Source organism: Pseudomonas sp. R28(2017), assembly GCF_002112505.1.
GTDB lineage: Bacteria > Pseudomonadota > Gammaproteobacteria > Pseudomonadales > Pseudomonadaceae > Aquipseudomonas.
The window spans coordinates 227,333-283,915 of the sequence record NZ_NEHW01000004.1 but is presented as its reverse complement, the minus strand read 5'-3'; the positions used below and the strand labels follow the sequence as shown (position 1 = coordinate 283,915).

The window sequence follows — 56,583 nt, the reverse complement described above, 5'->3', positions numbered from 1 at the left end:
ACGATACGGACGCCCAGGCGAGCGAGGCGCTCGTCGTCGCGCAGATTGGGGTTGGCGTAGGTCACCAGCATCAACGGCACGGTCAGGTGCTCGGCAATCTGCTCCAGCTGCTCGAAATCCTTCACCCCGACCATGCAGATACCGTCGGCACCGGCCTTCTGGTAGCTCTGGGTGCGGACGATGATTTCCTCGGTGGTGAGCACGCCGGCGTTGGTCCGGGCGATGATCGACAGCGACGAGTCGACGCGCGCCTCCAGGGCCGCACGAATCTTGCCCACACCCTCCTCGACCGAGATCAGGTCGGTGGACTTGCGCCCGAACTGGGCGGGCAACAGGGTGTCTTCGATGGTCAGCGCCGCCACGCCGGCGCGTTCCAGTTCGATGACCGTGCGCATGACGTTGAGCGCATTGCCATAACCGTGGTCGGCATCGGCCAGCACCGGCAGTTGCGCCACGCGGCCAATACGGGTGGCCTGCTCGACGAACTCGCTCAAGGTGATCAGGGCGAAGTCCGGTGCAGCCAGCACCTGCAACGAAGCCACCGAACCACCAAGGATGCCGACTTCAAAACCCAGGTCGGCAGCGATGCGTGCCGACATCGGGTCGAACACGGAGGCGGTGTGATAGCAGGAACCTGAAGCGAGCAGCTCGCGGAAGGCAAAACGCAGATCTTGATGGGAAGCCTTGGGCATGATCACTCCGCTTATATATGTAGAAATAGAACGGTTGCTACCGACCCCTGAATCGGGTCTACCTGACCTGTTCCAACCGTCGCCATCTGGGCGGTCATGCTCGACATGCAGGCAGAGGAATAAAAGGTGTGGGAGACAGCGGCGTGCAGCGCTGCGGCAAAATGTTGCACCAAGCTGGTGCAGGCCGCGGCTTACAGCCCCTGTGGCATACCAACGATATCACGCGGCCATGCAGCGCTGGATGAATGCGCCAATGCCGATCTTGCATAGGCGATGCAGATAGTACATAGGGAGCTACCTAACTCGGGTTACAATCCCGCTATTCGCGTCACCCTCCCAGACAAGGTACCCCCGTGACCGCCGCCCTGCCCCCGACCGTCTTGCGCAACGTGTTGACCGCCCTGATGCTGGCGATCTTCCTCGGCGCCCTCGACCAGACCATCGTCGCCGTCTCCATGCCGGCCATCTCGGCGCAGTTCAATGACGTCGGCCTGCTGGCCTGGGTGATTTCTGGCTACATGGTGGCGATGACCGTGGCCGTGCCGATCTACGGCAAGCTCGGCGACCTGTACGGCCGCCGGCGCATGATCCTCACCGGCATCAGCCTGTTCACCCTGGCCTCGATCGCCTGCGCCCTGGCCCAGGACATGCAGCAGCTGGTGATGGCGCGCGTGCTGCAAGGCATCGGTGCCGGCGGCATGGTGTCGGTGAGCCAGGCGATCATTGGCGATTTCGTGCCACCGCGTGAGCGCGGCCGGTACCAGGGCTACTTCAGCAGCATGTACGCGGTGGCCAGCGTGGCCGGGCCGGTGCTCGGCGGCTGGCTGACCGAATACCTGTCCTGGCGCTGGGTGTTCTGGATCAACCTGCCGCTCGGCCTGGTCGCGCTTTGGGCAATCCGCCGCGCCCTGGCCGGCATGCCGGTTCAACACCGCCAAGCCCGGGTCGACTACCTCGGCGCCGTGCTGCTGATCGTCGGCCTGGGCAGTCTGCTGCTGGGCATCACCCTGGTCGGCCAGGGCCAGCCCTGGACCGCGCCTCCCGTGCTGGCCTTGTTCGCCTGTGCCGCACTGAGCCTGGCCTTGTTCATTGCCCATGAGCGGCGCTGCCAGGAGCCGCTGCTGCCCATGGGCTTGTTCGGCAACCGGGTTGCCGTGCTGTGCTGGGCGGTGATCTTCTTCGCCAGCTTCCAGTCGATCTCGCTGACCATGCTGATGCCGCTGCGCTACCAGGGCATCACTGGCGCCGGTGCCGACAGCGCCGCGCTGCACCTGCTGCCGCTGGCCATCGGGCTGCCCATCGGTGCCTTCACCGGTGGCCGCATGACCAGCCGTACCGGGCGCTTCAAACCACAGATTCTGGCTGGCGCCGTGCTGATGCCCGTGGCGATCTTCGCCATGGCCCTCACCCCACCGCAGTCTGGCTTGCTCAGTGCCGTGTTCATGCTGCTGACCGGCATTGCCTGCGGCCTGCAGTTCCCGACCTCACTGGTGGGCACGCAGAGCGCTGTGGAAAGCAAGGATATCGGCGTGGCCACCAGCACCACCAATCTGTTCCGCTCACTGGGGGGAGCCATGGGCGTGGCGTGCATGTCCAGCCTGCTGCTGGCGCTGCTGCAACAGGGTGGTTTCGAGTTGCTGGGCAACCCGCTACTGGGGAGCCTCAAGGCTGGCGAGGCGGATCCGCTGACGCAGCTGAAGCTGCTGGAGACGTTCCGCCACCTGCTGCTGGGCAGTGCGGGCATTGCGCTACTGGGGCTGCTGGCAGCCCTGGCGCTGCCGGACCGGCAATTGCGCGGCCGTTGAAGGCTGCGTTTGCCGAAAGGTATTAATGCTCAGTTAATACACGAGGGAAACACTCCCTCACAATCCTTAACAAAGTGTCATTTGCGTAGCGCGGGGCTCAAGCGCAGCATATCCAGCCCTGTGTCGACCCATTTTTCCGCGTCGCGCAGCAGATCGAAACTGTCCGGCAGCAGCAGCCAGCGCCCGATCAGGCCATCGACATAGGCGAACAAAGCCACGGCCGCTCGTTCTATATCCATATCCGCAGGCAGCTGGCCGCGGCGCACGGCATTGGCGAAGGCCAGCTTGATGCCCACATGGCAATCCAGCACCGCACCTTGGCGCTGCTGGCGAATTTCACACATGTCATCGGTGAACTCGCACTTGTGATGCAGGATTTCATTGATACGCCGGGTACGGGCGTCCAGCACCAGCTCGTTGAGCACCTGCAGCAACAGCTTGCGCATGCAGCCGAGCGGGTCCAGTTCGTCCTCGCTTTCGCTGGCCCGCGCCAGGTGGTCATGGGTTTCGTGCAGGCTGTCGAGCAGCGCCTGCACCAGCTCCGCCTTGTTATTGAAGTGCCAGTAGATCGCACCCCGGGTCACGCCCGCCAGCTCGGCGATGTCGGCCAGTGTGGTTCGCGCAACCCCGCGCTTGTAGAAGGCCTTTTCCGCGGCCTCGATGATCTGGGCGCGGGTCTCCTGGGCTTCTTCTTTGGTTCGACGGACCATGGCAGTGCAACCTCATCTGGGCCCGCTGCGCTGCGCAGGCGGGGGAAAACGCCGGGGTCACCTCTGCAGGGTGCCTCCCGAATGGGCTAATCGAGGGCTGCGGTAGTAGCCAAGTACTACCCAGCGGTATTTACAAACAACCGTGAATGTAAGTATATTCGTTAGTAAGCTATTTATCCACCGGATAGTTTTTTTCTGACAAGACTCTTCCATTACTCTTGAGCGTCTCCCTGCTCTTTGCGACCCGAGGATCCTCATGCAATTCAAGCCAGCCGTTACCGCTCTGGTTTCCGCCGTCGCCCTGGCAACCCTGCTAAGTGGCTGTAAGAAAGAAGAAGCCGCGCCCGCAGCGCAGGCTCCTCTGGTCGGCGTCGTCACCTTGCAGCCGCAGTCCTTCACCCTGACCTCGGAACTGCCGGGGCGCACCAGCGCCTACCGCGTCGCCGAAGTGCGCCCGCAGGTCAACGGCATCATCCTCAAGCGCCTGTTCAAGGAAGGCAGCGAGGTCAAGGAAGGCCAGCAGCTGTACCAGATCGACCCTGCCGTGTACGAAGCCACCCTGGCCAACGCCCAGGCCAACCTGCAGTCGACCAAGTCGCTGGCCGAGCGCTACAAGCAGCTGGTCAACGAACAGGCGGTATCGAAACAGGAATACGACGACGCCAGTGCCAAACGATTGCAGGCCGAAGCTTCGCTGAAAAGCGCACAGATCGACCTGCGCTACACCAAGGTCCTGGCCCCGATCAGCGGCCGCATCGGGCGCTCTTCGGTCACCGAGGGCGCACTGGTGAACAATGGCCAGACCAACGCCATGGCCACCATCCAGCAGCTCGACCCGATCTACGTCGACGTCACCCAGTCCACCGCCGAGCTGCTCAAGCTGCGCCGTGACCTGGAAAGCGGCCAGCTGCAAAAGGCCGGCGACAACGCCGCCTCGGTGCAGCTGGTGCTGGAAGACGGCAGCCTGTTCAAGCAGGACGGCCGCCTGGAGTTCTCCGAAGTCTCGGTCGACGAGACCACCGGCTCGGTGACCCTGCGCGCGCTGTTCCCCAACCCCGACCACACCCTGCTGCCTGGCATGTTCGTGCATGCGCGGCTCAAGGCCGGGGTCAACGCCAACGCCATCCTGGCCCCGCAGCAGGGCGTGACCCGCGACCTCAAGGGCGCGCCGACCGCGCTGGTGGTCAACCAGGAGAACAAGGTCGAACTGCGCCAGCTCAAGGCCAGCCGTACCCTGGGCAGCGACTGGCTGATCGAGGAAGGCTTGAACCCGGGCGACCGCCTGATCACCGAAGGCCTGCAGTACGTACGCCCAGGCGTCGAGGTCAAGGTCAGCGACGCCACCAACGTCAAGAAGCCGGGCAGCCCTGATCAGGCCAACGCGGCCAAAGCAGACGCCAAAGCGGAGTAAACCATGTCGAAGTTCTTTATCGATCGCCCGATCTTCGCCTGGGTGATCGCCTTGGTGATCATGCTGGTCGGCGCCTTGTCGATCCTGAAGCTGCCGATCAACCAGTACCCCAGCATCGCGCCGCCGGCCATCGCCATCGCCGTGACCTACCCGGGCGCCTCGGCGCAGACCGTGCAGGACACCGTGGTGCAGGTCATCGAGCAGCAGCTCAACGGTATCGACAACCTGCGTTATGTGTCGTCGGAAAGCAACTCCGATGGCAGCATGACCATTACCGCCACCTTCGAGCAGGGCACCAACCCTGACACCGCCCAGGTCCAGGTGCAGAACAAGCTGAACCTGGCCACCCCGCTGCTGCCGCAGGAAGTGCAGCAGCAAGGTATCCGTGTCACCAAGGCAGTGAAGAACTTCCTGCTGGTGATCGGCCTGGTGTCCGAAGACGGCAGCATGACCAAGGACGACCTGGCCAACTACATCGTCTCCAACATGCAGGACCCGATTTCGCGGACTGCCGGTGTGGGTGACTTCCAGGTGTTCGGTGCCCAGTACGCCATGCGTATCTGGCTCGATCCGGCCAAGCTGAACAAGTTCCAGCTGACCCCGGTCGACGTCAAGACCGCGGTTGCCGCGCAGAACGTGCAGGTATCCTCCGGCCAGCTCGGCGGCCTGCCCGCCATGCCGGGTACCCAGCTGAACGCCACCATCATCGGCAAGACCCGCCTGCAGACCGCCGAGCAGTTCGAGAAGATCCTGCTCAAGGTCAACAACGACGGTTCGCAGGTACGGCTGGGCGATGTGGCCCAGGTTGGCCTGGGCGGTGAAAACTACGCGGTCAGCGCTCAGTTCAACGGCAAGCCGGCTTCCGGCCTTGCGGTAAAACTGGCCACTGGCGCCAACGCACTGGACACTGCCAAGGCCCTGCGCAAGACCATTTCCGACCTGGAACCATTCTTCCCGCCTGGGGTGAAAGCGGTATTCCCGTATGACACCACCCCGGTGGTCACCGAATCGATCAGCGGCGTGATCCACACCCTGATCGAAGCCGTGGTCCTGGTGTTCCTGGTGATGTACCTGTTCCTGCAGAACTTCCGCGCCACCATCATCACCACCATGACCGTACCGGTGGTGTTGCTGGGTACCTTCGGTATCCTTGCCGCCGCGGGCTTCAGCATCAACACCCTGACCATGTTCGCCATGGTCCTGGCCATCGGCTTGCTGGTGGACGACGCCATCGTCGTGGTGGAGAACGTCGAGCGGGTAATGTCCGAGGAAGGCCTGCCGCCCAAGGAGGCGACCAAACGCTCCATGGGGCAGATCCAGGGCGCCCTGGTGGGTATCGCCCTGGTGCTGTCGGCGGTACTGCTGCCCATGGCGTTCTTCGGCGGCTCCACCGGCGTGATCTACCGGCAGTTCTCCATCACCATCGTTTCGGCCATGGGCCTGTCGGTACTGGTAGCGCTGATCTTCACCCCGGCCTTGTGCGCAACCATGCTCAAGCCGCTGAAGAAAGGCGAGCATCACACTGCCAAAGGTGGCTTCTTCGGCTGGTTCAACCGCAACTTCGACCGCAGCGTCAACGGCTACGAGCGTAGTGTCGGCGCGATCCTGCGCAACAAGGTGCCGTTCCTGCTGGCCTACGCGCTGATCGTGGTCGGCATGATCTGGCTGTTCGCCCGCATCCCTACCGCGTTCCTGCCTGAAGAAGACCAGGGCGTACTGTTCGCCCAGGTACAGACCCCGGCGGGCTCCAGTGCCGAGCGCACCCAGGTGGTGGTCGACCAGATGCGCGAGTACCTGCTCAAGGATGAATCTGACACCGTGGCGTCGGTATTCACCGTCAACGGCTTCAACTTCGCCGGCCGCGGGCAGAGTTCGGGCATGGCGTTCATCATGCTCAAGCCTTGGGATGAACGTTCCAAGGAGAACAGCGTGTTCGCCCTGGCTCAACGCGCCCAGCAGCACTTCTTCACCTTCCGTGACGCGATGGTGTTCGCCTTCGCCCCACCGGCGGTGCTCGAACTGGGTAACGCCACCGGCTTCGACGTGTTCCTTCAGGACCGCGGCGGTGTCGGCCACGCCAAGCTGATGGAAGCGCGCAACCAGTTCCTGGCCAAGGCCGCGCAGAGCAAGATCCTCAGCGCTGTGCGCCCGAACGGCCTGAACGATGAGCCGCAGTACCAGCTGACCATCGATGACGAACGTGCCAGCGCCCTGGGCGTGACCATCGCCGACATCAACAACACCCTGTCGATTGCCCTGGGTGCCAGCTACGTCAACGACTTCATCGACCGTGGCCGGGTCAAGAAGGTGTACATCCAGGGTGAACCCAACTCGCGGATGAGCCCGGAAGACCTGCAGAAGTGGTACGTGCGCAACGGCGCCGGCGAAATGGTGCCGTTCTCTTCCTTCGCCAAGGGCGAGTGGAGCTACGGTTCGCCGAAGCTGTCGCGTTACAACGGCGTCGAAGCGATGGAAATCCTCGGTGCCCCGGCGCCGGGCTACAGCACCGGTGAAGCCATGGCCGAAGTCGAGCGCATCGCCGGCGAACTGCCAGCGGGCATCGGCTACTCCTGGACCGGCATGTCCTACGAGGAAAAACTCTCCGGCTCGCAGATGCCGGCGCTGTTCGCCCTCTCGGTACTGTTCGTGTTCCTCTGCCTGGCAGCGCTGTACGAGAGCTGGTCGATCCCGATCGCCGTCGTGCTGGTCGTCCCGCTGGGTATCATCGGTGCACTGATCGCCACCAGCCTGCGCGGGTTGTCCAACGACGTGTACTTCCTGGTCGGCCTGTTGACCACCATCGGCCTGGCGGCGAAGAACGCGATCCTGATCGTCGAATTCGCCAAGGAACTGCACGAGCAGGGCCGCAGCCTGTACGACTCGGCCATCGAGGCGTGCCGCATGCGTCTGCGCCCGATCATCATGACCTCGCTGGCGTTCATCCTCGGCGTGGTACCGTTGACCATCGCCAGCGGCGCCGGCGCCGGCAGCCAGCACGCCATCGGCACCGGTGTGATCGGCGGCATGATCAGTGCGACCGTGCTGGCAATCTTCTGGGTACCGCTATTCTTCGTCGCAGTGTCGTCGCTGTTCGGCAGCAAAGAGCCGGAAAAACACGACTCCCCTGAAACTCCACGTTATGAGGCTGGGCAATGACCAAGTCTTTGTTGTCCCTGGCGGTAACCGCTTTCATTCTCGGCGGCTGCTCGCTGATCCCTGACTACCAGACCCCGGAATCGCCGGTGGCTGCGCAGTGGCCGCAAGGCCCTGCGTACTCGCCGACGCAGTCGGCCGAGGTGGCCGCCGCCGAACAGGGCTGGCGCCAGTTCTTCCATGACCCGGCACTGCAGCAGCTGATCCAGACCTCGCTGGTGAACAACCGCGACCTGCGTGTGGCGGCGTTGAACATCGACGCCTACCGCGCCCAGTACCGCATCCAGCGTGCCGACCTGTTCCCGGCAGTTTCGGCTACCGGCAGCGGCAGCCGCCAGCGCGTGCCGGCGAACATGTCGCAAACCGGCGAGTCAGGCATCACCAGCCAGTACTCGGCCACCCTGGGCGTCAGTGCCTATGAGCTGGACCTGTTCGGCCGCGTGCGCAGCCTGACCGAGCAGGCCCTGGAAACCTACCTGTCCAGCGAGCAGGCGCGCCGCTCCACGCAGATCGCCCTGGTGGCCAGCGTGGCCAACGCCTACTACACCTGGCAAGCCGACCAGGCCCTGTTCAAGCTGACCGAAGACACGCTCAAGACCTACGAGGAAAGCTACAACCTGACCCGTCGCAGCAACGAAGTCGGTGTGGCTTCGGCGCTTGACGTCAGCCAGTCGCGCACCGCCGTGGAAGGTGCTCGGGTCAAGTACTCGCAGTACCAGCGCCTGGTGGCCCAGGACGTCAACAGCCTGACCGTGCTGCTGGGCACCGGCATTCCGGCGGACCTTGCCAAGCCACTGGAGCTCAATGCCGACCAGCTGGCCGAAGTGCCGGCCGGCCTGCCGTCCGAGATCCTCCAGCGTCGTCCGGACATCCAGGAAGCCGAGCACCTGCTCAAGGCCGCCAATGCCAACATCGGTGCGGCCCGCGCAGCGTTCTTCCCGAGCATCAGCCTGACCGCCAACGCCGGCAGCCTGAGCCCCGACATGGGCCACCTGTTCGCAGGCGGCCAGGGCACCTGGCTGTTCCAGCCGCAGATCAACCTGCCGATCTTCAACGCCGGCAGCCTGAAGGCCAGCCTGGACTACTCGAAGATCCAGAAGGACATCAACGTCGCCAAGTACGAAAAGACCATCCAGACCGCCTTCCAGGAAGTCTCCGATGGCCTGGCGGCGCGCAAGACCTTCGAAGAGCAGCTGCAGGCGCAACGCGACCTGGTGCAAGCGAACCAGGACTACTACCGCCTGGCCGAGCGCCGCTACCGCATCGGTATCGACAGCAACCTGACCTTCCTCGATGCCCAGCGCAACCTGTATTCGTCCCAGCAGTCGCTGATCACCGACCGCCTCTCGCAGCTGACCAGCGAGGTCAACCTGTACAAGGCGCTCGGTGGTGGCTGGTACGAGCAGACTGGCCAGGCCAATCAGCAAGCCTCGGTAGACACACCGAAGAGCTGATCGACCGACAACAGCATCAAGCCCAGCCTCGCGCTGGGCTTTTTTGTTCGTGGAGGCCAGCACAGGCAGAAAATTAACCAGGCGTTACATAGCGTTCGATTATCGCCCAAAACCGTTTGCGGCGAATTGCCTCACCCCCGCCCAGCCCCGCACCATCCCCCACGCAACGCTGCACAAGTTCATCAAAGACCACGCCTGCAGGCCGCATCCTGCTGCGTAGGTTCGACCATAAAAACAAGAGATCCACGACAGATGAGCACTTCACAACCCGCACGCCAGCTGCTGCCCGGCCTGTTGGCCATTTCCTGCGCCCTGCCTGTATGCGCCGCCGACAATGGTGGGTTCATGGAGGACGCCAAGGCCAGCCTCAACCTGCGCAACTTCTACATCAACCGCAACTTCGTCGACCCGGCCTACCCGCAGGGCAAGGGCGAAGAATGGACCCAGAGTTTCATCCTCGACGCCCGCTCCGGCTTCACCCAAGGTACCGTCGGCTTCGGCGTGGACGTACTGGGCCTGTATTCGGTCAAGCTCGATGGCGGCAAAGGCACCACCAATACCCAGCTGCTGCCGGTGCATGACGACGGCCGCCCTGCGGACGACTTCGGCCGCCTGGGCGTTGCCTTGAAAGCCAAACTGTCCGAGACCGAACTGAAAGTCGGTGAATGGATGCCAGTACTGCCAATCTTGCGCTCGGACGACGGCCGCTCGCTGCCGCAGACTTTCCGTGGTGGCCAGGTCACGTCCAAGGAAATCGAAGGGCTGACCCTGTACGCCGGCCAGTTCCGCGGCAACAGCCCGCGCAACGATGCCAGCATGGAAGACTTGTCGCTCAACGGCCGCGCGGCCTTCACCTCGGACCGCTTCAACTTCGGCGGCGGTGAATACACCTTCAACGACAAGCGCACCATGATCGGCGTGTGGGACGCCCAGCTCAAGGACATCTACCGCCAGCAATACCTCAACCTGGTGCACAGCCAGCCGTTGGGCGAGTGGACCCTGGGAGCCAACCTGGGTTACTTCTGGGGCAAGGAAGATGGCGCGGAACGCGCAGGCCAGCTGGACAACAAAACCGCCTCGGCGATGCTGTCGGCGCGCTACAAGGGCAACACCTTCTACGTCGGCCTGCAGAAGGTCAGTGGCGACAATGCCTGGTTGCGGGTCAACGGCACCAGTGGCGGCACCCTGGCCAACGACAGCTACAACTCGAGCTTCGACAATGCCAAGGAACACTCCTGGCAGGTACGCCACGACTTCAACTTCGTCAGCGTCGGCATCCCCGGCCTGACCCTGATGAACCGCTACATCAAGGGCGACAATGTCACCGCCGGCGGCGTGACCGATGGCAAGGAATGGGCGCGGGAGAGCGAGCTGGCCTACGTAATCCAGTCGGGCACCTTCAAGGACCTGTCGGTGAAGTGGCGCAACTCCACCATGCGCCGGGATTTCAGCACCAACTCATTCGATGAGAACCGGTTGATCGTGAGCTACCCGCTGAACCTCCTCTGAATCAACTGGCCTCTTCGCGGGCTTGCCCGCTCCCACAGGTACCGCACAGGTTCTGAAAACAGTGCAGTACCTGTGGGAGCGGGCGAGCCCGCGAAGAGGCCAGACGCCCCATAAAATAACCAATTGGCATAAATAAATCCATAAACCTTCTTTGACGACATATGAAGTAACCGCTTAAATCGAGCCCTGTTCCGCCGCAGAGCCTCGACATGGACCTTCGCCAACTGCGCTACTTCATCGCCCTCACCGAATACCGCAGTTTCGTCCGCGCCGCCGAAGCCATGGGCATCACCCAACCCGCCTTCAGCCGGGCCATCCAGGGCCTCGAACAGACCTTCGGCTGCCCCTTGGTCGACCGTGCCAGCAAAGCCCTGCCCCCGACCCCCGAGGGCCTGGTGGTGCTGCAGCACGCCCGCCGCCTGGTGCAGGGTGCCAACCAGCTGAGCAACGAAGTGCTGCAGATGACCAAGCTCGACGCCGGCGAGCTGCATTTTGGCAGCGGCCCGGCCCTGGCCGTGCGCCTGGTTCCACAAGCACTGCAGCACTTCATTGCCAGCCACCCCGGCATCCGCACGGCGCTGTTGGTGGACAACGCCGAACGCCTCGGCCAGGCCCTGCGCCGTGAGCAGATCGAGTTCTTCGTCGACGACATCCGCCCGTTCGAAGCCGACCCCAACTTCCACACCGAACCGCTCACCCCACGCCCCGGGCTGTTCTTCTGCCGCCCCGGCCACCCGCTGCTGGCCAAGGACAGCCTGTCGACCAACGACCTGTTCGCCTACCCCCTGGCCAGTGCCCTGCTCGCCCCCGGCGTGCGCAAGCGCCTGGCCAACCTGAGCGGGCGCAGCGACTTCATCCCGCACCTGCAGACCGAGCACCTGGCGGTGTTACGCAGTGTGGTGCTGGCCAGCGATGCCGTGGGCACGGCCAGCGAAGAAGCCGTGGCCGACGACCTCGCTGCCGGGCGCCTGGTGCGCCTGCACTGGCGCAACCTGCCACCGGCGCTGGAAGTACTGAGCGTGAGGTGTGGCATCGTCAGCCGCAGCGGATACCGGTTGTCACCGGCGGCACGGGCGATGATCGAGACCTTGGTGGGGCTGGATGCGCCAATGCGCGCTGCCGCCATTCGCTGAACTGATGATGGTGGTTGCTGCGGGCTATCCTCAGCTATATCGGTAGCCTGTCCCGGCCCTTTTCGCGGGCAAGCCCGCCCCCACAAGATCACCGCAGCTCTTGAAAGAGGCGCCGTACCTGTGGGAGCGGGCTTGCCCGCGAAAGGGCCGGTACAGGCGACACAACGCTGAACAGGCCACCCAGGGAGGAACAACAATGAAAAACCTCGTCGAACACCTGAGCCAATACGCCAACTACCACCGCGACCCGCGCAACATCGCCACCCACTTCGTCGGCATTCCGCTGATCGTCGTGGCTGTCACGGTGCTGCTGTCGCGCCCCGGCTGGGACGTTGCCGGCATCTGGCTGTCCCCCGCCCTGCTCGCCGCAGCCGCTGCCGTGCGGTTCTACCTGCGCCTGGACCTGCGCTTCGGCCTGGTCATGGGCCTGCTGCTGGGCCTGTGCCTGTGGATCGGCCAGGCACTGGCCACGCAGTCCACCGGCCTGTGGCTGAGCGCCGGGCTGGGTGCGTTCGTGGTGGGCTGGATCATCCAGTTCGTCGGGCATCATTACGAAGGCCGCAAGCCGGCGTTCGTCGACGATATCAGCGGGCTGATCATCGGCCCGCTGTTCGTGGTGGCGGAAGCGGCGTTCATGGTGGGCCTGTGCCCGGCATTGAAACAGGCCGTGGAAGCCAATGCCGGGCCGGTGGCCGTGCGCGGGGTTTAACCCCGCGACTCTACGCCCAGCTCATCCCACACCGACTCGGCCATGTGGAAGGTCGCATTGGCTGCCGGAATGCCGCAGTAGATCGCGCTCTGCATCAGCACTTCCTTGATCTCGTCGCGGGTCACGCCGTTGTTGGCCGCCGCACGCAGGTGCAGCTTGAGCTCGTCGTTGCGGTTCATGCCGATCAGCATGGCGATGGTGATCAGGCTGCGGGTGTGACGCGGCAGGCCCGGGCGGGTCCAGATGTCGCCCCAGGCATGCCGGGTGATCATTTCCTGGAACTCGCCGTTGAAGTCGTTGAGCTTCTCCAGGCTGCGGTCCACGTGGGCGTCGCCCAGCACTGCGCGGCGAACCTGCATGCCGGCGTCGTAACGTTGTTTCTCATCCATGGCCAATTCCTCAGCGAGCCAGCAGGAAGTCGAGCACGCGGCGGCTGAATGCCTCGCCAATCTCGACGTTGGAGAGGTGCGCCGCCGGGAACTCGGCGTACGTGGCACCGATGATACCGGCTTGCATGAAGCGGCCATGCTCAGGCGTGGTGACCACGTCTTCGGTACCGGCAACGATCAGCGTCGCCACCTGGATGCGGCCCAGTTGCTCACGGAAATCGGCGTCGCGCACGGCTGCGCAGTTGGCGGCATAACCCTCGGGGCTGGTCTGCGCGAGCATCTGGCAGATGCGCTGGGCTTCTTGCTGCTGCTGCTCGGCAAACGCCGGGGTGAACCAGCGGGCGATGGAAGCATCGCGCAGGTCGACCATGGCTTGCTGGCCGCCCTTGAGCACGGTGTCGATACGGGTGTTCCACACCTCGTCGTTGGCGATCTTGGCGGCAGTGTTGCACAGGGTCAGGCTGTGCAGGCGCGCGCCGGCATGGATGCCCAGCCACTGGCCGATCAGGCCGCCCATGGACAGGCCGACGAAGTGCGCGTGCTGGATGTCCAGGGCGTCGAGCAGCGCCAGTACATCCTGGCCCAGCTGTTCGATGCTGTACGGGCCTTCAGTGACCTGCGAAGCGCCGTGGCCACGGGTGTCGTAGCGCAGCACGCGAAAGTGTTCGCTCCACAGCGGAATCTGGCTGTCCCACATGCCCAGGTCGGTACCCAGCGAGTTGGACAGGACCAGCACCGGGGCATCGGCCGGGCCGTCGAGTTGGTAGTTCAGTACGCCATCGGCCAATTGCAAGTGCGCCACAGCGGTCTCCTTCAGGCAGTCAAACGTTGATGTTCAGCCACGGCGCGCGCCACCCAGACGCGGGCCTGGCCGAGGTAATGGGCAGGGTCGAGCAGGCGGTCGAGTTCTTCCGCACTCAGTTCGGCACTGACCTGCGGCTCGTCACCCAGGACGGCGCGCAGGTGGCGCTGTTCGGCCACGGCACGCTGGCAGCATTGCTCCAGCAAGTGGTGGGCGCGGTCACGGCCCAGGCGCTGGGCGAGCACGATACTCACCGCTTCGGCCAGTACCAGGCCCTGGGTCAGGTCGAGGTTGCGGCGCATGCGCTCGGCATCCACCTCCATGCCTTCGGCGATCACCTGGGCCTGGCGCAGGGCGCCCGACACCAGGCAGCAGATGTCCGGCAGGGTTTCCCATTCGGCATGCCACAGGCCGAGGCTGCGCTCGTGCTCCTGGGGCATGGCGGCGAACAGCGTCGAAAGCAGGCCCGGCACGCGGGTGGCGGCGCCGATCAGCACCGCTGCACCCACCGGGTTGCGCTTGTGCGGCATGGTCGACGAACCGCCCTTGCCCGGCGCCGACGGTTCGAACACCTCACCGGCTTCGGTCTGCATCAGCAGGCTGACATCACGGCCGAACTTGCCCAGGCTGCCGGCCACCAGGCCCAGCACCGACGCGAACTCCACCAGGCGATCACGCTGGGTGTGCCAGGGCTGCTCGGGCAAGCTCAGCTTCAGTTGCTCGGCCAGCGCTTCAGCCACCGGCATGGCTTTGCTACCCAGGGCCGCGAGGCTGCCGGAGGCGCCGCCGAACTGCAGCACCAGCAAACGTGGGCGCAGCTCCTGCAGGCGCTGGCGATGGCGGGTCAAGGCACCGAGCACACCGGCCAGCTTCATGCCCAGGGTCACCGGCGTGGCATGTTGCAGCCAGGTACGGCCAACCAGCGGCGTGTCGGCATGCTGCAAGGCCTGGCGCGCCAAGGTGTCGGCCAGCTTGGCGAGGTCGGCTTCGATCAGGCCCAGTGCATCGCGCAACTGCAAGACCAGCCCGGTATCCATCGCATCCTGACTGGTGGCGCCCAGGTGCACGTAGCGCTCGGCTTCGGGCACACCGCTGGCGATCACCTTGCCCAGCGCCTTGACCAGTGGGATCGCCGAGTTGCCAGCAGTGGCGATGGCATCGGCCAGGGCGCGCACGTCATAGCGCTCGGCCTGGCAGGCCGCCTCGATGGCCGCCACGGCACTGTGCGGCACCAGGCCGGCAGCGGCTTCGGCACGGGCCAGCGCGGCCTCGAAGTCGAGCATGCCCTGCAGGCGGCCACGGTCGGAAAACACGTCGCGCATGGCCGGCGCGGTGAAGTAGGCGTCGAACAGTTGGTTGCTCATGCAACGTCCTTAATCATCGTGGTGCAGGTATTCCGCCTGCTTCGGCAGGCGCAGGCTGAACAGGAAGGCGATTGCCATCATGGCCGTCACGTACCAGTAGAAGGTGTTTTCCATGCCCATGGTCTTCAGGCCCAGGGCCACGTACTCGGCCGAGCCACCGAACGCCGCGTTGGCCACCGCGTAAGCCAGGCCCACGCCCAGCGCACGGACCTGCGGCGGGAACATCTCGGCTTTCACCAGGCCACTGATCGAGGTATAGAAACTGACGATGCACAGGGCCAGGGTAATCAGCACGAAGGCCATGAACGGGCTGCTCACGGTCTTCAGCGCCATCAGCAGCGGCACGGTAAAGAGCGTGCCCAATGCACCGAACAGCAGCATCGAGTTACGCCGGCCGATACGGTCAGAGAGCATGCCGAAGAACGGCTGCATCACCATGTACAGGAACAGCGCCCCGGTCATCACGAAACTGGCGGTCTTCGCATTCATGCCTGCCGTGTTGACCAGGTACTTCTGCATGTAGGTGGTGAAGGTGTAGAAGATCAGCGAACCACCGGCGGTGTAGCCAAGCACCGTAATGAACGCGGCGGTGTGGTTGCGGAACAGCCCTTTGATGGTGCCGGCGTCTTTGTCCTTGCGGGTTTCGGCGCTGCTGGTCTCGTGCAGCGAGCGGCGCAGCATCAGCGAGATCAGCGCGGCGATGGCGCCGACCACGAACGGAATGCGCCAGCCCCAGGCGCGCAGTTCTTCCTCGCTCAGCAGTTGCTGCATGATCACCACCACCAGCACCGCCAGCAACTGGCCGCCGATCAAGGTCACATACTGGAACGACGCGAAGAAGCCGCGCTGGCCGCGCAGGGCCACTTCACTCATGTAGGTTGCCGTGGTGCCGTACTCGCCACCCACCGACAGGCCCTGGATCAGCCGTGCGAGCAACAGCAGCGCCGGCGCCCAGGCGCCGATGCTCGAATAGGTCGGCAGGCAGGCGATCATCAGCGAGCCGAAGCACATCATCAGCACCGAGATCATCAGGGAGTTCTTGCGGCCATGGCGGTCGGCCAGGCGGCCGAAGACCCAGCCACCAATCGGGCGCATCAGGAAGCCTGCAGCGAATACGCCGGCCGTGTTGAGCAGCTGCACGGTGGGGTCGTCGGAGGGGAAGAACGATGCGGCGAAGTAGATCGCGCTGAAGGCATAGACGTAGAAGTCGAACCATTCCACCAGGTTGCCCGAGGAGGCACCAACGATGGCGAAGATGCGTTTACTGCGCTCTTCGCCGGTGTAATAGCTTGAGGTCATGACGGTTTACTCCTGGAGGGTCCTAGGTAAGTCTAGACATACCCAGTAACACACTCGTTCCGCTTGCGGGCTGGCCATTGGCCTTGCGTCGTACAAGTCAGCCTCTTCGCGGGCAAGCCCGCTCCCACAGGTTCGCGTTGTGCAGTGGGCAACGATCATCCTGTGGGAGCGGGCTTGCCCGCGAAGAGGCCGGTACAGGTCAAACCCGCTCGATAGCCAACGCCAGGCCCTGGCCAACACCCACACACATGGTCGCCAGGCCCTTGCGGCCGCCGCTCTTCTCCAGCTGGTGCAGTGCAGTCAGCACCAGGCGTGCACCGCTCATGCCCAGCGGGTGGCCCAGGGCGATCGCGCCACCGTTGGGGTTCACCTGCGGCGCATCGTCGGCCACACCCAGCTCACGCAGCACCGCCAGGCCTTGGCTGGCAAACGCTTCGTTGAGCTCGATCACATCGAAATCATTCACCGCCACACCCAGGCGCTCGGTCAGCTTGCCCACCGCCGGTACCGGGCCAATGCCCATGACACGCGGAGCGACACCGGCGCTGGCCATGCCCAGTACACGGGCACGTGGGGTCAGGCCATGCTTTTTCACCGCTTCGGCCGAAGCCAGGATCAGTGCCGCGGCGCCGTCGTTCACGCCCGAGGCGTTGCCAGCGGTGACGGTCTTGTCCGGGCCATTGACTGGCTTGAGCTTGGTCAGCGCTTCCAGCGTCGTTTCCGGACGCAGGTGCTCGTCACGCTCGACGAGGGTTTCGCCCTTCTTGTGGGCGATACGTACCGGCACGATCTCTTCGGCGAAGAAGCCGGCGGCCTGGGCCGCAGCAGCCTTCTGCTGGCTGCGCAGGGCAAAGGCGTCCTGGTCAGCGCGGGAAACCTGATAGTCGTCAGCCACGTTGTCGGCGGTTTCCGGCATGGCGTCGACACCGTACTGGCGCTTCATCAGCGGGTTGATGAAACGCCAGCCAATGGTGGTGTCCTCGAGCTTCATGTTGCGCGAGTAGCCGCTTTCGGCCTTGCCCATGACGAACGGCGCACGGGACATCGACTCGACGCCGCCGGCAATCACAAACTCCATCTCACCGCTGGCAATAGCGCGGAATGCCGTGCCGATGGCATCCATGCCCGAAGCGCACAGGCGGTTCAGGGTCACACCCGGTACGCTCTCTGGCAGGCCGGCCAGCAGCAGGGCCATGCGTGCGACGTTGCGGTTGTCTTCACCGGCCTGGTTGGCGCAGCCGAAGAACACTTCGTCGAGCTGGTCCCACTGCACCGACGGGTTGCGTTCGATCAGCGCCTTCAGCGGCACGGCCGCCAGGTCGTCGGCACGCACGCCGGCCAGGGCGCCGCCGAAGCGGCCGATCGGGGTGCGGATGGCGTCACAGATAAATACTTCACGCATCAGGCTTCTCCTGCCAGGGGTGCTACGTTGAGCCCAGATTAAGGAGACAGAGGGGTCGCTTACAATTCGATAATCGACTATTTGTGCGGTTATCGAACCAAATGTTGCCCTACTGTTGTTCTTCGGTTACGGGGCCGAACTGCGGCCCCCGCCCGGTCAGGTCGCGTCGGCGTGGCTTACCAAGCCTTTGACGATCACGCCCACGGTTGCCAGCGCCGCTGGCACCAGCAACGCGGTCAGTACCTGCTCGAAGTTCCAGCCCAGGCCCAGCAACGTCGCACCACTCCAGGCCCCGAGAATCGCGCCGAAGCGACCGATGCCCAACATCCACGATACGCCTGTGGCGCGGCCTTGGGTCGGGTAGAAGCGTGCAGCCAGCGACGGCATGGCCGACTGCGCGCCGTTGACGCACATGCCGGCGACCAGCACCAGGGTGGCGAGCACGGTGATGTTGCCCAGGCTCTGGCCCACGGCGTAGGCAAACACCCCGGCCAGCAGGTAGAAGATGCCGATGACCTTGTGCGGATTGAAGCGGTCCATGGCCCAACCGACCGCCACCGCGCTGAGCACACCGCCGAACTGGAACAGCGCACCGATGAACGCGGCCTGTTCCATGCTGGCGCCGCTGTCGCGCATCAGTGTCGGCAGCCAGCTGGTCAGCAGGTAGACGATCACCAGGCCCATGAAGTAGGTCAGCCACAGCAGCACCGTGCCCAGGCCGTAGGTGCCGGAGAAGATCACCGCAAACACGTTGCGCGCAGCCACGGCCTTCTGCTCCGGCACACTGAAGCTGGCCGCCTGCGCAACTACCGCCGGCGCGATCGGCGCCAGGGTCTTGCGCACCTTGTCGTTACCGCGGTTGCGCACCACCAGGAAGCGCGCCGATTCCGGCAGCCAGACCATCAGCACCACGGCCAGCAGCAGCGGCAGCACGCCACCGATCACCAGCAGGCTGTGCCAGCCGTAGGCCGGGATCATCTTCGCGGAAATGAAACCACCACCGGCCATGCCGAGGTTGAAGCCGCAGAACATGCTGGTCACCAGCAGCGACTTGAGGCGCTCCGGGGTGTATTCGGACAGCAGCGTGGTGGCATTGGGCATCCCCGCCCCAAGCCCCAGGCCCGTCAGGAAGCGCAGCACCAGCAACTGGTCGACGTTGCCAGCATAGGCCGAGGCCAGGCTGAAACCACCGAACACCAGCACCGCTCCGACCAGCACGCCCTTGCGCCCGAAACGGTCGGCCAGCGGCCCGGACCCCAGGGCCCCGAACACCATGCCGATCAACGCGGCACTCATCACCGGGCCGAGGCTGGCGCGGTCGATGCCCCACTCCTGCGACAAGGCAGGCGCGATGAAGCCCATGGCCGCAGTATCAAGGCCATCGAGGAAGACGATCAGGAAGCAGAGGATCACCACGCGCCATTGATAGCGCGACAGCGGTTGTTCGTTGATAAATGACTGGACGTCGAGATTGTTCCCGACAGACTGTGGTTGGTTCATTGTTGTTATCCAGAAAGGGGGCACGGTCGGGCCACTGCACTTGGGTCAACAGCACAGGGCTTTCATAGCGATGAAGTGCGGCCTGAATCAGCCTGGATACAACGGTACTGCAAACGGGTGCGGCCGCGGCAGTCGAGTGACAGTGGTCATGGGATGCGCCTCTTATGTTTTTCTTGTATCGGTCGGCAGAGCCGACCGTTGCGAGAGACATTAATCAGCGATCGGGGGTGGCGCAATTCACCCGGAGCGACACTGTGCGTTTATCGAACAGGAAACAGTGTCGCCACTCCCGTTAGCCGAACAACTGGTGGCAGAGGTCGCGGCTGGCCGCCAGCAGGATCGGCAGGAAGCGCTGCTCCAGCTCGCTGCGCGTCACCCGCCCGACATGGGTGCTCACGTTCAGCGCCGCCAGCACTTGCCCGGACGCATCATAGATGGGCACCGCGATCGAACGCAGCCCCTGCTCCAGTTCCTGGTCGACCACGCACCAGCCCTGCTCCCGCACCTGCTGGATGCAGGCGAACAACGACTCGGGGTCGTTCAGGGTACGGCTGGTGCGTGCCTTGAGATCGGCGCGGTCGAGGTATTCGCGCAGGCTGGTGTCGTCCATCGCCGCCAGCAGGATGCGCCCCATGGACGTGCAATAGGCTGGCAACCGCCCACCCACCGACAGGTCGACCGAAATCAGCCGCTCTACCGTGGCCGAACGGGCTATATAAAGAATGTCGTCGCCTTCGAGGGTGGCCATGTTGGCAGCCTCGTGCAGCTGGTCGCTGATGCGGTCCAGATAGGGCTGGGCCGACACCGCCAGCGGCGTCGACGACAGGTAGGCATGCCCCAGGGTGAGTACTTTCGGCAGCAGTGAATATGTGCGCCCGTCGGTGGTGGCGTAACCCAGCTTGATCAGCGTATGCAGGCAGCGGCGCACCGCGGCCCTGGGGATTTCGGTGCGGTGGCTGATCTGCGCGATGGTCAGGTGGCGCTTGCGCTCCTGGAAGGCCTGGATCACCGCCAGGCCACGCGCCAGGGAGGTCATGAAGTCAGGGTCGCCGGTAAACGCCTGGATGCGCTTGGCCGGCGAGGCCACGATCGGAGGTGCCAGTGCGGGTGCGCTCGGGCGGGCCACCTCGGGGTTGGCAGATTCGTTGGGCGTGGTTTCGTCGTTCATCGCTCACCTCAAAAAAATCGCTGGCTCGTGCGATTATCGAACGAACGGCCGATAATCGCAATTGACCGCCGACAAATTTACTTATACCTTTCTCCTGCCACATGTGGCTTCTTTGGAGAGACTGGTCAGGTACCCACCGTAGAAGTCCCCAGGCAACGGCCTCGCCTCGTGCGGGGCCGTTTTATTTGTGTTTTGCGCAAAACGACAGCGAACTATTCCGGATGCTGTTTGCTCAAAGTTTGTACAGGCCACTGTGGGCCTTGAAACTTTGCGCGCTGTTGCATAAATATCCCTGTTTGGCGATTTACCGATTGCTATAATCGATTCCGCTGGCCCGGATCGACACTCCGGCAATGGCTTTCCTCCGCCAATCAGCACGTCGTGTGCATGGGCAACTTGCACCTGCGTACAACACCAGCCACTCCTACTCATTCAGGTATTACTGTGACGAAAGATGAACTGCGCGCAGAACTCGAGCGCCAGGCAGAACGTTACAAGGAAGTTTACGGTGGTGAAGTCACCACCTATGCCGCGCAACCGGACCCGGAGCGCAAGCCCTGGCGCAAACGTGCCACCGTCCAGGACCAGGCATTCAGCCAGGAACTGGAAAAGATGGAAAAGGAACTGCGCAGCGAGCAGCCCTGAGTTGCCCGCTGCTCCGCCCTCACGTTGCGGGCCAGGCGCCCTCGACGCGGCTGATCTTTACCGAATGGCCGAGGATGAAATGGAATTACACAAATTTCATACGCCCGTTTGAAGCGCTGCCGCGCCGAGCTTTTCCCAGAAATTTGACGGATTTTTCGCTATTTCTTGGTTTTTATCGGAACTTTTTCTGCCAGATCACATCACCTGCAAGGCTGAGAGGGTGCTCACAACGTTGCCATCGGTCAGCAGTGGGTGCATCGATTGCCAAGGTTTTCTGGCATAATCCCGCCCCCCTATGACCGCCAGACAACCTTCATGATCGATTTATTCAGCGGACTGGATGCCTGGGTATTGGTGAGCCTGCTGCTCGCCCTGACCTTCGTGCTCGCATTCGAGTTCATCAATGGCTTTCATGACACCGCCAACGCGGTAGCCACCGTCATCTATACCAAAGCCATGCCACCACACCTGGCCGTGTTCTTCTCCGGGGTGTTCAACTTCCTCGGCGTTCTGCTTGGCGGTGTCGGGGTGGCCTACGCCATCGTGCACCTGCTGCCGGTCGAACTGCTGATCAATGTGAACACCGGGCATGGCCTGGCCATGGTCTTCTCGTTGCTGGCCGCCGCCATTACCTGGAACCTCGGTACCTGGTATTTCGGCATCCCCGCCTCCAGTTCGCACACCCTGATCGGCTCGATCCTCGGTGTGGGCCTGGCCAACGCGCTGATCAACGACATCCCGCTGGGTGATGGCGTCAACTGGCAGAAAGCGATCGACATCGCCATGTCGCTGGTGGTCTCGCCAATGGCCGGCTTCGCTGTCGCCGCTTTGGTGTTGATCGGCCTGAAATGGTGGCGCCCGCTATCGAAGATGCACAAGACGCCGGACCAGCGCCGCAAGCTCGACGACAAGAAGCACCCACCGTTCTGGAACCGCCTGGTCCTGGTGATTTCGGCCATGGGCGTAAGCTTCGTGCACGGTTCCAACGATGGCCAGAAAGGCATCGGCCTGATCATGCTGGTGTTGATCGGTATCGTCCCGGCCAAGTTCGTCCTCGACCTGAACAGCACCACCTACCAGATCGAGCGCACCCGCGACGCCACCCTGCACATGAGCCAGTTCTACCAGCGCAACGCCGCCACCCTGGGCGAGTTCCTGGCACTGGGCAAGGCCAAGTCGACCGACCTGCCGGAGCAGTTCAGCTGCAACCCGCAGCAGACCGAACCGACCATTGCCGCCCTGCAGTCCTCGCTGCAAGGCGTGACCGACTATCACGCGCTGGATGCCGAGAAGCGTGTTGAAGTGCGCCGCTACCTGCTGTGCCTGGACGACACCGCGAAGAAGGTAGGCAAGCTGCCTGGCCTGGACGCCCGTGAAAAGGCCGACCTCGAGAAGCTGCGCAAGGACCTGACCGCCACCACCGAATACGCCCCGTTCTGGGTGATCGTGGCCGTCGCCCTGGCCCTGGGCCTTGGCACCATGGTTGGCTGGAAGCGCGTGGTGCTGACCGTCGGTGAGAAGATCGGCAAGCAGGGCATGACCTATGCCCAGGGCATGTCGGCGCAGATCACTGCGGCCTGCGCCATCGGCATGGCCAACGTGTTCGCCCTGCCGGTGTCGACCACCCATGTGCTGTCGTCCGGCGTTGCCGGCACCATGGTCGCCAACAAGAGCGGCCTGCAAGGCGGCACCGTGAAGACCATCCTGCTGGCCTGGGTGCTGACCCTGCCGGCCTCGATGGGCCTGGCGGCCGGTCTGTTCTGGCTGGCGTCCAAGGCCTTGGCCTGAGCAATTTCGCTGCACTGAAAAAGGCGCCCCAGGGCGCCTTTTTCGTGGATGTTTTCCTGTACCGGCCTCTTCGCGGGCTTGCCCGCTCCCACAGGAATGGCGCTGCCACAAGGTCAGGCGCCATCTCTGTGGGAGCGGGCAAGCCCGCGAAGAGGCCGGTACGGAAAGTCACTTTTTCTTGCCACCCAACAACGACCCCATCAACCCCCGCACCAACTGCCGCCCCAACTGATTGGCTGCCTGGCGCACCGCCGACTTGATCGCCTGCCCCGCCGCACTCTGCAAAAAATCCCCTGCCTTGTCCGCAAAACTCTCTTCATCTGCCTTCGGCACTGGTGCCGGCTCCACCGGCTCGCCCTTGCGCTGGGTCAGCATTTCATAGGCCGACTCCCGGTCGATCGCCTTGTCATACCGCCCAAGCAAGGGTGAAGCCGCAATCAACGCACTGCGTTCGGCTGCACTCAAAGGCCCGATCCGCGATTGCGGTGGCGCGATCAGCACCCGCTGCACCATCGCCGGCGTGCCCTTGTCTTCCAGGGTGCCGACCAACGCCTCGCCAATCCCCAGTTCGGTCAGCACCGCCAGGCTGTCGAACGCCGGGTTCGGGCGGAAGCCATCCGCCACGGCCCTGAGCGACTTCTGCTCTTTGGCGGTGAAGGCGCGCAGGCCATGCTGGATCCGCAAGCCCAACTGGGCCAGCACGCTATCGGGCAGATCGCCCGGCGACTGGGTGACGAAATACACGCCAACCCCCTTGGAACGGATCAACCGTACCACCTGTTCCAGGCGGTCCTGCAGCGCTTTCGGCGTGCCGTTGAACAACAGATGGGCCTCGTCGAAGAACAGTGCCAGTACCGGTTTGTCGGCATCACCGCGTTCCGGCAATTGCTCGAACAACTCCGCCAGCAACCACAGCAGGAACGTCGCATACACCTTTGGCGCCTCATGCACCAGCCGGCTGGCGTCAAGCAGGTGGATACGCCCACGGCCATCGGCATCCGGCCGCAACAGGTCCTCCAGTTGCAGCGCCGGTTCGCCAAACAACGCCTCGGCCCCCTGCTGCTCAAGGGTTGCCAGCCGGCGCAGCAAAGCCTGGGTCGAGCCGGTGGTCATCAGCGCGCTGTCTTCGCCGAGCAGTTGCGGGTTGTCTTTCAGGTGCGCCAACAAGGCCTTGAGGTCTTTCAGGTCGAGCAGCAGCAAGCCTTCGCGGTCCGCCACCTTGAACGCCGCATACAGCGCAGCCTGCTGGCTGTCGGTCAACTCCAGCAAGTTGCCGAGCAGCAACGGGCCCATTTCGCTGAGGGTGGTACGCAACGGGTGGCCAGACTGCCCCGCCACGTCCCAGAGCGTTACCGGATAGGCTTTGGGCGTGTGCCCCAGCCAAGGCATGCCAGCGATCCGCTCGGCCACCTTGCCTTGTGGCGCACCTGCCGCCCCCAGGCCACACAGGTCGCCTTTTACATCCGCTGCGAACACCGCCACACCGGCGTCGCTGAACACCTCCGCCAGGTGCTGCAGGGTCACGGTCTTGCCGGTGCCGGTAGCCCCGGCGACCAGGCCGTGGCGATTGGCCAGGCGCATGGCTTGCTGCACTGGCTGACCACTGGGGTCAGCGCCTACCACTATGGTCGAAGTTCCCGACATCTCTCTCATCCCCGCTCAAGCTTTGGCTTAATTCGGCCGATACCTTTGGGTGATATTCGCCTTAATAGACAGGAGCAACCGAAAAAGGACTTTTCGGGATGTTGCACTGCTTGCAGCGATACCGTGCGAACGCCCGATAAAAACCTTAGCGGAACCGATTACGCCATGAACAAAAACCTGCGTTTCAGCCACAAGATTCTTTTGGCTGCGTCATTGATCGTGATACTCGCCTTCAGCCTGTTCACCCTTTACAACGATTACCTCCAGCGTAATGCGATCCGCGAGAATCTGGAGAATTATCTGGCTGAAATGGGCGAGTCCACTTCGACCAACATCCGCAACCTGTTCGATGGCCGTATCAAACTGGTGGAAAACCTGGCGCAGAACATTGCCCAGCAACCGGCCAACGCCGAAACACTGATGGGCCAGAATGCCCTGATCTCGAGTTTCCTCACGGTCTACCTGGGCAAGGTCGACGGTGGTTTCAGCGTGCGCCCGGACTCAAAGATGCCTGATGGCTATGACCCGCGTACCCGCCCCTGGTACAAGGACGGCATGAACGCCCAGGGTGCGATTCTCACCGAGCCCTACATCGACCTGACCACCAACAAGATGGTCATCGGTATCCTCAGCAAGGTTTCCGCCAGCGTCGGCGTAGTCGGTGGCGACCTCGCTCTCGACGGCCTGGTGCAGATCATCAACTCGCTGAACTTCGGCGGCATGGGTTATGCCTTCCTGGTCAACGACCAGGGCAAGATCCTGGTCCATCCGGACAAGGAACTGGTGATGAAGTCGCTGTCGGACCTGTTCCCGCAGCACACGCCGAAACTGTCCGGCGAACTGACCGAAGTCGACGCCAACGGCCAGGCCCGCCTGCTGACCTTCACCCCGATCAAGGGCCTGCCTTCAGCCAACTGGTACATCGGCCTGTCGGTGGACAAGGACAAGGCCTTTGCCATGCTCAGCACCTTCCGCACCTCGGCGGTGATCGCCACCCTGGTGGCCGTGGTGATCATCATCGGCCTGCTCGGCCTGCTGATCCGCGTGCTGATGCAACCGCTGCACACCATGACCCGCGCCATGGAGGACATCGCCGAAGGTGAAGGCGACCTGACCAAGCGCCTGAGCATCCACAACCATGACGAGTTCGGCATTCTCGGCAAGGCCTTCAACCGCTTCGTCGAACGCATCCACGGCTCGATCCGCGAAGTGTCGTCAGCCACCGAGCAGGTCAATGAAGTGGCCCTGCGCGTCATCAGCGCCTCGAACTCGTCGATGGCCAATTCCGACGAGCAGTCCAACCGCACCAACAGTGTTGCCGCGGCCATCAACGAACTCGGCGCCGCCGCCCAGGAAATCGCCGGCAATGCCGCCCAGGCCTCGCAGCACGCCAGTTCCGCGCGCCTGCTGGCCGAGGAAGGCCAGCAGGTGGTGGAGCGCAACATCGCAGCGATGAACCGCCTGTCCGACCTGATCGTCACGTCCAGCGCGCACATCGAGACGCTCAACAGCAAGACCGTGAACATCGGCCAGATCCTCGAAGTGATCACCAGCATTTCCCAGCAAACCAACCTGCTGGCGCTCAACGCCGCGATCGAAGCGGCCCGCGCCGGTGAAGCCGGGCGTGGTTTTGCCGTGGTCGCCGACGAGGTCCGCAACCTGGCGCACCGCACCCAGGAGTCGGCGCAGCAGGTGCAGACCATGATCGAAGAGCTGCAGGTCGGTGCCCGCGAGTCGGTCGACACCATGGGCCAGAGCCAGCGCCACAGCCAGGACAGCATGCAGATCGCCAACCAGGCCGGCGAGCGCCTGGACAGCGTGACCGTGCGCATCGGCGAGATCGACGGCATGAACCAGTCGGTGGCCACCGCCACCGAAGAGCAGACCGCCGTGGTCGATTCGATCAACATGGACATCAACGAGATCAACATGCTCAACCAGGAAGGTGTCGAGAACCTGCAGGCCACCCTGCGTGCCTGCTCGGACCTGGAGCAACAGGCCACCCGCCTGAAACACCTGGTCGGCAGCTTCCGCATCTGAACTGAATCACCGCGTCGTACTTTTCGCGGGCAAGCCCGCTCCCACAGGATCTGCACAGCTCTCGAACGCTGTGCTGTACCTGTGGGAGCGGGCTTGCCCGCGAAGAGTCCAGCACCGCCCTCCCGCCCAACCTGATCGAACAAACTATCCTTCAGGTAGGTCAACCTTTAGGCGCGTCATCGTCAGATGACAGACCCGAAGACGATCCCGGAGGGATGCTGATCGTGCACATCGCCGACATCACCATGTTCTACGCCCCGGCCAGCGGCGGCGTGCGGACGTACCTCGATGCCAAACACCACCGCCTCGACGCCCTTGCGGGCGTGCACCACAGCCTCCTGATCCCCGGCGCCAGCGCCAGCCATGCCGATGGCATCTACCACGTTCCCGCACCGCCCCTGCCATTCGGCAAAGGCTACCGTTTCCCGGTGCGCCTGGCGCCCTGGTGCAACGTGCTGCGCCGCCTCAAGCCCGACCTGATCGAAGTCGGCGACCCCTACCTCACCGCCTGGGCCGCACTGGAAGCCCGGCGCAAGCTCGACGTGCCGGTGATCGGCTTCTACCACTCCGACCTGCCGCTGCTGGTGAGCAACCGCATGGGCAATTGGTTCACGCCCAATGTCGAAGCCTATGTCAGCAAGCTGTATGGCAATTTCGACCGGGTGCTGGCGCCGAGCCTGGTGATGGCCGACAAGCTGCGCCGCCTCGGCGTACGCGACGTCCACGTGCAGCGCCTGGGTGTCGACCTGCAGACCTTCCACCCCGAGCATCGCGACCCGCAATTGCGGGCCCAGCTGGGCATCGCCGATACCAGCAGGCTGCTTATCTATGCCGGGCGCGGTTCGCGGGAGAAGAACCTGCCGGTGCTGCTCGAATGCATGCAGCACCTCGGGCAGCCCTATCACCTATTGCTGGTCGGTTCGAACATGCCGGCCAACGTGCCCGATAACGTCAGTGTCATCGACCAGTTCCGCCCGCCGCAGGAGGTCGCCCGGCTGATGGCCAGCGCCGACCTGCTGGTGCATGCCGGCGACCAGGAAACCTTCGGCCTGGTCATCCTCGAAGCCATGGCCAGCGCTACACCGGTGGTCGCGGTTCGCGCCGGGGCCTTCGGCGAGATCGTCAACGAACAGTGCGGGCGCCTGTGCCAGGCCAACGATGGCCAGGCCATGGCCCTGGCCGTGCGCGAAGCCTTCGAAGCCGGCGTGCGCAAGCTCGGCACCCAGGCCCGACGCCATGTGGAGCAGCACTATTCATGGGACAACGTGGTCACCGGCCTGCTGCAACACTACCAGGCAGTGCTCGGCCACCAACCGCAGGTGCTCGCCCATGGCTGAGCCTTGCAGTGAATCGGCCAGCCTGATGCTGGTGCTGCACGACATCGCACCGGAAACCTGGCCCGACTACCAGCCCTTCGTGCAGGCCGTGGACGAGATGGGCAACGTGCCGATGACCTGGCTGGTGGTGCCGGACTTTCATCACCGCAACCCGCTGACCCGCTCACCGACCTTCTGCCGCCTGCTCGAACGGCGCCTGGCGCGGGGTGACGAACTGGCGCTGCACGGCTTCTATCACGCCGACGACGGCCCCACGCCACGCGGCCTCGGCGAATACTTCATGCGGCGTATCTACACCCACGAAGGCGAGTTCTATGCCCTTGACCAGGCGCAGGCCCTGCAGCGCCTGGAGCAAGGCCTGGCCCTGTTCGCCGGGCAAGGCTGGCCAGTGGCCGGTTTCGTCGCACCGGCCTGGCTGATGAGCCAAGGCACCCGGCAGGCCCTGAGCCAACTGCCACTGCGCTACACCAGCACGCCCCAGCACCTTTACCGCTTGCCGGACTTCACCGCGTTCGAAGCGCCGGGGCTGGTATGGAGTGCACGCAGTGCCTGGCGCCGGGGTTTGTCGCGGGTAGTCTGCGACTGGCAGTGCCGACGCTGGCGCACAGCCGAAACCCTGCGCCTGGGCTTGCACCCGGTGGACATGCGCCACCGCTCGGCGCGCGACTATTGGCTGCGCACCCTCGACAACCTGCTGCTGCAAGGCCGTGAGCCGCTGACCAAGTCGGCCTGGCTGGAGCGCCAGGTGATCGCATGAACCGCCTCGGCTGGCTGGCCCTGGCACTGGCGGGCGCCGTGCTGGTGCCGGCCCTGCTCGGTGGCAACGAACTGCTGCCCAGGCTGATGGCTTTCGATACCAGGCTGTTGCTGGCACTGCTGGGGATGATCCTGCTGTGCTGGGTGATCAATGCCCTGCGCCTGCGCCTGCTGCTCGGCGAGCAAGCGGCGCAGCTTGGCCGTGTGCGCAGCCTCGGCGTGGTGATGGCCACCGAGTTCGCCATCTGTACCACCCCTGGCGGCAGCGGCGGCCCGATCACGCTCATGGCCCTGCTCGCCCGCGACCGCATCGGGCCGGCACGCAGCGGCGCGGTGTTTGCCATGGATCAGCTGAACGACCTTCTGTTCTTCTTCTGCGCGATGCTGGCCATTGCCGCATATGCCCTGTTCCACAGCCTGGGCCGCAGCCAGCAAAGCATGCTGCTGGGCAGCGCGCTGCTGCTGTGCGCAGCCCTGGCCACGATCGTGGTGTTGCTGCGTTACCGCCGGGCGGTGATGCGCTTCAACGGGCGCCTGCTGCAACGCCTGGGCATGCCCGGCAGACGCAAACGCCGCTGGGCCCGCAAGGTGCTGCATTTCATCGACGCCCTGGCACAGACCTGGCAGTTGCCCAAGCGCACCCTGGCGCTGGTGTTCGCCCTCACCTGCCTGCACTGGAGTCTGCGCTACAGCGTGTTGTACCTGGTGCTGCAGGGCCTGGGCGTAGAGTTGTCGTGGATCCCGAGCTTTCTGGTGCAGATGCTCTCGCTCAGTGCCGGCCAATTCAGCCTGCTGCCGGGTGGCGCCGGTGCCGCCGAGCTGACCTCGGCCAGCCTGCTGACACCGCTGGTGGGCAGTTCGACCGCCGCCGCGGCGATCCTGATCTGGCGGGCGATCACTTACTACTTTTATCTGCTGGCGGGCGGGCCGGTGTTTGTCTGCCTGCTGGCGCGTCCGTTGCTGGAGCGCTGGCGGCGTCAGGCGGGTTGAGCTGGCGCCATAACTCGGCGGCATCGGGGAAGTCGGTACCGTCGTCGTCGCTCAGGGCTTCGGGGTCATAGCGGGCCAGGCAGCCTTCGCCGAGGGTGGGGGGAGCTGAGGCAGTGGGTTTGTTGCGCGAGATTGCCATCATGTTCTCCGCAAAAGCATTGGGGGCCGCCGTGCAGCCCCCGCAGTGGTATCAGTCGAAAACCACGGTCTTGTTGCCGTGCACCAGCACGCGGTCTTCCAGGTGATAGCGCAGGCCGCGGGCCAGCACCATCTTCTCGACATCACGGCCAAAGCGGACCATGTCTTCGATGCTGTCGGCGTGGCTCACACGCACCACGTCCTGCTCGATGATCGGGCCGGCATCCAGCTCTTCGGTCACGTAGTGGCAGGTCGCACCGATCAGCTTCACGCCACGCAGGGCCGCCTGGTGGTAAGGCTTGGCGCCGACGAACGACGGCAGGAAGCTGTGGTGGATGTTGATGACCTTCTCGGCATAGTCCTGGCACAGTTGCGGCGGCAGGATCTGCATGTAGCGCGCCAGCACCACCACGTCAGCCGCGTGCTCCTGAACCAGGCGCGACACTTCGGCAAAGGCCGGGGCCTTGTCCTTGGGGTCGACCGGCACGTGGAAGAACGGGATGCCGTGCCACTCGACCATGCTGCGCAGGTCGTTGTGGTTGGAAATCACACACGGGATCTCGCAATCGAGTTCATCGGTGTGCCAGCGGTGCAGCAGGTCGGCCAGGCAGTGCGATTCGCGGCTGGCCATCAGCACCACGCGCTTCTTCTGCGCCGAGTCGGTGATACGCCAGGTCATGGAGAACTCTTCGGCGATCGGCGCAAAGGCTTCGCGGAACGCCTCGATACCGAATGGCAGCGATTCGGCACGGATTTCATGGCGCATGAAGAACCAGCCACTCTGCTCATCGGAGTGGTGGCTGGCTTCGTTGATCCAGCCGTTGTACAAGGCCAGGAAATTACTGACTTTCGCCACGATGCCAACACGGTCGGGGCAGGCGATCACCAGACGATAGGTGCGCATGAATTAAGACTCCAGAACTTCGCAAAGGCGCTCATTCTAGCGGCCCGACCAAAAAAACGCAGTAATCATTACGCCCGCCGGTAGCCGACGGCCCGCAAAGGCTACGCGCGAGCCTGGCTGACTACAGGCTGATGACAAACTGGACGAACTGCAGGGCATATGTAAATTTTTCTTAATCTCGAGATATTTTGACACAGGGTTAATAACAGTTAACGCCCGAATAATATGTTTACTTGAGAGTATCGCCTGTCTATTATTGCCCCACACATTTCTGAACACGCATTAAGGAACACTCCATGTCCCTGATCAACGAATACCGCGCTACCGAAGAAGCCATCAAGGAACTTCAGGCCCGCCTGGCCAACCTGTCTCAGGATGACAAGCTGAAGAAAGAACTGGAGTTCGAAGGCAAACTGCGCACCCTGATGGGCGAATACTCCAAGTCGCTGCGCGACGTCATCGCCCTGCTCGACCCGGAATCGAAACTGAGCAAAGCCCCACGCGGCGCTGCCAAACCGGTCGCCACCAAGCGTGCGCGCAAGGTCAAGCAATACAAGAACCCGCACAACGGTGAAGTGATCGAAACCAAAGGCGGCAACCACAAGACCCTGAAAGAATGGAAAGCCAAATGGGGTGGCGATGTGGTTGAAAGCTGGGCGACCCTGCTGGACTGATAATCCACAGCAAGGCACTTGCATATACAAACAAAAACGCCGGCATGAAGCCGGCGTTTTTGTTTGCTCACTCAAACACTGATAGCAAACTGCTCACGCATGTGGCGTGCATGCACCTGCCAGGCATCCAACACCCGCCGCCCGGCCTCGTCAGCGGTGGCCCAGGCGCCCAGCCTGGCCTGCTCGAAATCACCCAGCGTGTTCGGCGCGCCCCACTGCGGGTCACTCAGGCGCTGCTGGCAGAAGCCATACCAGCGCTGGCGCTCTTCGCTGTTCAAGGTCTCGGGGAAGTTCCGCGCGCGGTAACGGAACAACAACTCCGGCAGGCGCGGATCATCGAACATCCAATGGCCGTGCCCTAATTGCGCAGGGTCCAGTGTGCGAACTTGCTCGCACAGGCGGCGATCGCGGTCGCCGATGAAACCGTCATACAACTGCTGTTCCGGGTCTTCGACCGCCGCGAAATCCTCTTTGCCGTAGATATGTTCGAGCTTGTCTTGCCAGGCGGACTGTTGATTCGCCAACTGTTCAGCGCGTGACTGCAGCAATGCCAGATCGATGCCCAATCGTTGTTGATCGGCAGTGCGCAATACCGAAAGCGGAGCGACTACCGGGCAGCGATTGATCTGCACCAACTTGAGCGGGACCGGTAATTGTCCTTCGGATAATTGCTCGTGCCGGGTGTACAAGCGCTCGCGCAATACCTCGGCACTTTCCCTTAATAATGGTAGGGTTTCCTGATGCAGGTCGCACACAATCAGTGCATTGCGATTGCGCGGGTGCCAGGCCAACGGCAGGACCACACCCAGATAATTACGCGCCGCAGAAAAGCGCCCGGATATATGCACCAGTGGCTGCAATAGACGGATCTGCTCCATCACTTTGTGCTTGCTGCGCAACTGGAACAGCCACTCGTACAACTTGGATTGTTTGTGCCTTATCAGGCGGGCCAGGGCGATGGTGGCCCGTACGTCGGAAAGCGCTTCATGGGCATGCCCATGGTCGATGCCATTGGCCTGGCTGAGCAATTCCAGGCGCAGGCTGGTACGCCCATCCTGTTGCGGCCAGACGATGCCCTCCGGGCGCAAGGCGTAGGCGGTACGCACCACGTCGATCAGGTCCCAGCGGCTGTTGCCGCCTTGCCACTCACGGGCATAAGGGTCGAAGAAGTTGCGGTACAGGCTGTAGCGGGTCACTTCGTCGTCAAAACGCAGGGTGTTGTAGCCAGCACCACAGGTGCCGGGGCGCGCCAGTTGCTGGTGGACCCGGGTCATGAACTCGGCTTCGCACAGGCCCTGATTGGCAAGCAGTTCGGGGGTGATACCGGTCACCAGGCAGGCGGCCGGGTGCGGCAGAATATCGTCCGATGGGCGGCAGTAGAGGCTGATCGGCTCTTCGATCTCGTTAAGTTCAAGATCGGTGCGCACACCTGCGACCTGCAACGGCCGGTCGCAGCGCGGGTTGATGCCAGTGGTTTCGTAGTCGTGCCAGAAGATGCTGGAAGTCACGGGGTCGTCCTGTTTCGCGGTCGACCCGATTCTAACGGAGCCAGGCTCAGGCGGAAGCGTTGGCGGGGCGGAAACTGAAATAGTCGCGCAGCGAGCGGACGAATTCATCGTATTCGCGCGGCGCCTGCAGCAGCATGAAGCCGGAGTCGTAGTGGCCCGGGGTCTGGTCTTCGCGGCACCACAGGCAACTGGCGGTCAGGTTGATGAACTGAAACCCGCCACCGGCCAGTGGCAGGCGCAATTGCAGCTCGAAGTCCGGGCCGACCAGCACAGGCAGCGAGCTGATCAGCATGATCCCGTCTTCGGAGGCATTGCCCAGCTGACCGATCGGCTGATCGGTAAAGCGGTTGTAGACCTTGAGCACACAAGGCAACTGATGGCGTTCGATATGGCGCTGGTTGAACATGATCGCGAGTGCAGTCCCGTACCTGATGCCAGGAATGCAAGGTACTGGCGGTTGTTGTAACAGCTGAGTTACAGATTAGCGCAGCGCGCCGGGCAAATCCCGTGAAATTAACGACACCTTGGTGTTAACGCCAAGTGGGGGTATTGACCGGGTTGGCCACTGCCGCCTCGGCACCACGGTAGTGGCCGAGCTTCTGCAGGGTCTCCAGGCGCGCCTTGGCCCGATAGGCGTATTCGTTGCCCGGGTACTGCTGGATCAGGTATTCGTAGGTCTGCGCGGCATCCACATAAAGCATGTCGCGCTCCAGGCACTGGCCACGCAGCAGCGACACTTCCGGGTGGATGAACGGCCGCGCACGGCTGGTGCGGTCGACCTGCGACAACTCCAGCATGACCTTCGAACAATCGCCACGGTCATAGGCGCGGTAGGCGTTGTTCAGGTGGTGGTCCATGGACCAGCGGGTGCAGCCGACGGTGCTGGCCGCCAGGGCGATTACGATCAGGGCGCGCATGGGGTATCTCCTTTGATGCCAGTGTATCGGCCATTGCCGGCAAATCTTCACAGCCATTTGCAAGGATACTCCCGCCCGTTCAAATGCCACCCTGCATTGGTCGCAGGTAGTGCAACGGAACAATGACTACAGCGCAATTGAGGAGTAGCCTTTCGCTGCGCTTCACTATAGGAGTCTGTGCATGAGCATCCGCCGTACCAAAATCGTCGCCACCCTTGGCCCCGCCAGCAACTCGCCGGAAGTGATCGAACAGCTGATCCTCGCCGGCCTGGACGTGGCACGCCTGAACTTCTCCCACGGCACGCCGGACGAGCACAAGGCACGCGCCCGCCTGATCCGTGACATCGCCGCCAAGAATGGCCGCCATGTCGCACTGCTGGGCGACCTGCAGGGCCCGAAGATCCGCATCGCCAAGTTCGCCAACAAGCGCATCGAACTGAAGATCGGTGACAAGTTCACCTTCTCCACCGCCCACCCGCTGACCGAAGGCAACCAGGACATCGTCGGTATCGATTATCCCGACCTGGTCAAGGACTGCGGCGTCGGTGACGAACTGCTGCTCGACGACGGCCGTGTGGTCATGCGCGTCGAGACTGCCACCGCGGATGCCCTGCACTGCGTGGTGATCATCGGTGGCCCGCTGTCGGACCACAAAGGCATCAACCGCAAAGGTGGCGGCCTGACCGCTCCGGCCCTGACCGAAAAAGACAAGGCCGACATCAAGCTGGCCGCGGAAATGGACCTGGACTACCTGGCCGTTTCCTTCCCGCGTGACGCCAGCGACATGGAATACGCGCGCAAGCTGCGTGACGAAGCCGGCGGCAGCGCCTGGCTGGTGGCCAAGATCGAACGCGCCGAAGCCGTTGCCGACGACGAGACCCTGGACAAGCTGATCGCGGCCTCCGACGCCGTGATGGTTGCCCGTGGCGACCTGGGCGTGGAAATCGGCGACGCCGAACTGATCGCCATCCAGAAGAAGATCATCCAGCACGCCCGCCGCAACAACAAGGCGGTGATCGTGGCGACCCAGATGATGGAGTCGATGATCCAGAACCCGATGCCGACCCGCGCCGAAGTGTCCGACGTGGCCAACGCCGTACTGGACAACACCGATGCGGTGATGCTGTCGGCCGAAAGCGCCGCCGGTGCCTACCCGATCGAAGCCGTACAGGCCATGGCCCGTATCTGCTCGGGTGCCGAGAAGCACCCGACCAGCCAGAAGTCCAGCCACCGCTTGCACACCACCTTCGAGCGCTGCGACGAAAGCATCGCCCTGGCGGCCATGTACACGGCCAACCACTTCCCGGGCGTGAAGGCGATCATCGCCCTGACCGAAAGTGGCTACACCCCACTGATCATGTCGCGCCTGCGCTCGCACGTGCCGATCTTCGCACTGTCGCCGCACCGCGCCACCCAGGCCCGGGCCAACATGTTCCGCGGCGTCTACCCGATTGCCTTCGACCCGGCTTCGCTGCCGGCCGACAAGGTCAGCCAGGCGGCCGTCGACGAGCTGCTCAAGCGCGGCCTGGTGGAACAAGGTGACTGGGTGATCCTGACCAAGGGCGACAGCTACCACACCATCGGTGGCACCAACGGCATGAAGATCCTGCACGTCGGTGATCCGCTGGTCGGCTGATCTGCCGCTCCAAAGGGGGCCGCTTGGCGGCCCCATTCGCGGGCAAGCCCGCTCCCACAGTTCTGCACCCGCCTTGAGGCTTACGCGGTACCTGTGGGAGCGGGCTTGCCCGCGAAAGGGCCAGCACTTTCAATAAAATACTTCAGGCATGCTCCAGGAACACATCTGCAAACACCTGCCCCCGCGGCACCCCGGCAATGAACAACCGCCGGGCAAAACGCTCGACACTCCCCGGCGCCCCGCACACCAGCGCCACCGTCTGCCGCGATGAAGGCCGCAACCCCGCCAGCGCTTCATCCATCTGCTCCGCCAGCACCCGCTCGACCTTCACCCCCGCCAGTTGCAGCAGCGGCTCGGCCAGATAGTGCCCAGCGCTGTCCCGCGCCACATGCACCACCCGAATCTCCCCTTGATGCCCCTGGCGCAACGCTTCGCGCAAGATGCCCCACAACGGTGCCAGCCCGGTGCCCGCTGCCAATAGCCAGAGCGGCCGCGCCTGCCAGTCCGGGTCGTAATGCAACGCCCCACCCCTGAACTCACCCAGGCGCAGCTCGTCACCCAGCTGCAACCCACGGGCCTTGTCGCAAAAGGCACCCGGCCGCTGGCAGTCGACATGGAACTCCAGAAAGTCGTCTTCGCCCGGCAGGCTGGCCAATGAATAGGGCCTTGCAACAGCACTGTTCCACAGCACCACATGCTGCCCCGCCTGATAACGCAACGCCCGTTCCGCTCGCAGCCGCAAGCGCAACACATCGCCGAACCAATCTACTGCACACACCCGCGCCGGCACCCCATCCTGCTGCGGGTCGAACACCGCCACGCGCAGGTCCTCGACCACCCGGCACTGGCAGGCCAGGCGCCAGCCCAAGGCATGCTTGTCCAGCGCCAGGGCTTCGGGCAGGGCGTCCACCGGCTGCCCTTCCAGGCAATGCACCAGGCAGGCGTGGCAGCTGCCGGCACGGCAGCTGTAGGGCACATTCAGCCCGGCCTCGTTGAGGGCATCGAGCAGGTTGCTGCCGGTCGGCACCGTCCAGCGGCGCGCGCCCACGCAAAGTTCAGGCATGGTAAGTCTTTCTCCATCGATCATCGGGCCACTGTATGCCAAGCGCGCATCGGCAGCAAAAAGGATGCCTGCCCCCTGCCGACCATGGTCCAGACCACGCGCAGGTGTTTCGCGCGGTGAGGCGCGCTATACTGCCGCGCCCTTTTGCGTCGGCCAGCCTGCCGGCGCGCCTTGCAAGGCGCTTCGACACGCTGGTCGGCACCGTCGAGCGTCTTTTTGAATGTTCCCGTCTTTAAGAGGAGCGCGCTGCATGACCGTGATCAAGCAAGACGACCTGATTCAGAGCGTCGCCGACGCCCTGCAATTCATCTCGTACTACCACCCCGTCGATTTCATCCAGGCGATGCACGAAGCCTACCTGCGTGAAGAGTCGCCTGCCGCACGCGACTCGATCGCCCAGATCCTGATCAACTCGCGCATGTGCGCCACCGGCCACCGCCCGATCTGCCAGGACACCGGTATCGTCACCGTGTTCATCCGCGTGGGCATGGACGTGCGCTGGGACGGCGCCACCATGAGCGTCGACGACATGATCAACGAAGGTGTGCGTCGCGCCTACAACCTGCCTGAAAACGTCCTGCGCGCCTCGATCCTGGCCGACCCGGCCGGTGCCCGCAAGAACACCAAGGACAACACCCCGGCTGTCATCCACTACTCCATCGTCCCGGGCGACAAGGTCGAAGTCGACGTCGCAGCCAAAGGAGGCGGCTCGGAGAACAAGTCGAAGATGGCCATGCTCAACCCGTCCGACTCGATCGTCGACTGGGTACTGAAGACCGTGCCGACCATGGGCGCGGGCTGGTGCCCGCCTGGCATGCTCGGCATCGGCATCGGCGGTACCGCCGAGAAGGCCGCGGTGATGGCCAAGGAAGTGTTGATGGAGTCCATCGACATCCACGAACTGAAAGCCCGTGGCCCGCAGAACCGCCTCGAAGAGATCCGCCTGGAGCTGTTCGACAAGGTCAACCAGCTGGGCATCGGCGCCCAGGGCCTGGGTGGCCTGACCACCGTGCTCGACGTCAAGATCATGGACTACCCGACCCACGCCGCCTCGCTGCCGGTGTGCATGATCCCGAACTGCGCCGCCACCCGTCACGCCCACTTCGTGCTCGACGGCAACGGCCCGGCCGAGCTGGAAGCGCCGTCGCTGGACGCCTACCCGGAAATCGTCTGGGAAGCCGGCCCGAGCGCCCGTCGCGTCAACCTCGACGACATCACCCCGGAAGAAGTGGCCAGCTGGAAACCGGGCGAGACCATCCTGCTCAACGGCAAGATGCTCACCGGTCGCGACGCTGCGCACAAGCGCATGGTCGAGATGCTCAACCGCGGTGAAGAACTGCCGGTCGACCTCAAGGGCCGCTTCATCTACTACGTCGGCCCGGTCGACCCGGTCGGTGACGAAGTGGTAGGCCCAGCCGGCCCGACCACTGCCACCCGCATGGACAAGTTCACCCGCCAGATTCTCGAGCAGACCGGCCTGCTGGGCATGATCGGCAAGTCCGAGCGTGGCCCGACCGCGATCGAAGCGATCAAGGACAACAAGGCCGTGTACCTGATGGCCGTAGGTGGCGCTGCCTACCTGGTGGCCCAGGCCATCCGCAAGTCGAAGGTCCTGGCCTTCGCCGAGCTGGGCATGGAAGCGATCTACGAGTTCGAGGTCAAGGACATGCCGGTGACCGTCGCTGTCGACAGCAACGGTGAGTCGGTGCACATCACTGGCCCTGCCCTGTGGCAGAGCAAGATTGCCCAGAGCCTGGCCGTCGAAGTGAAGTAAACCTGGTGTAACAGCGGCGCCTGCTTCGCGGGCAAGCCCGCTCCCACAGGTATCGCGAAGCCCTCAAGCTCGCGCTGTACCTGTGGGAGCGGGCTTGCCCGCGAAGCAGGCGCCGCCGTTTTCAAAGGACTTTCTCGAACTGGTCCGGCCAGTCCCTGCGGGTAAACACCTGCCCTTCCCGCCTCACCCGCCGCACTTCTTCAAGATCCACCTCACACACTAGCCACTGGCTGCTCTGCGGGCTCAACGCCTCACTCAACGCAATCACCCCGTCCCCCGGCATCCCGTGATCCGGCGGAACAAACAGCCCAGCCCGGCCGATGTTCTCATCCAGCGCCGGCGACCAGGGCGCCACCCCCACCGTCGGGCTTTGCAACACGGCTATCTGATTTTCCAGCGCACGTGCCTGCGCACCAATGCGCACCCGATGGTAGCCCGCTTCGGTGTCGGTGCAGCTCGGCGCCAGGATCAGGTCGGCACCACCCTCGGCCAGGCGCCGGGCCAGCATCGGGAATTCATTGTCATAGCAGATCAGGATGCCCAGGCGGCCAAGCTCGGTGTCGAAAACCTGCAGCCCATCACCTGCGGCAATGCCCCATTGCTCCCGCTCAAAGCGGGTCATCATCAGCTTGTCCTGGTAGCCGAGCACGCCCTCGGGGCCGAACAGCCAGGCACGGTTGCGGTATAGCCCATCAAGGTCGAGCACCGGCAAGCTGCCTGGCTGCAGGTAGATGCCCCAGCGCCGGGCAATCCCTTCGCACAACGCCAACCAAGGCTCGATCAGCGGCTGGATGCCGGCGATCGAGGCCTTGAGGTCGCCACGCTGCTCGGCCGGCAACTGGCCGCTGAGCACCAGCCCGGCGTATTCCGGCAGCAACAGCAGCTGGGCCCCCGCCTGCGCGGCCTCGGTACATAAATCCTGCAGGTGGTCGGCATAGGCCTCCCAGGTTTCGTGCAGTTCGATGGCGTACTGGCAGGCCGCGAGGCGGATCAAATCGGCAGCTCCTTGGTCCAGAACGACATGATCTTTTCCGAGCTTTCCGACTCGTCCAGGTCACGCCAGGCGTAGCGGGTGCGCAAGGAGGGATCATGCAGGAAGCCGCGATTGCGCCAGAAGCCGTGCAGCGGCTTGTAGTCCGCAGGCCGGCGCGGATGCACACCAGGGCGCTCCACGGCACAGAACGCACAGAAGTCGAATTCGGCAAGTTTGTGGGCATAGGACTCGCGCTCGATGAAGAAGCGCACGCCCAGGCCCCGGCCACGGTACTCAGGCAGTACCAGCGACTCACCGAAGTAGTAGACGCTGGCCGGGTCGCGCCCCAGGGCCAGGAACGGTTGCTGGAATTGCGGGGCCACATCCACCAGTGGCAGGCCGGTCGAAGCGCCAATTACCTGGCCATCGTCCAGCGCCAGCACCACCAGGCTGCGCCCGGAACGGGTGTAGCTGGCCAGGTAGTCGGCTTCGTACTCGGGGGTACCGTCATAGAGGTAGGGGAACTCGCGAAACACGGTCAGGCGCAGGCGAGCGAGGTCATCGATGTAGGGCGCGATAGCGGCGCCGTGCAACAGGCGTATTTCCATGCTTGGCGGTCGTTTTGTCGATGTGGATGACGCGCTCGGCTAAGCCGGGCTTGAGGGGAAACCCTATCATCCGGGCCAGCACACCGCCTTTTCCCTACACGACAGGTATTGTTCCATGACCGCTACCGAACTGGTAAATGCTTACTACGCCGCCTTCAATGCCGGCGACATGCCTGCGTTTCTGGCATTGCTCAGCGAAGACGTGATCCACGACATCAACCAGGGCGAGCGGCAGATGGGCAAGGCGAAGTTCGCCGCCTTCATGGACAAGATGAACCGCTGCTACCGCGAGCGCCTGGCCGACATCGTGGTGATGCAGAACGCCGACGGCAGCCGGGCGGCGGCGGAGTTCACCGTGCATGGCGAATACCTGGCCGACGACGAAGGGCTGCCGGCAGCCAATGGGCAGACCTACGTGCTGCCGGCGGGGGCCTTCTTCTACATTCACTGCGGCAAGATTGCCCGGGTGACCAACTACTACAACCTCAATGACTGGGTAGAGCAGGTTGCCTGAAGCAACACGGTCTCTGTGGGAGCGGGCGAGCCCGCGAACACCGGCGCAGCCGGTGCCATGCACCGCGTTGGATTCTTCGCGGGCGCGCCCGCTCCCACAAGTTGACCGCGTCTGTCAGGCGATACGGGTACCTAATATCTTGAGGAAGGCCGCCAACCAGGCCGGGTGCGCCGGCCAGGCTGGCGCGGTCACCAGGTTGCCATCGACATGCGCCTGGTCCACCGCGATATCGATGAACGTGCCACCGGCCAGGCGCACTTCCGGTGCACAGGCCGGGTACGCACTGCACTCGCGCCCTTCCAGCACACCCGCCGCCGCCAGCAGCTGCGCGCCGTGGCACACCGCCGCAATCGGCTTGCCAGCCTGGTCGAACGCCCGCACCAGTTCCAGTACCTTCTCATCCAGGCGCAGGTACTCCGGCGCACGGCCACCGGGGATCAGCAACGCGTCGTAACCCTCGGGCCGCACCCGCACGAAGTCGTAGTTCAGGGCGAAATTGTGCCCAGGCTTTTCGCTGTAGGTCTGCTCGCCTTCGAAATCATGAATCGCCGTGCGCACAGTCTGCCCCGCGACCTTCTCCGGGCACACCGCATGCACCGTGTGGCCGACCATGCTCAGCGCCTGGAACGGCACCATGGCCTCGTAATCTTCGACATAGTCGCCAACCAGCATGAGAATCTTCTTCGCCGTCATCGCACCCACTCCTTCGATTGCCCAGGGACAGTCTCTGCACGATAGCCGCTATCAGTCGCGCCGGTCGAGCACGTTGACCACCAGCCGGTCCAGCCAACCCCACACCCGCTGCTTCACCCGACGCCACAGTGGCCGGGCATGCCAGTGGTCGAGGTCGACCACCTCGCTCAAGGCGAAATCCCGCTCGAAGCTGGCCTGCACGGCGGCCGTCAACGGCGGGTCGAGGGCCTCGATGTTGGCTTCCAGGTTGAAGCGCAGGTTCCAGTGATCGAAGTTGCACGAACCGACACTGACCCAGTCGTCGATCAGCACCATCTTCAAGTGCAGGAAACACGGCTGGTACTCGTAGATGCGCACCCCGGCACGCAGCAATCGCGGGTAATAGCGGTGCCCGGCATACCGCACCGAAGGGTGGTCGGTGCGTGGCCCGGTCAACAGCAAGCGCACGTCGACGCCTTTGCCAGCGGCCCGGCGCAACGACCGGCGCACGCTCCAGGTCGGCAGAAAGTACGGCGTGGCCAGCCATACCCGCTGCTTGCCGCTGTTGATCGCCCGGACCAGCGAATGCAGGATGTCCTGGTGCTGGCGGGCGTCGGCATAGGCCACCCGGCCCATGCCCTGGCCTTGCACCGGCACCTTGGGCAAGCGCGGCAGGCCAAAGCCCTCGGCCGGGCGCCAGGCGGTGCGGCGGTTGTTGGCTTGCCACTGCCGGTCAAACAACAGCTGCCAGTCGGTGACCACCGGCCCTTTCATCTGCACCATCACCTCGTGCCACTCGCTGGTCGCCTCACCCGGCGTCCAGAACTCGTCGGTGACACCCGTGCCCCCCACCACCGCCCAGCGTTCGTCCACCAGCAACAGCTTGCGATGGTCGCGGTACAGGTTGCGCAAACCACGCTTCCAGCGCAGGCGGTTGTACCAGCGCAGGTATACCCCGGCATCCAGCAGGCGCTGGCGCAACGCCTGCGTGAACGCCAGCGAGCCATAGTCGTCGAACAGACAGCGCACCCGGACGCCGCGCCGTGCTGCCTGCTCCAGCGCCTCGACCACCGCCTCGGCACAGGCACCGGCCTCGACCAGGTACAACTCCAGGTCGACCTGGAACTCGGCGCGCACAATCGCCTGGAGCATCCGCGGGAAGAATTCGGGGCCGTCGATCAGCAGTTCGAACTCATTGCCATCCCGCCAGGGGAAGACCGGCCCCGGCATGTCAGCGGGCGTTGAAGATCAGTACCGCGTTGACCGGTACCGACGGGTTGATGGATTTCAGCTTGGCGAACGTGCGCAGGCTTTCCAGCCCTGGCAGCAGGCCAAAGTCCGAGGCCCGCAGCACCAGGGGTTCGAGGGTCACCACCTGGAAGCGCCGCTGATCCAGGCGGGTAGCCAGCAGCAGCGCGTTGTAGCTGTGCGACTGACCATGCAGGGTGACGGTCAGCGGCAGGCGCAGTTCGATCTGCGCGCCATCGGCCAGGTCGTTGAGCGGCCGCAGGTCGATCTGCGCCTTCACGCTCGCCTCGGCGAAGCGCGCCACCTCGAACAGGTGGTCGCGCATCTGCTCGTCACGCAGCGGGATACCACTGCTGACTGAATCCATCTCGATGCTCAGCGCCGCCGCGCCTTTGCCGCTGACGCTGCCGTGCAACACCAGGAAGCGATGCACCTCGGCGGTATCACCGTTCTTGCCGGTGACGAATGACAGGCGTGACGACTCGCCATCGAGGTGCCAGTTGGCATGGGCGGGCAGGCACAAAGCCAGCAGCAGTGCAGGCAGTAGACGGGGCAGCTTGAACATGACAGGTCTCGTGAAACTTGACCGCCAACCTTACCTGCCCGCCCTCATGGCAGCAAGCGGCAGCCGGCCTGCGCCCCCTGCCACGCTGCCTGGTTGCGCTGGCCAAGGCCCTCGGCGCTGACCCGCCGGTGCGGGCCGTCTTCCTCCAGCCGGCCCAAGGGCAACCATTGCTTCACATACCCTCGGCAATAGCCTTCGTCGAAGCCCATGACGAAGCGGCACGAGCAGTACTCCTTGGCCGAGTAGGCCGATAGGATGCCGGGGAAGTCCACCAGCGCCTGGCGCTCCAGCCAGGCCCAGCCGAGCAAGGCGACGGTCAGCAGCAACAGCACGCGCTTCATGCACCCTCCTTGGCCAGCGCCGCCAGCACCCGCTTGAGCAGCTCGTTGTGGCGGTAACTACCGTCGCGGTCATCGGCAAAGCGCACGATCAGCAATTTATGCGACGGCACGATATACAGCGCCTGACCCCAGTGGCCGAGCGCAGCGTAGGTCTCTGGCGGGGCGTCGGGCCACGGTGCCGGGCTTCCCGGCAACGGCAGGTTGAGCCACCAATGGCCGCCCGGATTGGCTTCGCCGGGCATCGCGGCGGCCTGGGTGAACAGCGTGCGGTTGAAGGCCACCCAGCTCGCGGGCAGCAGCTGGCGACCTTGCCAGCGGCCATCGCGCTGCATCAGCAAGCCGATGCGCGCCAGGTCCCGGGCACTGAGATAGAGGTAGGAAGAGCCGACGAAAGTGCCCGTGCCGTCACGCTCCCAGACCGCGCTGTCGATGCCCAGTGGGGTGAACAGCGCCTGCCAGGGGTAGCCGGCATAGCTACCGGTGTCGAGCATGCCGCGCAACGCGGCGGCCAGCACATTGCTGTCGCCACTGGAATAGAAAAAACGCTGGCCGGGCTGTTCGGCACCGGCGCGGCTTGCGGTGTAGGCCGCCATGTCGTTGCGCCCGCGGGTGTAGAGCATGGCCACGACAGAGGACTTCAACGGCGCGTATTCGTAGTCTTCCTGCCAGTCCAGGCCGCTGGCCCAGTGCAGCAGGTCGGCCAGGCGCACGTCGGGGTGAGCCTGCATGGGCGGGTAGTAGCGCGCGGCGGTGTCCTGCAACTGGAAGCGGCCTTCACCCTGGGCAACGCCCAGCACAGTGGCCAGCACGCTCTTGCTGACCGACCAGGTCAGATGGGCGGTATTGGCGGTAGTGGGGGCGCTGTAGCGTTCGTGGAGGATGCGCCCGTCACGGATGATCAACAGGGCATCGGTGCGGATGCCGCTGCGTTCGCTGGCGTTGCGTTCGGGGAAGGCGTAAGCGTCGACGGCCTGCCAGTCGAGGGCAGCACTGTCGATCAGCCAGTCAGGCTCGGGCCAGACTTCGGCCCAGGCGGGGCATACAGCTAATGCAAGTATCAGCAGCAGTACTTTCATCGTCATCGCCTACGGGGGCTGCTTCGCGACCCCAGGATCTAAAAGATCCCGCAGTCTGTCAGGCGTTCATGACAACCCTGCTGCCAGCCAGGCCTTGGCCAACCGCTTTTCCCGCGCCGCAGTGGCCAATGCCAGCACCCCCTGATCCCGCTGCCACAGCTGCGCCCACTGCTCCGGCCCCGCCAACAGCGCCTTGTCTATCGCCCCACGCAGTTCCTGAAACTGCGAGAACAACCCGCCCAGCAGCAAGTGGCAACCGACACTGTCGGCGCACTGTCGGCTGCCCTCGGCACACCCCGCCAACAATCCAAGTAAACGCAGGCGCAACTCCTGCGGCCAGCCACACTCCTGCCCTACGCCGTACAACCAGGCCGTCAGCGCCGCGAGTACATACAGGTCTTCCAGCGAACGGAACGGTTTGACATAGGCGTCCCAGCCATCGCCAGCCAGCAGCTCGCAGGCCGCGTCCTGCAAGCGCAAGCGAGCATGCCCGACCTCCGGCATCAGCGGCAGGGTCGGCAAGGCTTCCAGCGTCACCCCGGCCTCCCCTGGGTAAACCACCGCCAGGCTCAGCCGTGGCGCCTCACCCAGCACTTCGCTGCGTGCAGCCACCAGCAGCCACTCGGCATCCAGGCCCGCGGTGACGAAATCCTTGTTGCCGTTCAGGCGCAAACCGACCAGCCGGGTATGCATGTCCGCCGGGCGCACGCTGCGCCGCTCGGTGGCGCACAGCGCGCCAAGGCTGGCCGGGGCACTGGGCCAGAGCACGCGCAATGCGGCCTGGTAACCGATGAGGAACGCGAGGCCCGGCGTGGCCATGGCGCGTGCGCCCAGTACCGCCAGTTCGAACGGGGCAACCGCGCCAAGGCGCTCGAGCTGTGCGGCATAGGTCTCGCCCAAGGTGCCGGCCAGGGGCTGGCGAAAAGGGTCGTTGAGTCGTTGCAACCAGGCCATCGGGCGCTCCTTCAAGGGGGCTGTCGGGGGTGTCATGCAAGCATCACCAAAGATTCACAGGGGTGACACCGCGCCTACCTAGGCTGACTTTGCACAACAAAGCCGACCGGCCGCAACCCTTCATGGCTGGCTTATGGAGACTCGTAATGACTCGGATCGCTCACTCTGGCGACAACAGCACTGAACGCCGTCTGCAAGCCGAACGCCTGGTCGGCGCTGCGGCCCTGCAGGAAGCCCAGGCCCTGCGCTACAAGGTGTTCAGCGCGGAATTCAAGGCCAAGCTCAAAGGCGCCGAACTGGGCCTGGACATGGATGACTACGACGTACATTGCCGCCACATCGGCGTGCGCGACCTGAGCACCGGCGAGCTGGTGGCCACCACCCGCCTGCTCGACCACCAGGCCGCCAGCAGCCTGGGGCGCTTCTACAGCGAAGAAGAATTCAGCCTGCACGGCTTGCTGCAATTGCAGGGCCCGATCCTCGAACTGGGCCGTACCTGCGTCGCCCCCGACTACCGCAACGGTGGCACCATCGCCGTGCTCTGGGGCGAACTGGCCGAAGTGCTCAACGAGGGCCGCTACAGTTACCTGATGGGTTGCGCCAGCATTCCCATGCAGGACGGCGGCGTGCAGGCCCACGCGGTGATGCAGCGCCTGCGCGAGCGATACCTGTGCACCGAGCACCTGCGCGCCGAGCCGAAGAACCCGTTGCCCAACCTGGCCCTGCCGAACAACGTCATCGCCGAGATGCCACCGCTGCTCAAGGCCTACATGCGCCTGGGCGCGAAGATCTGTGGCGAGCCTTGCTGGGACGAGGACTTCCAGGTCGCCGACGTGTTCATCCTGCTCAAGCGCGACGACCTGTGCCCGCGCTACGCCCGCCACTTCAAGGCAGCGGTCTGATGCGTGGCCTGCGGGTGCCCGCCCGCCTCTTGCGGCTGCTGCTGGTGCTGTCGCTCGGCATGCTCATGGCCGGCGTCATCGCCGTGGGCGAACGCCTGGGGATCAAGGCGCCCATCGCACTTCGCCAACGCTGGTCGTGCTGGTTCATGAGGCGCCTGGTCGGTGCCCTGCCCTTCGAGGTACGGGTGATCGGTGAGCTGCCACAACGGCCGATGCTGTGGGTCAGCAACCACGTTTCCTGGACCGACATTCCCCTGCTCGGCATGCTGCTGCCGCTGTCGTTCCTGTCCAAGGCCGAAGTCCGCCACTGGCCGGTGGCCGGCTGGCTGGCAGAGAAGGCCGGCACCTTGTTCATTCGCCGCGGTGGCGGTGACGGCCAACGCCTGCGCGAACAGATCAGCGAACAGCTGGGCCAGGCTCGGCCGCTGCTGATCTTCCCCGAAGGCACCACCACCGACGGCCGCCAGCTGCGCACCTTCCACGGTCGCTTGCTGGCCGGTGCCATCGACCAGGGCGTGGCAGTGCAGCCGGTGGCCATTCAGTACCTGCGCAACGGCGAGGCAGACCCGATTGCGCCGTTCATTGGCGACGACGACCTGGTTTCGCACCTGATGCGCTTGTTTGCCGAGCCGCGGGGTGAGGTGTGCATTCACTTGCTGAAGCCGATCGGCAGTGCCGAGCAGGAACGTGCGGCGCTGGCATTTCAGGCGCAGCAGGCGATTCACATGGCGTTGTTTGAGGTTGAGGAGGTGGCGGTGGTGCCTCGGCGCCAGGCACGCGCTGCCTGATTCATGCATTTCCTGTACTGGCCCCTTCGCGGGCACGCCCGCTCCCACAGGTTCACCACAGACTCGAGAACTGTAATGTACCTGTGGGAGCGGGCGTGCCCGCGAAGGGGCCGGTTCAGCCAGCACAAGGCTTAGCTGTCAGACAACCTTCCTGCCGCTGCAAACGCCTGCAACTGCGGATAGAACTCGCGAAAATCCGCCAGCAACGGCTCATACAGCCGCTCCAGCTCATCCATCACTCCAGCCATCCCTTCCGGCCGCGACAAGCGCCGGGCGATGCCGTTGAACACCTGCTCCAGCGTGGCGAAATCACCATACGCCCCCAGCCAGTCATCCGCCGCCATGAACGGCGCAATCCGCGCCAGCCGCCCCGGCAGCTCAGGCTCGGCCAGCAACACCCGATAAAAATCCCCGGTGAACTGCACCAGCGGCTGCTCGGCGTAATCCCCCCAGTTCCGCGCCAGGCAATGGTCGAAAAACACATCCAGGACGATCCCGGCAAAGCGCCGCCGCTCCCGCGGAAAACGCGCCAGCGCCGCCAGTACCAGAGGGTGCTGGTCGGTGTAGCTGTCGATATGCCGGTGCAGCCGGATCGCCGCCTCCAGTACCGGTGGGAAGCGCCCCTCCAGCGAGCCTTTGACGAAGTCGCCATACAGGCTGCCGAGCAGTTGTTGCGGCGCCGGGCCGCCCAGGTGCAGGTGTGCGAGGTAGTTCATGGCCGCAGTCTAGCACCGTCGCCGCGTATATCGTTATAACGCGATATAGCGATTCGTGCTCAGCTCAGAACCACTTCATATTTGTATATCGCGAAATACCGATGTACGTTTCGCCCTATCGCGATATACCGCTACAGCACGAGCCTCAACCCATGCCACTCGATCTCGACGAAATCATAAAAGCACTGGCCCACCCGGTCAGGCGAGAAATCCTCAACTGGCTGAAAGACCCGGCAACGCAGTTTCCCGACCAGTACCACAGCACCGAAAACGGTGTCTGTGCCGGGCAGATCGACCAACGCTGCGGCCTATCGCAGTCGACCGTCTCCGCCCACCTGGCCACCTTGCAGCGGGCCGGTCTGATCAGCAGCCAGAAGGTCGGCCAGTGGCACTTCTTCAAACGCAACGAAGCCACCATCGAGGCGTTCCTCGAACAACTGCGCCAAGCGCTTTGACAAGGCAGGTAACCGTTATGACCACGCTTTTCGATCCGATCCAACTGGGCGACGTGCAACTGCCCAACCGTATCATCATGGCTCCGCTGACCCGCTGCCGCGCCGATGAAGGCCGCGTGCCCAATGCGCTGATGGCCGAATACTACGTGCAGCGTGCCAGTGCCGGCCTGATTCTCAGCGAAGCGACATCGGTCACGCCGATGGGCGTCGGCTACCCCGACACCCCCGGTATCTGGAACGACGAGCAGGTACGTGGCTGGAACAACGTCACCAAGGCCGTACATGGCGCTGGCGGGCGCATCTTCCTGCAACTGTGGCACGTCGGCCGTATCTCCCACCCCAGCTACCTCAACGGTGAGCTGCCGGTGGCGCCCAGCGCCATCCAGCCCAAAGGCCATGTCAGTCTGGTACGGCCGTTGAGCGACTACCCGACCCCGCGCGCCCTGGAAACCGAAGAGATCGCCGACATCGTCGAGGCCTACCGCAGCGCTGCCGAAAACGCCAAGGCCGCCGGCTTCGACGGCGTGGAGATTCACGGCGCCAACGGCTACCTGCTCGACCAGTTCCTGCAGAGCAGCACCAACCAGCGCAGCGACCGTTACGGCGGCTCGCTGGAAAACCGCGCACGGTTGCTGCTGGAAGTGACCGACGCCGCCATCGAAGTCTGGGGCGCGGGCCGCGTCGGCGTGCACCTGGCGCCGCGCGCCGATTCCCATGACATGGGCGATGCCGACCGCGCCGAGACCTTCACCTACGTGGCGCGCGAACTGGGCAAGCGCGGCATTGCCTTCATCTGCTCGCGGGAGAAAGAAGCCGACGACAGCATTGGCCCGCTGATCAAAGAAGCCTTCGGCGGTGCATACATCGTCAATGAGCGCTTCGACAAGGCCAGTGCCAATGCTGCCTTGGCGGCAGGCAAGGCGGATGCGGTGGCGTTTGGTGTGCCGTTTATCGCCAACCCTGACCTGCCGGCGCGGCTGGCGGCGGATGCACCGTTGAACCAGGCGCATCCGGAAACTTTCTATGGCAAGGGGCCTGTGGGTTACATCGACTACCCACGCCTCTGATTTAAACCTCGGGGCCGCTTTGCGGCCCATTCGCGGGCTTGCCCACTCCCACATGAACTGCACAGGCCTCAAGCGTGGCTATGTACCTGTGGGCGAGCCCGCGAAGAAGGTTTAGGTGATCTCAAGGGCGGGCATTGATCTGCTGCTGCAGGTTCTGGATCTGGCTCTGCAGGGTATTGAGGTTGCGCGTGGTCTGCCCACGGAACGCATCGAACTCCTGCACCGTCGCCCCGCTCGACGACGCCGCGCGGTTTTCCATCTGGGTCTTGAGCACCAGCACATCCTGCTCCAGGCTTTCCACTGCGGCTTTCTGGTTGCCCTGCTTCTTCAGCGCAGCCACTTCATCGTTCAGGTTCTTCAGCTGGCCATCGAGCTTGCCGCCATCGACCTGCCCCGATTTCAGCGCCGCCAATTCAGCGTTCACTGCTTTCAACTGTGCCTGCAGTTGGGTCTGCAGCTCAGTCACCGCTTTCTGCTGCTCACGGGTATCGGCCAGCACCTGCTCCAGGCGCTTGCCCAGGTCACCGGCCTGCCCCGCCACACCTTGCTGCTGCTTGCCCTGCTCGGCCAGGCTGGCCTGCAACTGACGGATCTGCAGCTTCAGTGCCTCACTGCCCGTGGTGCTCGAAGTCTCGCTGGCAGCGACCTTGCCGCTGATTGCCTGCAAACGCCCAGCGGCTTCTTCGCTGATCCGCGCAAAGCTTTCCTGGGTGGCCACCAGTTGCTGCTCCATCAGCGAGATCTGCTGGAAGCTCCACCAACCCAGCCCCGCCAGGGCGATGAACGAAGCGCCCAGCAATGCCCAGAGTGCCCCGGTGCTGGCCGGCCTGGCCGCCCTCTTGCGGCTGCGCGAGACGTGCGCAGGCAACAACTCGTCATCATCTGGGGTACCCGCCCGCAAGGTGGGCACATCATCGAAATCGTCGTGGGCATCGTTACGCATAGGTGGCTTCAACCGCGGTAGTAGCAAAGAGACATGAGTATAAACCGCTTGCGCGGCGCACTGATGACCATCATCTGCAGATCTGGTTCACTGCCCCAGCGGTTGATGCTTCCACCAGGCGCAGAATTCATCCAGCGCGGTCCACAGGCTGACCTTGGGCTGGTAATCCAGGTATTGCCGGGCACGGCTGATATCCAGGGTGAAATCACGGCTCATCACCTGCATGCCCAGGCGCGTCAACGTCGGCTGCGGGCGCCCGGGCCAGAGCAGGCAGGCGGCCTCGTTCAAGGCGGCCACGCTGTAGGCCAGGCCATAGGAGCGGTAGCGGGTAACCTGCGGCAGCTGCATCTGGCGCATCACGTAGTTGACCACGTCCCACAGCGGCAGTGGCTGGCCATTGCTGATGTTGTAGGCCTGGCCCAGCGCACGATCTTCGGCGAACAACGCGCTCAGCAGCGCCTCGTTGAGGTTGTGCACGCTGGTGAAGTCGACCTTGTTCAGGCCGTTGCCGACGATCGCCACACGGCCCTTGCGCTGCATCTGCATCAAACGCGGGAAGATGCTCGCATCACCAGCCCCGGTGACGAAGCGCGGGCGCAGCGCCAGCACTTCCAGGCCGAACTCCTGGGCGCCGAAGACTTTCTGCTCGGCAATATGCTTGGTTTGCGCATAGTGGTCATGAAAGCGGCGCGGCACCTGGTCTTCACGGATACCCAGGCGTGAACGGCCGTTGAAGTAGATCGACGGCGACGACAGGTGCACCAGGCGCCGCACGTGCTCCTTGAGGCAGCCTTCCACGACATTTTCCGTGACCACCACGTTGCCCTGGTGGAAGTCCTGGTAGCGCCCCCAGTTGCCCACGGCGCCCGCGCAGTGCACCACGGCCTCGACACCCTGGCAAAGACGACGGGCCAGTTCAGGGTCACCCAGGTCGCCGGGGATGAACTGTGCCCCCCGTTTGACCAGGTGCTCCACGCCTTCGGCACGCCGGCCGCTGACCCGTACAGCCAGGCCCTGCTCCAGGGCAAAGCGCGCGAAGCGCCCGCCAATGAAGCCGCTCGCGCCGGTGACCAGAATTTGCATGTATGACTCCGCCTTGATTTCAGATGCAACAGACGCCAGCCGCCGCTACAAGGGCACCAGCCAGTGCTGTGCCGTCTGCCGCAGGTGTTCGGTCAGTTGCGCGAGCAGGTGCCCGCCGTTGCGCCAATGATGCCAGTACAGCGGCACATCGATAGGGGTATCGCTGCAGATTTCCACCAACTGGCCATTCGCCAACTGTTCACGGGCCTGCAACTCGGGCACCAGGCCCCAGCCCAGGCCGGCCTCGGTCATGCGCAGAAAACCCTCGGACGAGGGGCACAGGTGATGCAGGAAACCGTCCTGAATCCCCAGCGATGCCAGGTAACGGTGCTGCAGGAAGTCGTCTGGCCCGTAGACGATGGCCGGCGTGCGGGCCAGGCGCTGTGCCGCGAACCCTTGCGGGAAGTAACGCGCCATGAACCCTGGGCTGGCCAGCGCCCGATAGCGCATGGCCCCCAGCGGCAGGCTGCGTGCGCCGGCCACTGGCCGCTCGCTGCCACACAGGCACGCGGCCACTTCACCCGCGCGCATGCGCTTGAGGCCGACTTCCTGGTCTTCCACCACCAGGTCGGTGAGCAGTTGATGCTCGGCGCAGAATGCCCCCACCGCACCGGCCCACCAGGTCGCCAGGCTGTCGGCGTTGAGGGCGATGCGCAGGCGCTCGGGCATGCCTTCCTCGTCCAGCGCGGGCACCTGGCGCTGCAGGTCGCGCTCGAGCAGGCGCACCTGCTGCACATGGTTGAGCAACTGGCGGCCGACCTCGGTCGGGCTCGGCGGCGTGGCACGCACCAGTACCGGCTGGCCAACCCGCGCTTCGAGCAGCTTGATGCGCTGCGAAATGGCCGACTGCGAAAGCCCCAGCACCTGCGCGGCACGTTCGAAACCGCCTTGCTCGATGACCGCCGCGAGGGCTGCCAGCAGCTTGTAGTCGAACATCGATTTTCCTAATGACGGATCAGCGCTATTTGTTTTTCTTATACAGCCTGACTCGCCACAATATCCAGCATCTTTTACGGAGTGTTCGCCATGTGGCAAAGCTATCTCAACGGCATGCTGGTGGCCTTCGGCCTGATCATGGCCATCGGTGCACAGAACGCCTTCGTCCTCGCCCAGAGCCTGCGCCGCGAGCACCACCTGCCGGTGGCTGCGCTGTGCATCGTGTGCGACGCCATCCTGGTGGCCGCCGGGGTGTTCGGCCTGGCCACGGTGCTGGCGCACAACCCGACGCTGCTGGCGATCGCCCGCTGGGGTGGTGCGGTATTCCTCATCTGGTACGGCGCCAAGGCACTGCGCAGTGCCTTTTCCAAGCAGAGCCTGCAGCATCAGGAAGGCCAGGGCATGCGCTCGCGCCGGGCAGTATTGCTCAGTGCGCTGGCGGTTACCTTGCTCAACCCGCACGTGTACCTGGACACGGTGTTGCTGATCGGCTCGCTGGGTGCCCAGCAGACTGCTCCAGGCGCCTACGTGGCCGGGGCGGCCAGCGCCTCGCTGCTGTGGTTCTCGACCCTGGCGATCGGTGCCGCCTGGCTGGCGCCATGGCTGGCACGGCCGGCCACTTGGCGGATGCTTGACCTGATGGTGGCGGTGATGATGTTCGCCGTGGCCGCGCAACTGATCTTCAATTGAGGGCCGCCGGTCGGCGGCCGCCAACCGCTCTGGAACCTCTATTCCCTATCTTTGTTGCGTGGTTATGCGCCGGGCCCGGTGCTATGATCCAGCCCTTGCGTCGCAAAGAGTACAAACTCGCCGACGTACATCGGGCCGCCCGTGATCGGCCTTGCGCAAACCGCAAACAGACCTGAATCAGGAGATCCACCATGGCTTTTGAATTGCCGCCGCTGCCGTACGCCCACGATGCCCTGCAGCCGCACATCTCCAAGGAAACCCTGGAGTATCACCACGACAAGCACCACAACACCTATGTCGTGAACCTGAACAACCTGGTCCCAGGCACCGAATTCGAAGGCAAGACCCTGGAAGAGATCGTCAAGGCCTCTTCGGGCGGCATCTTCAACAACGCCGCTCAAGTCTGGAACCACACCTTCTACTGGAACTGCCTGTCGCCAAACGGCGGCGGCCAGCCGACCGGCGCCCTGGCTGATGCCATCAACGCCGCTTTCGGTTCCTTCGACAAGTTCAAGGAAGAGTTCACCAAGACTTCGGTTGGCACCTTCGGTTCCGGCTGGGGCTGGCTGGTGAAGAAAGCTGACGGCTCCCTGGCCCTGGCCAGCACCATCGGCGCCGGCTGCCCGCTGACCAGCGGCGACACCCCGCTGCTGACCTGCGACGTCTGGGAACACGCCTACTACATCGACTACCGCAACCTGCGTCCGAAGTACGTCGAGGCGTTCTGGAACCTGGTGAACTGGGCCTTCGTTGCCGAACAGTTCGAAGGCAAGACCTTCAAGGCCTGATTCATTCAGCCCTGAACGAAGAGCCCGGCCCCGTGCCGGGCTTTTTTGTGCCTGCCCGTTTTCTGCCAGGGTCTTGCTCAGCGCGGATAGCACGCTAACATCAAACGTCTGGAAGTTTGATGGCGCGCACTCAAGTTGCAGGGTCGGGCAACCGATACACTACCCAAGGTCGGCCGATAGTGTATTGCCAACGTTAATGGCAAAATGATGCCATGCGCATGGATTAAGGAAACCCCATTGAAGCTGGAATTGCGGAACAGCTTATCGGTCAAGTTGCTCAGGGTCGTGCTCCTCTCGGCGCTGGCGGTCGGCGTCGTCCTCAGTTGCGCGCAGATCGTCTACGACACCTACAAGACCCGCCAGGCCGTCAACAACGATGCCCAACGCATCCTCGACATGTTCCGTGACCCCTCGACCCAGGCGGTGTACAGCCTCGACCGGGAAATGGGCATGCAGGTGATGGAAGGCCTGTTCCAGGACGAATCGGTGCGCATGGCCTCGATCGGCCATCCCAACGAAACCATGCTGGCGGAAAAGTCCCGTCCGCTGCAGGACATGTCGATGCGCTGGCTGACCGACCTGATCCTCGGCCAGGAACGCACCTACACCACCCAGCTGGTCGGCCGCGGCCCATACAGCGAGTACTACGGCGACCTGAGCATCACCCTCGATACCTCGTCCTACGGCGAAGACTTCCTGGTCAACGCGGTGATCATCTTCATTTCCGGGGTGCTGCGCGCGCTGGCCATGGGCCTGGTGCTGTATCTGGTCTACCACTGGCTGCTGACCAAGCCGCTGTCGAAGATCATCGAGCACCTCACCCAGATCAACCCTGACCGCCCCAGCCAGCACCAGATCCCGCTGCTCAAGGGCCACGAGAAGAACGAGCTTGGCATCTGGGTCAATACTGCCAACCAGTTGCTGGCCTCGATCGAGCGCAACACCCACTTGCGCCACGAAGCCGAGAACAGCCTGCAGCGCATGGCCCAGTACGATTTCCTTACCGGCCTGCCCAACCGTCAGCAACTGCAGGAACAGCTCGACAAGATCCTCGCCGATGCCGGCCGCCTGCAGCATCGCGTGGCCGTACTGTGCGTAGGCCTGGACGACTTCAAGGGCATCAACGAACAGTTCAGTTACCAGACCGGCGACCAGCTGCTGCTGGCCCTGGCCGACCGCCTGCGCGCCCACAGTGGCCGCCTGGGAGCCCTGGCACGCCTGGGTGGCGACCAGTTCGCCCTGGTCCAGGCCAATATCGAGCAGCCTTACGAGGCTGCCGAGCTGGCCCAGAGCATCCTCGATGACCTGGAGCTGCCGTTCGGCCTCGACCACCAGCAGATTCGCCTGCGCGCCACCATCGGCATCACCCTGTTCCCCGAAGACGGCGACAGCACCGAAAAGCTGCTGCAGAAGGCCGAGCAGACCATGACCCTGGCCAAGGCCCGTTCGCGCAACCGCTACCAGTTCTACATCGCCAGCGTCGACAGCGAAATGCGCCGCCGCCGCGAGCTGGAAAAGGACCTGCGCGAAGCCCTGCCGCGCAACCAGCTGTACCTGGTCTACCAGCCGCAGATCAGCTACCGCGACCACCGTGTGGTCGGCGTCGAGGCCCTGCTGCGCTGGCAGCACCCGGAGCTGGGCATGGTTCCGCCCGACCAGTTCATCCCCCTGGCCGAGCAGAACGGCAGCATCATCAGCATCGGCGAGTGGGTGCTCGACCAGGCCTGCCGGCAATTGCGCGAATGGCACGACCTGGGCTTCAGCGAATTGCGCATGGCGGTCAACCTGTCCACCGTGCAGCTGCACCACAACGAGCTACCGCGGGTGGTCAACAACCTGCTGCAGGCCTACCGCCTGCCACCGCGCAGCCTGGAGCTGGAGGTGACCGAGACCGGTCTGATGGAAGACATCAGCACCGCCGCCCAGCACTTGCTGAGCCTGCGCCGTTCCGGGGCGCTGATCGCCATCGACGACTTCGGCACCGGTTACTCGTCGCTCAGTTACCTGAAGTCGCTGCCGCTGGACAAGATCAAGATCGACAAGAGCTTCGTCCAGGACCTGCTGGACGATGATGACGACGCCACCATCGTTCGCGCCATCATCCAGCTGGGCAAGAGCTTGGGGATGCAGGTGATCGCCGAAGGCGTGGAAACCGCCGAGCAGGAAACCTACATCATCGCCCAGGGTTGCCATGAGGGTCAGGGCTACCACTACAGCAAGCCGTTGTCGGCGCGCGAGCTGACCAACTTCCTCAAACAGGCTCAGCGCAACCAGGTCTCCGCGCTGTAACACCTACCCCCGCGATTACAGGCCGTGACGCGCATTTACATGAATTGCGCGCCCGCCTCTTTACAGCAAATGTAAATCTTTCGCATGATGTTGCCGTTTCGCGTGCCACGGCGCACGGCCTAACCCCATGGTCCAACCACACGACGCAGGAAAACCAATAATGATTCGAATGCCTCTGGCCTCCGCCAGTCTGCTGGCCATCGCCATCGCTCTCGCCGGTTGCGGCGAAGGCAAGGATGACAAGGCCGCCGCTCCGCAAGCTCAGGCACCTGCTGCTGCCAGCACCGCTGCTGCGGCGCCCGGGGCTGTCGACGAAGCGGCCGGCAAAGCCGTGGTCAAGCATTACACCGAGATGGTCTACGCCGTGTACAGCGACTCGCTGAGCACCGCCAAGACCCTGCAGACCGCCGTCGACGCGTTCCTTGCCAAGCCCAACGACGAAACCCTGAAGGCCGCCAAAGAGGCCTGGGCCGCCGCGCGCGTTCCGTACCTGCAGAGCGAGGCGTTCCGCTTCGGCAACACCATCATCGACGACTGGGAAGGCCAGGTGAACGCCTGGCCCCTCGACGAAGGCCTGATCGACTACGTCGACAAGAGCTACGAGCATGCCCTGGGCAACCCGGCGGCCAGCGCCAACATCATCGCCAACACCGAGATCCAG

52 protein-coding genes and 1 pseudogene (2 of these 53 only partly in view) are annotated in these 56,583 nt (G+C 63.9%); 26 read left to right on the top strand and 27 right to left on the bottom strand.

Annotated elements, in window-relative coordinates; translation table 11 throughout:
• Positions 1-692, bottom strand: partial view of an oxaloacetate decarboxylase gene (locus CAF78_RS09345; RefSeq protein WP_027917915.1) — the 5' portion only. The gene continues 178 nt to the left of window position 1, outside the view; 692 of the gene's 870 nt are visible here — the first part of the coding sequence; it begins with the start codon at positions 690-692; its stop codon lies off the left edge, out of view.
• A 353-nt stretch (positions 693-1,045) separates the two neighbouring features.
• Between CAF78_RS09345 and CAF78_RS09340 the strand changes: the two genes are divergently transcribed.
• On the top strand, positions 1,046-2,497 hold the full coding sequence (locus CAF78_RS09340) for an MDR family MFS transporter (protein WP_085675155.1): 1,452 nt from the start codon (positions 1,046-1,048) through the stop codon (positions 2,495-2,497).
• Between the two features lie 77 nt (positions 2,498-2,574).
• Here the strand turns inward: CAF78_RS09340 and ttgR are convergent, their stop codons facing one another.
• The gene (gene ttgR, locus CAF78_RS09335; protein ID WP_079226705.1) at positions 2,575-3,207 is read right to left on the bottom strand and encodes an efflux transport transcriptional regulator TtgR; all 633 of its coding nucleotides are present in this window, start codon (positions 3,205-3,207) and stop codon (positions 2,575-2,577) included.
• Positions 3,208-3,463: 256 nt separating this feature from the next.
• Here ttgR and ttgA point away from each other — a divergent pair, with 256 nt between their 5' ends.
• The 6 genes from ttgA (at position 3,464) to CAF78_RS09305 (ending at position 12,576) form a co-directional block, all read left to right on the top strand.
• Entirely contained in the window at positions 3,464-4,618 is a 1,155-nt protein-coding gene (ttgA, locus tag CAF78_RS09330) for a toluene efflux RND transporter periplasmic adaptor subunit TtgA (RefSeq protein WP_085675154.1), read from the top strand.
• Between the two features lie 3 nt (positions 4,619-4,621).
• Positions 4,622-7,774 (top strand): multidrug efflux RND transporter permease subunit TtgB, encoded by a 3,153-nt coding sequence (gene ttgB, locus CAF78_RS09325; RefSeq protein ID WP_085675153.1) that lies wholly within the window; start codon positions 4,622-4,624, stop codon positions 7,772-7,774.
• Positions 7,771-9,225: an AdeC/AdeK/OprM family multidrug efflux complex outer membrane factor gene (locus tag CAF78_RS09320; RefSeq protein WP_085675152.1), complete on the top strand. Its 1,455-nt coding sequence runs from the start codon at positions 7,771-7,773 to the stop codon at positions 9,223-9,225. Before ttgB ends, CAF78_RS09320 begins: the two co-directional genes overlap by 4 nt.
• A 252-nt stretch (positions 9,226-9,477) precedes the next feature.
• Complete coding sequence (locus tag CAF78_RS09315; RefSeq protein WP_085675151.1) at positions 9,478-10,734, top strand: OprD family porin; 1,257 nt, start codon at positions 9,478-9,480, stop codon at positions 10,732-10,734.
• Between the two features lie 209 nt (positions 10,735-10,943).
• Positions 10,944-11,867 carry a LysR family transcriptional regulator gene (locus tag CAF78_RS09310; RefSeq protein ID WP_085675150.1) on the top strand — a complete coding sequence of 308 codons (924 nt, stop codon included), beginning with the start codon at positions 10,944-10,946 and terminating at the stop codon, positions 11,865-11,867.
• 196 nt (positions 11,868-12,063) lie between these two features.
• Positions 12,064-12,576, top strand: coding sequence for a DUF962 domain-containing protein (locus CAF78_RS09305; protein ID WP_085675149.1), 513 nt, complete (start codon positions 12,064-12,066; stop codon positions 12,574-12,576).
• Here CAF78_RS09305 and pcaC read toward each other — a convergent pair.
• The 7 genes from pcaC to pcaR all read right to left on the bottom strand — a co-directional run bounded on the left by pcaC (position 12,573) and on the right by pcaR (position 20,500).
• Entirely contained in the window at positions 12,573-12,965 is a 393-nt protein-coding gene (gene pcaC, locus CAF78_RS09300; RefSeq protein WP_085675148.1) for a 4-carboxymuconolactone decarboxylase, read from the bottom strand. The two genes, CAF78_RS09305 and pcaC, sit on opposite strands and share 4 nt — an antisense overlap.
• Before the next feature lie 10 nt (positions 12,966-12,975).
• Positions 12,976-13,767 (bottom strand): 3-oxoadipate enol-lactonase, encoded by a 792-nt coding sequence (gene pcaD, locus CAF78_RS09295; RefSeq protein WP_085675147.1) that lies wholly within the window; start codon positions 13,765-13,767, stop codon positions 12,976-12,978.
• Between the two features lie 11 nt (positions 13,768-13,778).
• Complete coding sequence (locus CAF78_RS09290) at positions 13,779-15,131, bottom strand: 3-carboxy-cis,cis-muconate cycloisomerase (protein WP_085675146.1); 1,353 nt, start codon at positions 15,129-15,131, stop codon at positions 13,779-13,781.
• 9 nt (positions 15,132-15,140) lie between these two features.
• Positions 15,141-16,430, bottom strand: coding sequence for an MFS family transporter (locus tag CAF78_RS09285; RefSeq protein ID WP_085675145.1), 1,290 nt, complete (start codon positions 16,428-16,430; stop codon positions 15,141-15,143).
• Positions 16,431-16,629: 199 nt separating this feature from the next.
• Positions 16,630-17,835 (bottom strand): 3-oxoadipyl-CoA thiolase, encoded by a 1,206-nt coding sequence (pcaF, locus tag CAF78_RS09280; protein ID WP_177408519.1) that lies wholly within the window; start codon positions 17,833-17,835, stop codon positions 16,630-16,632.
• Between the two features lie 153 nt (positions 17,836-17,988).
• Entirely contained in the window at positions 17,989-19,332 is a 1,344-nt protein-coding gene (locus tag CAF78_RS09275) for an MFS transporter (RefSeq protein ID WP_085675143.1), read from the bottom strand.
• Positions 19,333-19,624: 292 nt separating this feature from the next.
• The gene (gene pcaR, locus CAF78_RS09270; RefSeq protein WP_085675142.1) at positions 19,625-20,500 is read right to left on the bottom strand and encodes a pca regulon transcriptional regulator PcaR; all 876 of its coding nucleotides are present in this window, start codon (positions 20,498-20,500) and stop codon (positions 19,625-19,627) included.
• A 444-nt stretch (positions 20,501-20,944) separates the two neighbouring features.
• Here pcaR and CAF78_RS09265 point away from each other — a divergent pair, with 444 nt between their 5' ends.
• Together CAF78_RS09265 and CAF78_RS09260 are read left to right on the top strand one after the other, a co-directional pair.
• Positions 20,945-21,145 (top strand): hypothetical protein, encoded by a 201-nt coding sequence (locus CAF78_RS09265; protein ID WP_085675141.1) that lies wholly within the window; start codon positions 20,945-20,947, stop codon positions 21,143-21,145.
• A gap of 315 nt (positions 21,146-21,460) precedes the next feature.
• Entirely contained in the window at positions 21,461-22,933 is a 1,473-nt protein-coding gene (locus tag CAF78_RS09260) for an inorganic phosphate transporter (protein ID WP_085675140.1), read from the top strand.
• A gap of 168 nt (positions 22,934-23,101) precedes the next feature.
• Here the strand turns inward: CAF78_RS09260 and CAF78_RS09255 are convergent, their stop codons facing one another.
• Positions 23,102-24,577 carry a helicase HerA-like domain-containing protein gene (locus CAF78_RS09255; protein WP_085675139.1) on the bottom strand — a complete coding sequence of 492 codons (1,476 nt, stop codon included), beginning with the start codon at positions 24,575-24,577 and terminating at the stop codon, positions 23,102-23,104.
• Between the two features lie 165 nt (positions 24,578-24,742).
• On the opposite strand from CAF78_RS09255, the pseudogene CAF78_RS29010 reads away from it, so the two are divergent.
• The 5 genes and pseudogenes from CAF78_RS29010 to CAF78_RS09235 all read left to right on the top strand — a co-directional run.
• A pseudogene (locus CAF78_RS29010) lies at positions 24,743-25,759 on the top strand (cache domain-containing protein); the annotation flags it as partial.
• A 93-nt stretch (positions 25,760-25,852) separates the two neighbouring features.
• Positions 25,853-26,617: a methyl-accepting chemotaxis protein gene (locus CAF78_RS29005; protein WP_371856889.1), complete on the top strand. Its 765-nt coding sequence runs from the start codon at positions 25,853-25,855 to the stop codon at positions 26,615-26,617.
• Between the two features lie 215 nt (positions 26,618-26,832).
• A complete protein-coding gene (locus tag CAF78_RS09245; protein WP_085675137.1) occupies positions 26,833-27,954 on the top strand; it encodes a glycosyltransferase family 1 protein in 1,122 nt (373 codons plus the stop codon).
• Positions 27,947-28,711 carry a DUF2334 domain-containing protein gene (locus tag CAF78_RS09240; protein ID WP_085675136.1) on the top strand — a complete coding sequence of 255 codons (765 nt, stop codon included), beginning with the start codon at positions 27,947-27,949 and terminating at the stop codon, positions 28,709-28,711. The genes CAF78_RS09245 and CAF78_RS09240 overlap by 8 nt, the downstream gene beginning before the upstream one ends.
• Positions 28,708-29,700, top strand: coding sequence for a lysylphosphatidylglycerol synthase transmembrane domain-containing protein (locus tag CAF78_RS09235; protein WP_085675135.1), 993 nt, complete (start codon positions 28,708-28,710; stop codon positions 29,698-29,700). Before CAF78_RS09240 ends, CAF78_RS09235 begins: the two co-directional genes overlap by 4 nt.
• A gap of 190 nt (positions 29,701-29,890) precedes the next feature.
• Here the strand turns inward: CAF78_RS09235 and purU are convergent, their stop codons facing one another.
• Complete coding sequence (gene purU, locus CAF78_RS09225) at positions 29,891-30,742, bottom strand: formyltetrahydrofolate deformylase (protein WP_023378897.1); 852 nt, start codon at positions 30,740-30,742, stop codon at positions 29,891-29,893.
• Between the two features lie 296 nt (positions 30,743-31,038).
• Between purU and mvaT the strand changes: the two genes are divergently transcribed.
• Positions 31,039-31,416, top strand: a complete 378-nt coding sequence (gene mvaT / locus CAF78_RS09220; RefSeq protein WP_027917937.1) for a histone-like nucleoid-structuring protein MvaT — start codon at positions 31,039-31,041, stop codon at positions 31,414-31,416.
• Positions 31,417-31,487: 71 nt separating this feature from the next.
• On the opposite strand, the gene sbcB is transcribed toward mvaT, so the two are convergent.
• From sbcB to CAF78_RS09205, 3 genes are all read right to left on the bottom strand, one after another.
• On the bottom strand, positions 31,488-32,924 hold the full coding sequence (gene sbcB, locus CAF78_RS09215) for an exodeoxyribonuclease I (protein WP_085675133.1): 1,437 nt from the start codon (positions 32,922-32,924) through the stop codon (positions 31,488-31,490).
• A 46-nt stretch (positions 32,925-32,970) separates the two neighbouring features.
• The gene (locus CAF78_RS09210) at positions 32,971-33,330 is read right to left on the bottom strand and encodes a PilZ domain-containing protein (RefSeq protein ID WP_085675132.1); all 360 of its coding nucleotides are present in this window, start codon (positions 33,328-33,330) and stop codon (positions 32,971-32,973) included.
• 124 nt (positions 33,331-33,454) lie between these two features.
• Positions 33,455-33,841 carry a tol-pal system YbgF family protein gene (locus tag CAF78_RS09205; protein WP_085675131.1) on the bottom strand — a complete coding sequence of 129 codons (387 nt, stop codon included), beginning with the start codon at positions 33,839-33,841 and terminating at the stop codon, positions 33,455-33,457.
• A 181-nt stretch (positions 33,842-34,022) separates the two neighbouring features.
• On the opposite strand from CAF78_RS09205, the gene pyk reads away from it, so the two are divergent.
• Positions 34,023-35,477 carry a pyruvate kinase gene (gene pyk / locus CAF78_RS09200; RefSeq protein ID WP_085675130.1) on the top strand — a complete coding sequence of 485 codons (1,455 nt, stop codon included), beginning with the start codon at positions 34,023-34,025 and terminating at the stop codon, positions 35,475-35,477.
• Between the two features lie 142 nt (positions 35,478-35,619).
• Here the strand turns inward: pyk and CAF78_RS09195 are convergent, their stop codons facing one another.
• A complete protein-coding gene (locus CAF78_RS09195; protein WP_085675129.1) occupies positions 35,620-36,540 on the bottom strand; it encodes an iron-sulfur-binding ferredoxin reductase in 921 nt (306 codons plus the stop codon).
• A gap of 250 nt (positions 36,541-36,790) precedes the next feature.
• On the opposite strand from CAF78_RS09195, the gene CAF78_RS09190 reads away from it, so the two are divergent.
• Positions 36,791-38,314, top strand: a complete 1,524-nt coding sequence (locus tag CAF78_RS09190; protein ID WP_060508498.1) for a fumarate hydratase — start codon at positions 36,791-36,793, stop codon at positions 38,312-38,314.
• Between the two features lie 121 nt (positions 38,315-38,435).
• Here CAF78_RS09190 and CAF78_RS09185 read toward each other — a convergent pair whose 3' ends face one another.
• Positions 38,436-39,308: a carbon-nitrogen hydrolase family protein gene (locus CAF78_RS09185; RefSeq protein ID WP_085675128.1), complete on the bottom strand. Its 873-nt coding sequence runs from the start codon at positions 39,306-39,308 to the stop codon at positions 38,436-38,438.
• Entirely contained in the window at positions 39,305-39,895 is a 591-nt protein-coding gene (locus tag CAF78_RS09180; protein ID WP_085675127.1) for a GNAT family N-acetyltransferase, read from the bottom strand. Before CAF78_RS09180 ends, CAF78_RS09185 begins: the two co-directional genes overlap by 4 nt.
• 115 nt (positions 39,896-40,010) lie before the next feature.
• On the opposite strand from CAF78_RS09180, the gene CAF78_RS09175 reads away from it, so the two are divergent.
• Positions 40,011-40,409: a nuclear transport factor 2 family protein gene (locus tag CAF78_RS09175; protein ID WP_085675126.1), complete on the top strand. Its 399-nt coding sequence runs from the start codon at positions 40,011-40,013 to the stop codon at positions 40,407-40,409.
• Positions 40,410-40,523: 114 nt separating this feature from the next.
• On the opposite strand, the gene CAF78_RS09170 is transcribed toward CAF78_RS09175, so the two are convergent.
• The 6 genes from CAF78_RS09170 to CAF78_RS09145 all read right to left on the bottom strand — a co-directional run bounded on the left by CAF78_RS09170 (position 40,524) and on the right by CAF78_RS09145 (position 45,265).
• Positions 40,524-41,102 carry a DJ-1/PfpI family protein gene (locus CAF78_RS09170; RefSeq protein WP_085675125.1) on the bottom strand — a complete coding sequence of 193 codons (579 nt, stop codon included), beginning with the start codon at positions 41,100-41,102 and terminating at the stop codon, positions 40,524-40,526.
• A gap of 51 nt (positions 41,103-41,153) precedes the next feature.
• Positions 41,154-42,311 carry a phosphatidylserine/phosphatidylglycerophosphate/cardiolipin synthase family protein gene (locus tag CAF78_RS09165; protein WP_085675124.1) on the bottom strand — a complete coding sequence of 386 codons (1,158 nt, stop codon included), beginning with the start codon at positions 42,309-42,311 and terminating at the stop codon, positions 41,154-41,156.
• A 1-nt stretch (position 42,312) separates the two neighbouring features.
• Positions 42,313-42,894, bottom strand: a complete 582-nt coding sequence (locus CAF78_RS09160) for a YceI family protein (protein WP_085675123.1) — start codon at positions 42,892-42,894, stop codon at positions 42,313-42,315.
• A 44-nt stretch (positions 42,895-42,938) separates the two neighbouring features.
• Positions 42,939-43,235, bottom strand: a complete 297-nt coding sequence (locus tag CAF78_RS09155; RefSeq protein ID WP_085675122.1) for an amidase — start codon at positions 43,233-43,235, stop codon at positions 42,939-42,941.
• Positions 43,232-44,311 (bottom strand): serine hydrolase, encoded by a 1,080-nt coding sequence (locus tag CAF78_RS09150; RefSeq protein WP_085675121.1) that lies wholly within the window; start codon positions 44,309-44,311, stop codon positions 43,232-43,234. The genes CAF78_RS09155 and CAF78_RS09150 overlap by 4 nt, the downstream gene beginning before the upstream one ends.
• A 66-nt stretch (positions 44,312-44,377) precedes the next feature.
• Positions 44,378-45,265 (bottom strand): acyl-CoA dehydrogenase, encoded by an 888-nt coding sequence (locus CAF78_RS09145; RefSeq protein WP_085675120.1) that lies wholly within the window; start codon positions 45,263-45,265, stop codon positions 44,378-44,380.
• Positions 45,266-45,411: 146 nt separating this feature from the next.
• On the opposite strand from CAF78_RS09145, the gene olsB reads away from it, so the two are divergent.
• Together olsB and CAF78_RS09135 are read left to right on the top strand one after the other, a co-directional pair.
• Entirely contained in the window at positions 45,412-46,167 is a 756-nt protein-coding gene (gene olsB / locus CAF78_RS09140) for an L-ornithine N(alpha)-acyltransferase (protein WP_085675119.1), read from the top strand.
• Positions 46,167-46,955, top strand: coding sequence for a lysophospholipid acyltransferase family protein (locus CAF78_RS09135; RefSeq protein ID WP_085675118.1), 789 nt, complete (start codon positions 46,167-46,169; stop codon positions 46,953-46,955). Before olsB ends, CAF78_RS09135 begins: the two co-directional genes overlap by 1 nt.
• Before the next feature lie 131 nt (positions 46,956-47,086).
• On the opposite strand, the gene CAF78_RS09130 is transcribed toward CAF78_RS09135, so the two are convergent.
• A complete protein-coding gene (locus CAF78_RS09130) occupies positions 47,087-47,671 on the bottom strand; it encodes an ACP phosphodiesterase (RefSeq protein WP_085675117.1) in 585 nt (194 codons plus the stop codon).
• A gap of 152 nt (positions 47,672-47,823) precedes the next feature.
• On the opposite strand from CAF78_RS09130, the gene CAF78_RS09125 reads away from it, so the two are divergent.
• Positions 47,824-48,126 carry a helix-turn-helix transcriptional regulator gene (locus CAF78_RS09125; RefSeq protein WP_085675116.1) on the top strand — a complete coding sequence of 101 codons (303 nt, stop codon included), beginning with the start codon at positions 47,824-47,826 and terminating at the stop codon, positions 48,124-48,126.
• Between the two features lie 17 nt (positions 48,127-48,143).
• Positions 48,144-49,193 carry an alkene reductase gene (locus tag CAF78_RS09120; protein ID WP_085675115.1) on the top strand — a complete coding sequence of 350 codons (1,050 nt, stop codon included), beginning with the start codon at positions 48,144-48,146 and terminating at the stop codon, positions 49,191-49,193.
• Between the two features lie 121 nt (positions 49,194-49,314).
• On the opposite strand, the gene CAF78_RS09115 is transcribed toward CAF78_RS09120, so the two are convergent.
• The 3 genes from CAF78_RS09115 to CAF78_RS09105 all read right to left on the bottom strand — a co-directional run bounded on the left by CAF78_RS09115 (position 49,315) and on the right by CAF78_RS09105 (position 52,155).
• Complete coding sequence (locus tag CAF78_RS09115; protein WP_085675114.1) at positions 49,315-50,136, bottom strand: ATPase; 822 nt, start codon at positions 50,134-50,136, stop codon at positions 49,315-49,317.
• A gap of 87 nt (positions 50,137-50,223) precedes the next feature.
• Positions 50,224-51,219, bottom strand: a complete 996-nt coding sequence (locus tag CAF78_RS09110) for an NAD(P)-dependent oxidoreductase (protein ID WP_085675113.1) — start codon at positions 51,217-51,219, stop codon at positions 50,224-50,226.
• 45 nt (positions 51,220-51,264) lie between these two features.
• Positions 51,265-52,155, bottom strand: a complete 891-nt coding sequence (locus tag CAF78_RS09105; RefSeq protein ID WP_085675112.1) for a LysR family transcriptional regulator ArgP — start codon at positions 52,153-52,155, stop codon at positions 51,265-51,267.
• A gap of 90 nt (positions 52,156-52,245) precedes the next feature.
• Between CAF78_RS09105 and CAF78_RS09100 the strand changes: the two genes are divergently transcribed.
• The 4 genes from CAF78_RS09100 to CAF78_RS09085 form a co-directional block, all read left to right on the top strand.
• Entirely contained in the window at positions 52,246-52,845 is a 600-nt protein-coding gene (locus CAF78_RS09100) for a LysE/ArgO family amino acid transporter (protein WP_085675111.1), read from the top strand.
• 191 nt (positions 52,846-53,036) lie between these two features.
• Positions 53,037-53,633: a superoxide dismutase gene (locus CAF78_RS09095; RefSeq protein ID WP_060508514.1), complete on the top strand. Its 597-nt coding sequence runs from the start codon at positions 53,037-53,039 to the stop codon at positions 53,631-53,633.
• Positions 53,634-53,870: 237 nt separating this feature from the next.
• Entirely contained in the window at positions 53,871-55,922 is a 2,052-nt protein-coding gene (locus CAF78_RS09090; RefSeq protein WP_085675110.1) for a bifunctional diguanylate cyclase/phosphodiesterase, read from the top strand.
• Positions 55,923-56,082: 160 nt separating this feature from the next.
• Positions 56,083-56,583 carry the start of an imelysin family protein gene (locus CAF78_RS09085; RefSeq protein ID WP_085675109.1) on the top strand. 837 nt of this gene lie beyond the right edge of the window, so the window shows 501 of its 1,338 coding nt (coding positions 1-501); it begins with the start codon at positions 56,083-56,085; its stop codon lies beyond the right edge, outside the window.

Bases quoted from the DNA above. Each gene is read 5' to 3' on its own strand.
- ttgR (WP_079226705.1), bottom strand. From the start codon at position 3,207: ATGGTCCGTCGAACCAAAGAAGAAGCCCAGGAGACCCGCGCCCAGATC.
- ttgA (WP_085675154.1), top strand. From the start codon at position 3,464: ATGCAATTCAAGCCAGCCGTTACCGCTCTGGTTTCCGCCGTCGCCCTG.
- ttgB (WP_085675153.1), top strand. From the start codon at position 4,622: ATGTCGAAGTTCTTTATCGATCGCCCGATCTTCGCCTGGGTGATCGCC.
- CAF78_RS09320 (WP_085675152.1), top strand. From the start codon at position 7,771: ATGACCAAGTCTTTGTTGTCCCTGGCGGTAACCGCTTTCATTCTCGGC.
- CAF78_RS09315 (WP_085675151.1), top strand. From the start codon at position 9,478: ATGAGCACTTCACAACCCGCACGCCAGCTGCTGCCCGGCCTGTTGGCC.
- CAF78_RS09310 (WP_085675150.1), top strand. From the start codon at position 10,944: ATGGACCTTCGCCAACTGCGCTACTTCATCGCCCTCACCGAATACCGC.
- CAF78_RS09305 (WP_085675149.1), top strand. From the start codon at position 12,064: ATGAAAAACCTCGTCGAACACCTGAGCCAATACGCCAACTACCACCGC.
- pcaC (WP_085675148.1), bottom strand. From the start codon at position 12,965: ATGGATGAGAAACAACGTTACGACGCCGGCATGCAGGTTCGCCGCGCA.
- CAF78_RS09290 (WP_085675146.1), bottom strand. From the start codon at position 15,131: ATGAGCAACCAACTGTTCGACGCCTACTTCACCGCGCCGGCCATGCGC.
- CAF78_RS09285 (WP_085675145.1), bottom strand. From the start codon at position 16,430: ATGACCTCAAGCTATTACACCGGCGAAGAGCGCAGTAAACGCATCTTC.
- CAF78_RS09275 (WP_085675143.1), bottom strand. From the start codon at position 19,332: ATGAACCAACCACAGTCTGTCGGGAACAATCTCGACGTCCAGTCATTT.
- pcaR (WP_085675142.1), bottom strand. From the start codon at position 20,500: ATGAACGACGAAACCACGCCCAACGAATCTGCCAACCCCGAGGTGGCC.
- CAF78_RS09260 (WP_085675140.1), top strand. From the start codon at position 21,461: ATGATCGATTTATTCAGCGGACTGGATGCCTGGGTATTGGTGAGCCTG.
- CAF78_RS09255 (WP_085675139.1), bottom strand. From the start codon at position 24,577: ATGTCGGGAACTTCGACCATAGTGGTAGGCGCTGACCCCAGTGGTCAG.
- CAF78_RS29005 (WP_371856889.1), top strand. From the start codon at position 25,853: ATGGCCAATTCCGACGAGCAGTCCAACCGCACCAACAGTGTTGCCGCG.
- CAF78_RS09245 (WP_085675137.1), top strand. From the start codon at position 26,833: ATGCTGATCGTGCACATCGCCGACATCACCATGTTCTACGCCCCGGCC.
- CAF78_RS09240 (WP_085675136.1), top strand. From the start codon at position 27,947: ATGGCTGAGCCTTGCAGTGAATCGGCCAGCCTGATGCTGGTGCTGCAC.
- CAF78_RS09235 (WP_085675135.1), top strand. From the start codon at position 28,708: ATGAACCGCCTCGGCTGGCTGGCCCTGGCACTGGCGGGCGCCGTGCTG.
- purU (WP_023378897.1), bottom strand. From the start codon at position 30,742: ATGCGCACCTATCGTCTGGTGATCGCCTGCCCCGACCGTGTTGGCATC.
- mvaT (WP_027917937.1), top strand. From the start codon at position 31,039: ATGTCCCTGATCAACGAATACCGCGCTACCGAAGAAGCCATCAAGGAA.
- CAF78_RS09210 (WP_085675132.1), bottom strand. From the start codon at position 33,330: ATGTTCAACCAGCGCCATATCGAACGCCATCAGTTGCCTTGTGTGCTC.
- CAF78_RS09205 (WP_085675131.1), bottom strand. From the start codon at position 33,841: ATGCGCGCCCTGATCGTAATCGCCCTGGCGGCCAGCACCGTCGGCTGC.
- pyk (WP_085675130.1), top strand. From the start codon at position 34,023: ATGAGCATCCGCCGTACCAAAATCGTCGCCACCCTTGGCCCCGCCAGC.
- CAF78_RS09195 (WP_085675129.1), bottom strand. From the start codon at position 36,540: ATGCCTGAACTTTGCGTGGGCGCGCGCCGCTGGACGGTGCCGACCGGC.
- CAF78_RS09190 (WP_060508498.1), top strand. From the start codon at position 36,791: ATGACCGTGATCAAGCAAGACGACCTGATTCAGAGCGTCGCCGACGCC.
- CAF78_RS09180 (WP_085675127.1), bottom strand. From the start codon at position 39,895: ATGGAAATACGCCTGTTGCACGGCGCCGCTATCGCGCCCTACATCGAT.
- CAF78_RS09175 (WP_085675126.1), top strand. From the start codon at position 40,011: ATGACCGCTACCGAACTGGTAAATGCTTACTACGCCGCCTTCAATGCC.
- CAF78_RS09170 (WP_085675125.1), bottom strand. From the start codon at position 41,102: ATGACGGCGAAGAAGATTCTCATGCTGGTTGGCGACTATGTCGAAGAT.
- CAF78_RS09165 (WP_085675124.1), bottom strand. From the start codon at position 42,311: ATGCCGGGGCCGGTCTTCCCCTGGCGGGATGGCAATGAGTTCGAACTG.
- CAF78_RS09160 (WP_085675123.1), bottom strand. From the start codon at position 42,894: ATGTTCAAGCTGCCCCGTCTACTGCCTGCACTGCTGCTGGCTTTGTGC.
- CAF78_RS09155 (WP_085675122.1), bottom strand. From the start codon at position 43,235: ATGAAGCGCGTGCTGTTGCTGCTGACCGTCGCCTTGCTCGGCTGGGCC.
- CAF78_RS09150 (WP_085675121.1), bottom strand. From the start codon at position 44,311: ATGAAAGTACTGCTGCTGATACTTGCATTAGCTGTATGCCCCGCCTGG.
- CAF78_RS09145 (WP_085675120.1), bottom strand. From the start codon at position 45,265: ATGGCCTGGTTGCAACGACTCAACGACCCTTTTCGCCAGCCCCTGGCC.
- olsB (WP_085675119.1), top strand. From the start codon at position 45,412: ATGACTCGGATCGCTCACTCTGGCGACAACAGCACTGAACGCCGTCTG.
- CAF78_RS09135 (WP_085675118.1), top strand. From the start codon at position 46,167: ATGCGTGGCCTGCGGGTGCCCGCCCGCCTCTTGCGGCTGCTGCTGGTG.
- CAF78_RS09130 (WP_085675117.1), bottom strand. From the start codon at position 47,671: ATGAACTACCTCGCACACCTGCACCTGGGCGGCCCGGCGCCGCAACAA.
- CAF78_RS09125 (WP_085675116.1), top strand. From the start codon at position 47,824: ATGCCACTCGATCTCGACGAAATCATAAAAGCACTGGCCCACCCGGTC.
- CAF78_RS09120 (WP_085675115.1), top strand. From the start codon at position 48,144: ATGACCACGCTTTTCGATCCGATCCAACTGGGCGACGTGCAACTGCCC.
- CAF78_RS09115 (WP_085675114.1), bottom strand. From the start codon at position 50,136: ATGCGTAACGATGCCCACGACGATTTCGATGATGTGCCCACCTTGCGG.
- CAF78_RS09110 (WP_085675113.1), bottom strand. From the start codon at position 51,219: ATGCAAATTCTGGTCACCGGCGCGAGCGGCTTCATTGGCGGGCGCTTC.
- CAF78_RS09105 (WP_085675112.1), bottom strand. From the start codon at position 52,155: ATGTTCGACTACAAGCTGCTGGCAGCCCTCGCGGCGGTCATCGAGCAA.
- CAF78_RS09100 (WP_085675111.1), top strand. From the start codon at position 52,246: ATGTGGCAAAGCTATCTCAACGGCATGCTGGTGGCCTTCGGCCTGATC.
- CAF78_RS09095 (WP_060508514.1), top strand. From the start codon at position 53,037: ATGGCTTTTGAATTGCCGCCGCTGCCGTACGCCCACGATGCCCTGCAG.